The organism is Streptomyces sp. NPDC005402 (genome assembly GCF_040606575.1).
In the GTDB taxonomy this organism is placed as follows: domain Bacteria; phylum Actinomycetota; class Actinomycetes; order Streptomycetales; family Streptomycetaceae; genus Streptomyces.
Map to the genome: position 1 here is coordinate 228,661 of NZ_JBEXFB010000004.1, position 54,795 is coordinate 283,455.

Annotated in this window: 59 protein-coding genes and 2 pseudogenes (1 of these 61 only partly in view); 35 read left to right on the top strand and 26 right to left on the bottom strand. The window is 70.8% G+C overall.

The annotated features are described in order from the left end of the window. Together ABZT02_RS09455 and ABZT02_RS09460 are read right to left on the bottom strand one after the other, a co-directional pair. Window positions 1-537, bottom strand: the 5' portion of a protein-coding gene (locus ABZT02_RS09455) for a hypothetical protein (RefSeq protein WP_356015896.1). The gene continues 132 nt to the left of window position 1, outside the view; 537 of the gene's 669 nt are visible here — the first part of the coding sequence; the start codon lies at window positions 535-537; its stop codon lies beyond the left edge, outside the window. Between the two features lie 106 nt (window positions 538-643). Continuing rightward, the gene (locus tag ABZT02_RS09460; protein WP_356015897.1) at window positions 644-1,006 is read right to left on the bottom strand and encodes an arsenate reductase family protein; all 363 of its coding nucleotides are present in this window, start codon (window positions 1,004-1,006) and stop codon (window positions 644-646) included. A 163-nt stretch (window positions 1,007-1,169) separates the two neighbouring features. Between ABZT02_RS09460 and ABZT02_RS09465 the strand changes: the two genes are divergently transcribed. Further along, entirely contained in the window at window positions 1,170-1,484 is a 315-nt protein-coding gene (locus ABZT02_RS09465; RefSeq protein ID WP_356015898.1) for a hypothetical protein, read from the top strand. A 229-nt stretch (window positions 1,485-1,713) separates the two neighbouring features. On the opposite strand, the gene ABZT02_RS09470 is transcribed toward ABZT02_RS09465, so the two are convergent. Further along, window positions 1,714-2,907: a winged helix DNA-binding domain-containing protein gene (locus ABZT02_RS09470; protein ID WP_356015900.1), complete on the bottom strand. Its 1,194-nt coding sequence runs from the start codon at window positions 2,905-2,907 to the stop codon at window positions 1,714-1,716. A 234-nt stretch (window positions 2,908-3,141) separates the two neighbouring features. Between ABZT02_RS09470 and ABZT02_RS09475 the strand changes: the two genes are divergently transcribed. Both ABZT02_RS09475 and ABZT02_RS09480 read left to right on the top strand, forming a co-directional pair. Then, the gene (locus tag ABZT02_RS09475) at window positions 3,142-4,497 is read left to right on the top strand and encodes a DUF2252 domain-containing protein (RefSeq protein WP_356015902.1); all 1,356 of its coding nucleotides are present in this window, start codon (window positions 3,142-3,144) and stop codon (window positions 4,495-4,497) included. Between the two features lie 161 nt (window positions 4,498-4,658). Further along, complete coding sequence (locus ABZT02_RS09480) at window positions 4,659-4,946, top strand: hypothetical protein (protein WP_356015903.1); 288 nt, start codon at window positions 4,659-4,661, stop codon at window positions 4,944-4,946. 17 nt (window positions 4,947-4,963) lie between these two features. On the opposite strand, the gene ABZT02_RS09485 is transcribed toward ABZT02_RS09480, so the two are convergent. From ABZT02_RS09485 to ABZT02_RS09505, 5 genes and pseudogenes are all read right to left on the bottom strand, one after another. Continuing rightward, complete coding sequence (locus tag ABZT02_RS09485) at window positions 4,964-5,548, bottom strand: hypothetical protein (RefSeq protein ID WP_356015905.1); 585 nt, start codon at window positions 5,546-5,548, stop codon at window positions 4,964-4,966. Between the two features lie 2 nt (window positions 5,549-5,550). Beyond that, window positions 5,551-6,474 (bottom strand): zinc metalloprotease HtpX, encoded by a 924-nt coding sequence (gene htpX, locus ABZT02_RS09490; RefSeq protein WP_356015906.1) that lies wholly within the window; start codon window positions 6,472-6,474, stop codon window positions 5,551-5,553. 97 nt (window positions 6,475-6,571) lie between these two features. Continuing rightward, window positions 6,572-7,984 (bottom strand): annotated as a pseudogene (locus tag ABZT02_RS09495) (hypothetical protein). An 87-nt stretch (window positions 7,985-8,071) separates the two neighbouring features. After that, window positions 8,072-8,329: a hypothetical protein gene (locus ABZT02_RS09500; protein WP_356015909.1), complete on the bottom strand. Its 258-nt coding sequence runs from the start codon at window positions 8,327-8,329 to the stop codon at window positions 8,072-8,074. Between the two features lie 356 nt (window positions 8,330-8,685). Then, the gene (locus ABZT02_RS09505) at window positions 8,686-9,447 is read right to left on the bottom strand and encodes a GntR family transcriptional regulator (protein ID WP_356015911.1); all 762 of its coding nucleotides are present in this window, start codon (window positions 9,445-9,447) and stop codon (window positions 8,686-8,688) included. A 251-nt stretch (window positions 9,448-9,698) separates the two neighbouring features. Between ABZT02_RS09505 and ABZT02_RS09510 the strand changes: the two genes are divergently transcribed. The 14 genes from ABZT02_RS09510 to ABZT02_RS09575 all read left to right on the top strand — a co-directional run bounded on the left by ABZT02_RS09510 (window position 9,699) and on the right by ABZT02_RS09575 (window position 15,859). After that, complete coding sequence (locus tag ABZT02_RS09510) at window positions 9,699-9,944, top strand: helix-turn-helix domain-containing protein (RefSeq protein ID WP_356015913.1); 246 nt, start codon at window positions 9,699-9,701, stop codon at window positions 9,942-9,944. Beyond that, window positions 9,941-10,318 carry a hypothetical protein gene (locus ABZT02_RS09515; protein ID WP_356015915.1) on the top strand — a complete coding sequence of 126 codons (378 nt, stop codon included), beginning with the start codon at window positions 9,941-9,943 and terminating at the stop codon, window positions 10,316-10,318. Before ABZT02_RS09510 ends, ABZT02_RS09515 begins: the two co-directional genes overlap by 4 nt. After that, window positions 10,318-10,467, top strand: coding sequence for a hypothetical protein (locus ABZT02_RS09520; protein ID WP_356015916.1), 150 nt, complete (start codon window positions 10,318-10,320; stop codon window positions 10,465-10,467). The genes ABZT02_RS09515 and ABZT02_RS09520 overlap by 1 nt, the downstream gene beginning before the upstream one ends. A gap of 2 nt (window positions 10,468-10,469) precedes the next feature. Continuing rightward, window positions 10,470-10,784, top strand: a complete 315-nt coding sequence (locus ABZT02_RS09525) for a hypothetical protein (protein WP_356015917.1) — start codon at window positions 10,470-10,472, stop codon at window positions 10,782-10,784. Further along, entirely contained in the window at window positions 10,781-11,167 is a 387-nt protein-coding gene (locus ABZT02_RS09530) for a hypothetical protein (protein ID WP_356015919.1), read from the top strand. Before ABZT02_RS09525 ends, ABZT02_RS09530 begins: the two co-directional genes overlap by 4 nt. Then, entirely contained in the window at window positions 11,164-11,361 is a 198-nt protein-coding gene (locus tag ABZT02_RS09535) for a hypothetical protein (protein ID WP_356015921.1), read from the top strand. The genes ABZT02_RS09530 and ABZT02_RS09535 overlap by 4 nt, the downstream gene beginning before the upstream one ends. Continuing rightward, window positions 11,358-12,083: a hypothetical protein gene (locus ABZT02_RS09540; protein ID WP_356015923.1), complete on the top strand. Its 726-nt coding sequence runs from the start codon at window positions 11,358-11,360 to the stop codon at window positions 12,081-12,083. Before ABZT02_RS09535 ends, ABZT02_RS09540 begins: the two co-directional genes overlap by 4 nt. Then, window positions 12,080-12,253, top strand: a complete 174-nt coding sequence (locus tag ABZT02_RS09545) for a hypothetical protein (RefSeq protein ID WP_356015925.1) — start codon at window positions 12,080-12,082, stop codon at window positions 12,251-12,253. Before ABZT02_RS09540 ends, ABZT02_RS09545 begins: the two co-directional genes overlap by 4 nt. Beyond that, window positions 12,250-12,732: a hypothetical protein gene (locus tag ABZT02_RS09550; protein WP_356015927.1), complete on the top strand. Its 483-nt coding sequence runs from the start codon at window positions 12,250-12,252 to the stop codon at window positions 12,730-12,732. The genes ABZT02_RS09545 and ABZT02_RS09550 overlap by 4 nt, the downstream gene beginning before the upstream one ends. Window positions 12,733-12,743: 11 nt before the next feature. After that, entirely contained in the window at window positions 12,744-12,908 is a 165-nt protein-coding gene (locus ABZT02_RS09555) for a pRL2-8 (protein WP_356015929.1), read from the top strand. 14 nt (window positions 12,909-12,922) lie between these two features. Then, window positions 12,923-13,126 (top strand): hypothetical protein, encoded by a 204-nt coding sequence (locus tag ABZT02_RS09560; protein WP_356015930.1) that lies wholly within the window; start codon window positions 12,923-12,925, stop codon window positions 13,124-13,126. 3 nt (window positions 13,127-13,129) lie between these two features. Further along, complete coding sequence (locus ABZT02_RS09565) at window positions 13,130-13,303, top strand: DUF6257 family protein (protein ID WP_356015932.1); 174 nt, start codon at window positions 13,130-13,132, stop codon at window positions 13,301-13,303. A gap of 87 nt (window positions 13,304-13,390) precedes the next feature. Beyond that, window positions 13,391-15,481, top strand: a complete 2,091-nt coding sequence (locus ABZT02_RS09570; RefSeq protein WP_356015934.1) for a cell division protein FtsK — start codon at window positions 13,391-13,393, stop codon at window positions 15,479-15,481. A 150-nt stretch (window positions 15,482-15,631) separates the two neighbouring features. Further along, a complete protein-coding gene (locus tag ABZT02_RS09575; RefSeq protein WP_356015935.1) occupies window positions 15,632-15,859 on the top strand; it encodes a hypothetical protein in 228 nt (75 codons plus the stop codon). On the opposite strand, the gene ABZT02_RS09580 is transcribed toward ABZT02_RS09575, so the two are convergent. Beyond that, window positions 15,854-16,420: a hypothetical protein gene (locus tag ABZT02_RS09580; protein WP_356015937.1), complete on the bottom strand. Its 567-nt coding sequence runs from the start codon at window positions 16,418-16,420 to the stop codon at window positions 15,854-15,856. The genes ABZT02_RS09575 and ABZT02_RS09580 overlap by 6 nt on opposite strands. A 144-nt stretch (window positions 16,421-16,564) precedes the next feature. Between ABZT02_RS09580 and ABZT02_RS09585 the strand changes: the two genes are divergently transcribed. The 8 genes from ABZT02_RS09585 to ABZT02_RS09620 all read left to right on the top strand — a co-directional run bounded on the left by ABZT02_RS09585 (window position 16,565) and on the right by ABZT02_RS09620 (window position 23,933). Beyond that, on the top strand, window positions 16,565-16,765 hold the full coding sequence (locus ABZT02_RS09585) for a helix-turn-helix domain-containing protein (RefSeq protein WP_356015939.1): 201 nt from the start codon (window positions 16,565-16,567) through the stop codon (window positions 16,763-16,765). Window positions 16,766-17,012: 247 nt separating this feature from the next. Continuing rightward, the gene (locus ABZT02_RS09590; protein ID WP_356015941.1) at window positions 17,013-17,882 is read left to right on the top strand and encodes a bifunctional DNA primase/polymerase; all 870 of its coding nucleotides are present in this window, start codon (window positions 17,013-17,015) and stop codon (window positions 17,880-17,882) included. Continuing rightward, the gene (locus tag ABZT02_RS09595; RefSeq protein ID WP_356015942.1) at window positions 17,879-19,597 is read left to right on the top strand and encodes a DUF927 domain-containing protein; all 1,719 of its coding nucleotides are present in this window, start codon (window positions 17,879-17,881) and stop codon (window positions 19,595-19,597) included. Before ABZT02_RS09590 ends, ABZT02_RS09595 begins: the two co-directional genes overlap by 4 nt. A 430-nt stretch (window positions 19,598-20,027) precedes the next feature. Further along, entirely contained in the window at window positions 20,028-20,702 is a 675-nt protein-coding gene (locus tag ABZT02_RS09600; RefSeq protein ID WP_356015943.1) for a hypothetical protein, read from the top strand. After that, window positions 20,699-21,538 (top strand): hypothetical protein, encoded by an 840-nt coding sequence (locus ABZT02_RS09605; protein WP_356015944.1) that lies wholly within the window; start codon window positions 20,699-20,701, stop codon window positions 21,536-21,538. The genes ABZT02_RS09600 and ABZT02_RS09605 overlap by 4 nt, the downstream gene beginning before the upstream one ends. A gap of 246 nt (window positions 21,539-21,784) precedes the next feature. After that, a complete protein-coding gene (locus tag ABZT02_RS09610) occupies window positions 21,785-22,165 on the top strand; it encodes a hypothetical protein (RefSeq protein ID WP_356015947.1) in 381 nt (126 codons plus the stop codon). Window positions 22,166-22,459: 294 nt separating this feature from the next. Beyond that, window positions 22,460-22,756: an HNH endonuclease signature motif containing protein gene (locus ABZT02_RS09615; RefSeq protein ID WP_356015948.1), complete on the top strand. Its 297-nt coding sequence runs from the start codon at window positions 22,460-22,462 to the stop codon at window positions 22,754-22,756. A 58-nt stretch (window positions 22,757-22,814) separates the two neighbouring features. Next, entirely contained in the window at window positions 22,815-23,933 is a 1,119-nt protein-coding gene (locus tag ABZT02_RS09620) for a site-specific integrase (RefSeq protein WP_356015949.1), read from the top strand. Between the two features lie 3 nt (window positions 23,934-23,936). Here the strand turns inward: ABZT02_RS09620 and glnA are convergent, their stop codons facing one another. Further along, window positions 23,937-25,346 carry a type I glutamate--ammonia ligase gene (gene glnA / locus ABZT02_RS09625; protein WP_356015951.1) on the bottom strand — a complete coding sequence of 470 codons (1,410 nt, stop codon included), beginning with the start codon at window positions 25,344-25,346 and terminating at the stop codon, window positions 23,937-23,939. 200 nt (window positions 25,347-25,546) lie between these two features. Between glnA and ABZT02_RS09630 the strand changes: the two genes are divergently transcribed. Both ABZT02_RS09630 and ABZT02_RS09635 read left to right on the top strand, forming a co-directional pair. Further along, a complete protein-coding gene (locus ABZT02_RS09630) occupies window positions 25,547-26,017 on the top strand; it encodes an RDD family protein (RefSeq protein WP_356015952.1) in 471 nt (156 codons plus the stop codon). A gap of 185 nt (window positions 26,018-26,202) precedes the next feature. Continuing rightward, a complete protein-coding gene (locus tag ABZT02_RS09635; RefSeq protein WP_356015953.1) occupies window positions 26,203-27,450 on the top strand; it encodes a lipase family protein in 1,248 nt (415 codons plus the stop codon). 63 nt (window positions 27,451-27,513) lie between these two features. Here the strand turns inward: ABZT02_RS09635 and ABZT02_RS09640 are convergent, their stop codons facing one another. The 4 genes from ABZT02_RS09640 to lipB form a co-directional block, all read right to left on the bottom strand. Continuing rightward, complete coding sequence (locus tag ABZT02_RS09640; protein ID WP_356015955.1) at window positions 27,514-28,215, bottom strand: DUF4191 domain-containing protein; 702 nt, start codon at window positions 28,213-28,215, stop codon at window positions 27,514-27,516. Window positions 28,216-28,281: 66 nt separating this feature from the next. Continuing rightward, a complete protein-coding gene (locus ABZT02_RS09645; protein ID WP_356016328.1) occupies window positions 28,282-28,482 on the bottom strand; it encodes a hypothetical protein in 201 nt (66 codons plus the stop codon). A gap of 266 nt (window positions 28,483-28,748) precedes the next feature. After that, window positions 28,749-29,714 (bottom strand): lipoyl synthase, encoded by a 966-nt coding sequence (gene lipA / locus ABZT02_RS09650; RefSeq protein ID WP_037719636.1) that lies wholly within the window; start codon window positions 29,712-29,714, stop codon window positions 28,749-28,751. A gap of 74 nt (window positions 29,715-29,788) precedes the next feature. Further along, on the bottom strand, window positions 29,789-30,589 hold the full coding sequence (gene lipB, locus ABZT02_RS09655) for a lipoyl(octanoyl) transferase LipB (protein ID WP_356015958.1): 801 nt from the start codon (window positions 30,587-30,589) through the stop codon (window positions 29,789-29,791). Between the two features lie 245 nt (window positions 30,590-30,834). Between lipB and ABZT02_RS09660 the strand changes: the two genes are divergently transcribed. Next, complete coding sequence (locus ABZT02_RS09660) at window positions 30,835-32,271, top strand: regulator (RefSeq protein WP_356015960.1); 1,437 nt, start codon at window positions 30,835-30,837, stop codon at window positions 32,269-32,271. 96 nt (window positions 32,272-32,367) lie between these two features. On the opposite strand, the gene ABZT02_RS09665 is transcribed toward ABZT02_RS09660, so the two are convergent. Both ABZT02_RS09665 and ABZT02_RS09670 read right to left on the bottom strand, forming a co-directional pair. Continuing rightward, the gene (locus ABZT02_RS09665; RefSeq protein WP_356015962.1) at window positions 32,368-33,792 is read right to left on the bottom strand and encodes an NAD(P)/FAD-dependent oxidoreductase; all 1,425 of its coding nucleotides are present in this window, start codon (window positions 33,790-33,792) and stop codon (window positions 32,368-32,370) included. Window positions 33,793-33,963: 171 nt separating this feature from the next. Then, window positions 33,964-34,857 carry a TIGR01777 family oxidoreductase gene (locus tag ABZT02_RS09670; protein WP_356015964.1) on the bottom strand — a complete coding sequence of 298 codons (894 nt, stop codon included), beginning with the start codon at window positions 34,855-34,857 and terminating at the stop codon, window positions 33,964-33,966. A gap of 71 nt (window positions 34,858-34,928) precedes the next feature. On the opposite strand from ABZT02_RS09670, the gene ABZT02_RS09675 reads away from it, so the two are divergent. Next, window positions 34,929-35,417: a GNAT family N-acetyltransferase gene (locus ABZT02_RS09675; protein WP_356015966.1), complete on the top strand. Its 489-nt coding sequence runs from the start codon at window positions 34,929-34,931 to the stop codon at window positions 35,415-35,417. A 158-nt stretch (window positions 35,418-35,575) separates the two neighbouring features. On the opposite strand, the gene ABZT02_RS09680 is transcribed toward ABZT02_RS09675, so the two are convergent. Then, window positions 35,576-36,760, bottom strand: coding sequence for a MarP family serine protease (locus ABZT02_RS09680; protein ID WP_356015968.1), 1,185 nt, complete (start codon window positions 36,758-36,760; stop codon window positions 35,576-35,578). 1,261 nt (window positions 36,761-38,021) lie between these two features. Here ABZT02_RS09680 and ABZT02_RS09685 point away from each other — a divergent pair. Further along, window positions 38,022-38,741, top strand: a complete 720-nt coding sequence (locus ABZT02_RS09685; protein WP_356015970.1) for a peptidoglycan recognition protein — start codon at window positions 38,022-38,024, stop codon at window positions 38,739-38,741. 18 nt (window positions 38,742-38,759) lie between these two features. Here ABZT02_RS09685 and ABZT02_RS09690 read toward each other — a convergent pair whose 3' ends face one another. Further along, window positions 38,760-39,887 carry a peptidoglycan bridge formation glycyltransferase FemA/FemB family protein gene (locus ABZT02_RS09690; protein ID WP_356015972.1) on the bottom strand — a complete coding sequence of 376 codons (1,128 nt, stop codon included), beginning with the start codon at window positions 39,885-39,887 and terminating at the stop codon, window positions 38,760-38,762. 159 nt (window positions 39,888-40,046) lie between these two features. On the opposite strand from ABZT02_RS09690, the gene ABZT02_RS09695 reads away from it, so the two are divergent. Beyond that, entirely contained in the window at window positions 40,047-40,283 is a 237-nt protein-coding gene (locus tag ABZT02_RS09695; RefSeq protein ID WP_356015974.1) for a hypothetical protein, read from the top strand. 25 nt (window positions 40,284-40,308) lie between these two features. Here ABZT02_RS09695 and ABZT02_RS09700 read toward each other — a convergent pair whose 3' ends face one another. The 4 genes from ABZT02_RS09700 to ABZT02_RS09715 form a co-directional block, all read right to left on the bottom strand. Further along, entirely contained in the window at window positions 40,309-40,827 is a 519-nt protein-coding gene (locus tag ABZT02_RS09700) for a DUF4240 domain-containing protein (protein WP_356016329.1), read from the bottom strand. Window positions 40,828-40,904: 77 nt separating this feature from the next. Beyond that, complete coding sequence (locus ABZT02_RS09705) at window positions 40,905-41,879, bottom strand: YafY family protein (RefSeq protein WP_356015976.1); 975 nt, start codon at window positions 41,877-41,879, stop codon at window positions 40,905-40,907. A gap of 85 nt (window positions 41,880-41,964) precedes the next feature. Next, window positions 41,965-44,667, bottom strand: coding sequence for a pyruvate dehydrogenase (acetyl-transferring), homodimeric type (gene aceE / locus ABZT02_RS09710; RefSeq protein ID WP_356015978.1), 2,703 nt, complete (start codon window positions 44,665-44,667; stop codon window positions 41,965-41,967). 285 nt (window positions 44,668-44,952) lie between these two features. Then, window positions 44,953-45,576, bottom strand: a complete 624-nt coding sequence (locus tag ABZT02_RS09715) for a GntR family transcriptional regulator (protein ID WP_020115869.1) — start codon at window positions 45,574-45,576, stop codon at window positions 44,953-44,955. A 213-nt stretch (window positions 45,577-45,789) separates the two neighbouring features. On the opposite strand from ABZT02_RS09715, the gene ABZT02_RS09720 reads away from it, so the two are divergent. Continuing rightward, on the top strand, window positions 45,790-46,452 hold the full coding sequence (locus tag ABZT02_RS09720) for a hypothetical protein (protein ID WP_356015981.1): 663 nt from the start codon (window positions 45,790-45,792) through the stop codon (window positions 46,450-46,452). Between the two features lie 59 nt (window positions 46,453-46,511). On the opposite strand, the gene sucB is transcribed toward ABZT02_RS09720, so the two are convergent. From sucB to ABZT02_RS09735, 3 genes are all read right to left on the bottom strand, one after another. Continuing rightward, window positions 46,512-48,314, bottom strand: a complete 1,803-nt coding sequence (gene sucB, locus ABZT02_RS09725; protein WP_356015983.1) for a 2-oxoglutarate dehydrogenase, E2 component, dihydrolipoamide succinyltransferase — start codon at window positions 48,312-48,314, stop codon at window positions 46,512-46,514. 66 nt (window positions 48,315-48,380) lie between these two features. Next, window positions 48,381-49,769, bottom strand: coding sequence for a dihydrolipoyl dehydrogenase (gene lpdA / locus ABZT02_RS09730; RefSeq protein ID WP_174269101.1), 1,389 nt, complete (start codon window positions 49,767-49,769; stop codon window positions 48,381-48,383). A gap of 312 nt (window positions 49,770-50,081) precedes the next feature. Beyond that, window positions 50,082-51,617, bottom strand: coding sequence for a leucyl aminopeptidase (locus ABZT02_RS09735; RefSeq protein ID WP_356015985.1), 1,536 nt, complete (start codon window positions 51,615-51,617; stop codon window positions 50,082-50,084). A gap of 230 nt (window positions 51,618-51,847) precedes the next feature. On the opposite strand from ABZT02_RS09735, the gene ABZT02_RS09740 reads away from it, so the two are divergent. Further along, window positions 51,848-52,639, top strand: coding sequence for an endo alpha-1,4 polygalactosaminidase (locus tag ABZT02_RS09740; RefSeq protein WP_356015987.1), 792 nt, complete (start codon window positions 51,848-51,850; stop codon window positions 52,637-52,639). On the opposite strand, the gene ABZT02_RS09745 is transcribed toward ABZT02_RS09740, so the two are convergent. After that, window positions 52,636-53,418: an adenosylcobinamide-GDP ribazoletransferase gene (locus ABZT02_RS09745; protein ID WP_356016330.1), complete on the bottom strand. Its 783-nt coding sequence runs from the start codon at window positions 53,416-53,418 to the stop codon at window positions 52,636-52,638. The genes ABZT02_RS09740 and ABZT02_RS09745 overlap by 4 nt on opposite strands. A 73-nt stretch (window positions 53,419-53,491) precedes the next feature. Between ABZT02_RS09745 and ABZT02_RS09750 the strand changes: the two genes are divergently transcribed. Further along, complete coding sequence (locus ABZT02_RS09750) at window positions 53,492-54,247, top strand: hypothetical protein (RefSeq protein ID WP_356015988.1); 756 nt, start codon at window positions 53,492-53,494, stop codon at window positions 54,245-54,247. Between the two features lie 244 nt (window positions 54,248-54,491). Further along, a pseudogene (locus ABZT02_RS09755) lies at window positions 54,492-54,696 on the top strand (SDR family NAD(P)-dependent oxidoreductase); the annotation flags it as partial. Window positions 54,697-54,795 lie beyond the last annotated feature (99 nt).

Consider the following 54,795-nt stretch of genomic DNA (forward strand, 5'->3'; position numbering starts at 1 on the left):
GTTGTCCAGGTTGGTGACCTTCAACTTCGTACCGGCCGGGAACTGGTTGCTGGACGCGGCGGGCGCCCCCGCCTCGCCGGACAGGGTGACGGTCGAGCCGTTGCACACCTGCTGCCCGGAGGCGGCGTTCCCCGCGGGCGGGGCCTGGGAGGCGGGCGGTGCCTGGGAAGCGGCGGGCGCCGACGGGGACGCGGCCTGCGGGGGCTGCCCCGCGGCGGCCTGGGAGCCCTGAGCCGACTCCCCGACCACACAACCGGACGCTTCCTGCTGCACCTTGATCTGTGCGATCACCGCTTCGCGGTTGGCGATCCGGGCCGCCGACTGCGCGTCGGGCGCGGCCCGTTGGCCCTCGATGAACCGCTCGTTGTTGCCGAGCGCGGTGGCCAGACCCTGGCAGACCGTCGACTCCGCCGCCGTCTGCGGAGTAGCGGCGTTCGAGGTGCTGGCCATCACGAAGGCCCCACCACCGGCCACCGCCGCCGCGCTCACCAGCAGCGCGACCTTCTTCTTCGTACCGAGCGTTCTCCTGCGCGACATCCGCGCCTCCTGCGAGTTGGGGAGCGTACGCCGCTATGTACGAGATACCGAACGAGGTTGCTCAGTGGTCGCAGGAGTCCGATGACGTAACCTGCGTCACACCCGGCTATTTCCTGGACAGGGCATCCTGTACGGCGTCATCGGTGCGGGCGACCAGCGCCGAGCCGTCGTCCGCCGTGATGATGGGCCGCTGGATGAGCTTGGGGTGTGCGGCGAGCGCGGCGATCCAGCGGTCGCGCGAACTGTCGTCGCGGGCCCACTCCTTGAGGCCGAGCTCCTTGGCGGCGGCCTCCTGGGTGCGCGTGATGTCCCACGGTTCGAGGCCGAGCCGGTCGAGCACCTCGCGGATCTCGTCCTCGCTCGGGACGTCCTCCAGATAGCGGCGGACGGTGTACTCGGCACCCTCCGCGTCGAGCAGGCTGATCGCGCTGCGGCACTTCGAACAGGCCGGATTGATCCAGATCTCCATGGCACTCACGGTACGCGAAAACCCGTCTTCCACCTGCGTCACAGCACCCCCGAAAGCCTTGTGGCCAGGGGCTTTTGTCAGTGGCGGACGGTAGAATGAAACCAGTGTTCGAGGGCGTCGCCGGAGTCCCGGTGACCGTCCTTACCGCGACAGGAGGATGCCTGTGCCCGCTGCCGCACTGAAGCCGAAGCCGTTCCCGACCCAGTCCACCGCGAAGCACCCCGTGCTGCTCGACCTGCCCTACACCCCCGTGGAGAAGCGCCCGTTGCCGCCGGGCCGTCCCCGCGAGTGGTATGTCACCCACAACCGCCGCCTCAAGGCGATGCGGCTCGCGATCGCCCTGCTCGACTCCGGCGTCTACGTGCCGAACCAGGCCCGCAACGAGACGATCCGGGACACGGCGGAGATGATCGGCGTCCATCCGCCGTCGGACACGACGTGCCACATGGTGCGGGCGCTGATGCGGTACGCGCGCTGATGCGGTACCCGCGCTGAACCGTGATGCCGGGTACCCCTGCGCATGGGGGCACCCGGCATCACGGCCGACCGGCGTGCGCCGTCGGCCGGTGTCATGGGTGGATCCGCGTCGCCCGTCAGCCGGTGCCGCGGCTGATCGGCGTCGTGGCCGATCGGTGTCCGTCGTCCGATCGGCGTCGCGGCCGATCGACGTCGCGGCCGGTAGGCGTTGTCGTCGACCGGTGTCCCGGTCAGTCGGTGGCTTCCGCCAGTTCCTTCTCCAGTGGTGTCCGGAACCGGGGCCGCACCCGTGTCGCCCCCACCCAGTCCCGCAAGCGGGCGGCTTCCACCTCGATGGCCGCCTCCGCCTCGCGTCCCACGCCCTCCGTGTCCAGCAACCGCCAGACGATCTCCCCGTCGGGCCGCTGCGCCCAACCGCCCACCACTCGCCCGTCCCACCACACCGTCGGCCCGACGTTGCCGCTGCGGTCGAACAAGGCGGGCCGCAGAGCGGGCGCCAGATACCAGTCCCGTTGCTGCCAGCCCATCGCCGTCGGATCGAGTCCGGGCAGCAACGCCGCCCAGGGCTCCACGGGTTCCACGACCGGACCGGCGTCGCCGTCCACGACGTACGCCGGGCCCTCGTCGACGGTCACCGGCACCGCGCGGATCGCCGTGAGCGCGCGGCGTACGTCGGTCACCTTCCAGCCCGTCCACCACTTCAGGTCCGCCTCGGTGGCCGGCCCGCACACGGTGAGCCAGCGCCGCAGCAACTCCGCCTGCGCCTCGGCCACATCGAGCTCGGGATGCGGTGGTGCCACCGCCCAGCGGAACTGCGAGGACATCCAGGTGCCGAGCGGCCGGCCGCGGACCACCTTGCCCTCCACACCGAGCACCCTCAGCAGGCGGCTCGCGACGGTGTGGACGCCCTCGTAGCTCTTCCCCGCCGCGTACGCGAACTGCTCCCGCAGCCGCGGCTCGTCCTCGGCGAGCTCCGTCGCCGTCGCCTGCCCGCGCCGGGCGAGCGCGGCCAGCGCCGACTCCTCGACCTCCTTCAGCCAGGTCGCGTCCGGGGCACCCGCCTTCGCCATGTCCTTGATCAGCGCGGCCCGCTCCCGCGCGGCGACCGTGAGTCCGGTCGAGGCGTGCACGACCGCGGTGAGCTCGGTCGGGAACGCGAACACGGTGTGCCGCATCCCGTGCATCCGCACCAGGGACCGGTCCTCGTACAACGCCCGCTCGGTCTCGGCGACGGTCCGGGCGGGATCCGTGAGCCGCGCGCCGATGGCCAGATACACGGTCGCGGGATCGGACCCGTGCAGCGCGACCAGAGCGCCGGCCACCTCCTCCGGACTGCCCACACGAGCCGCCCCGGTCAGCTGCTGCCGCAACGCCAGCCGAGCCCGCCGCTCGCCCACTCCGATGTACCGCTCCCCGTCACCCATGGGCCCATCTTGACGCAGGCCACTGACAACGTGCCCGAAGGGGCGGGTCTGCATCGACATGCGGCGCCGCATATCGATGGACGGCAGATCGCGGCACCCACCGAAGCGGAGCGCGCGCTGTCACCCGATCGCCGTACCCCACATGCGCACCTCCCGCCCCGGCTCTTCACTGCGATCAGGAGGTGACGGACCCACCGGCGACCAGGAGACGACCGTGACGCGGAGGCAGGGCATATGAGCACCCCCGGCACCGGTACCCCCGCCGCCCGCGCGGAGCGCGGCCGCGCCGCCCGTAAACGCGTCCGCCGCTCCGCCCACGCCGGCTGGATCCCCTCCGCCGACCGCCCCGACCCCGTCGCCGTACTGGAGAGGCAGGGCCGCGACCGTCTCCCGGAGCTGCTGCCGATCAGGTACGGCAGGATGTCCGCGTCTCCCTTCGCCTTCCTGCGCGGCGCGGCCGCCGTGATGGCCGCCGATCTCGCCGCCCAGCCCCACACCGGCCTCACCGTGCAGCTCTGCGGCGACGCCCACCTGCTCAACTTCGGTCTCCACGCCTCCCCGGAACGTTCTCTCCTCTTCGACCTCAACGACTTCGACGAGACCTTCCCGGGCCCCTTCGAGTGGGACGTCAAACGGCTCGCCGCGAGCGTCGCCGTGGCCGCTCGCGAGAACGGGCACAGCGAGGCCAAGGCCCACCGGGCGGCGGGGGAGGCGGTCACCGCGTACCGCACGGCCATGCGCCGGCTGGCCGGCATGGGCGAGCTGGAGGTCTGGTACGCGAGCCTCGACGCCGACAGCCTGCTGCCCCTCGTCCGCTCGGCCCACCACCGCCGGCGCGTGGAGTCCAGCCTCACCCGGGCCCGCCGCCGCACCAGCCTCCAGGCGCTCGGGAAACTCACGGAGGTCGTCGACGGCCGCCGCCGCATCATCCACGACCCGCCGCTCCTCGAACCGGCCGGCGGCCCCGACATGGCCGGCCTGCGCAAGATCTTCAGCGACTACCGCTCCACGCTCTCCGAGGAACGCCGGCTGCTCCTGGACCGCTACCGCTTCGTCGACGCGGCCCGCAAGGTCGTCGGCGTCGGAAGCGTCGGCACGCGCTGCTTCATCGTGCTGCTGGCCGGGCGGGACGCCGACGACCCGCTGTTCCTGCAGATCAAGGAGGCGCGGGCGTCCGTACTGGAGGAACATCTGCCGCACGGCCCGTACGTCCATCCCGGTCGCCGGGTGGTCGTGGGCCAGCGGCTGCTCCAGTCGGCGAGCGACATCTTCCTGGGCTGGATGAGCGGACCGCAGGGGCGGGCCTTCTACTGGCGCCGGCTGCGTGACATGAAGGGGGCCGCGGACGTCGCCGGCATGCCCCCGGCCGACCTCAGGGCCTACGCCCGCCTGTGCGGCACCACGCTGGCCCGCGCCCACGCCCGCTCCGGTGACCGCATCGCCATCGCCGCGTATCTGGGCGGCGCCGACACCTTCGACCAGGCCGTCGCCGACTTCGCGCTCGCCTACGCCGCCCGCACCACGTCCGACCACGCCGCTCTGTGCGCCGCCATCGCGGCGGGCGTCATCGGGGCGGCCCCGGGTGAGTGAGCCGGGCTCGGTCCGTCCGGGTCCACGCCACAGTCCGGCGAGCTTCGCCGCGGCATGCCGTCAACTCCGCAGTGTCGGAAACAGCTTCGCGCAGGGCAGGCATCACCCCGCCCCCGCGGGGCTAGTCTTCTACACCACAACCACGCACACGGAGGCCCGTCATGGGCACCATCGTCCTTTCCGGGACCGTCGTCCTGGTCGTCCTGGGCTTCGGGAACCACACCTGGTGGCTCGTCGCCGTAGCCCTGCTCTTCGTGTACACGCAGTACGGCCGGGGCGGTGCCTCGGCGTCCTCGTCGGGCGGTTCGTCCGGCGGGAGTTCGGGGGCCGCGCCCGGCAGCTACCGGGCCTACCGTGACCGCCGGGACAAGCAGGCCAGGTGGGACCGCCGTTACCACCGCGAACACCCCCTGGAGTCACGTCGGCAGGCGCGCGAGAGAAAAGGCTAGGTCTCGGCGGCCGGGTCTCAGAGGCCGGGGGCGCCCCACAACGGGAACCAGCGGTTCAGGTCCTGCTCGATCCGCAGATCGTTCGTCAGCGCGGCCTTCACCCGTAGTTCCAGCGGGTTGTCGCGCCGCTGTCCCGCACCGGGGAGCGGCGCGAAGGGGTAGAAGGTGCCGCGCTTGTAGAGGTAGACCAGCGCGAGGGACCGGCCCTCGGTGTCCTGGAACCCGGCGAGCGAGCACAGCAGTTGCGGCCCGAAGCCGTTGACCTCCATCGAACTGTTCACCGCGTGCAGGTCGTTGACCAGCTGCGGCAGCTGCTGCGGGACGCGCTCGGAGACCAGCCAGGAGTAGCCGAACTCGTCCCTGGTGAGGCGCACCGGGGGACCGTCCCGGTCGGCGTCCGCGTCCAGCAGGGCCTGGACCTCCCGGTGCGTCTGCTCGAAGGCCGCGCCCTCGACCGTGGCGAAGCACACCGCCCCGCGTCCGGTCGGCGTGAAGGAGGCGGCCGCCTCCAGAGTGACGGCCGCCGACGGCAGCGCGAAGAGCCGGTCGAGATCGGGCGCGACGGGTTTCGTGCGCCCGAGCAGGATGTCCAGCAGCCCCATACTCAGTCCGCCCTGCCGTTCCCCGGCGTCGCCGCCTCACCCAACTCCGCCGAGATCCGCCCCAGTTGATCCAGCCGCTGCTCAAGGGACGGGTGGGTCGAGAAGATCCGTTCGATGCCGGGCTCCTTGCCGGTGGCCGGGGTGAAGTAGAAGGCGTTGAACGCCTGGGCCGTGCGCAGGTCCTTGGTGGGAATGCGGGCCAGCTCCCCGGAGACCTTGGTCAGCGCGGAGGCCAGGGCCGAGGGGCGCCCGGTGAGGAGGGCCGCGGCCCGGTCCGCCGCCAGTTCCCGGTACCGGGACAGCGCCCTGATCAGCAGGAAGCTGAGCGCGTACACGGCCGCCGAGACACCCATCACGGCGGCGAAGATCACGGCGGTGTTCTGGTCCTTGCGCCCGCCGAAGATCTGGCTGTAGAAGGCGAACCGCACGATCAGCCCGGCGATCACGCCCAGGAACGAGGCGATGGTGATCACGGCGACGTCCTTGTGCGCCACGTGCGACAGCTCGTGCGCGAGCACACCCTCCAGCTCGGCGGGCTCCAGCCGCCGCAGCAGCCCGGTGGTCACACACACCACGGCGTTGTCCGGGTTGCGCCCGGTGGCGAACGCGTTGGGCATGTCCATCGTGGACACCGCGATCACGGGCTTGGGCATGTCCGCGATGGCACACAGCCGGTCGACCACGGCGTGCAGTTCGGGATACTCCTCCCGCCCCACGACCCGCCCGCGCATCGCGAACATCGCGATCTTGTCGGAGAACCAGAACTGCGCCACGAACATCACGGCGATCAGGCCCACGACCAGCAGCCACGACTTCAGCAACACGATCAACGCGGCGAAGAAGGCCACGTACAGCAGCCCGAGCAGGAACATCGTGACCGTCATCCGCACGGTCAGCCGCCGGTCGCTCCGGAAACGACTCCGCATCTGCACCACCCCGCAGTCAGGCACTCGTCCCACCCCTCAGTGTGCACCTGCCCCCGCCCATGAAGCGGTCGCGATCAGGCCTAGGGCCAGCAAAGGCTCAGGCCCTGAGGCCGGCCTCCCACCTGAGCCTCTTCAGCACGTGGTCGCTGAACAGCTGCCGGGCCCGCCCGAGCAGCTCTCCCACCTCGGCCGACCCGGGCGGGACATCCGCTGTCGGATGCCAGCGCCGCACGGACTGCCGGGCCCAGTGCCGCAGCTTGTCGTCCGGATCGTCGACCAGCGCGACGGCGGCCCGCAGCCCCGCGAGCCCGCCGTGCGCCTCGAGCAACCGGAACGCGGAGACCCGCGTCTCCCGGGCCCGCTCCACCGCCAGCCGCTCCAGCAGCCATCCGCTGTCCAGCAGCCGCGCGGAGGGCACCAGCGCCAGGGTCGCCTCCCGCACCACACCGGCCGCGGGATCGTCGAGCAGCGCCCGCAGCCGCCGTACGTCCAGCACGTCCAGCGTCCGCAGCCCGCCCACGGCGCGCGCCCTGACCAGCGGATCCGGATGCGAGGTCAGCGCCCACAGCAGCTCGGCGTCACTGCGGCTCCCGCACTCCGCGAGCCCGCTCACCGCCCCCGCAGACAGCGAGGCGTCGCCGGTATCGGCACAGCGGTGCCGGTACCACGCCAGGGGATCGCCCCCGGACTGCCGTACGACATACCGCGCACAGGCCCGCACCATCCCGGCCCGGTCGCCGAGGAACCCCGACCGCCCGTTCCCCTCGCCCGGCCCGCCGCAACGCCGTCACCCCGGCCGACCGCACCCGCGGATTGCGGGCGGCGAGCAGCGGTTCGAGTACGTCGTCGTCCACGTCACCCTCCACCACGGCGGCCAGGGCGGCCTCCGCGCAGAGGCCCTGGACGACCGTGTCGTCGTCCCGGGCGGCGGCGCGGGCCAGCTCGAAGGGGGAGAGGTACCCCTGCTCGACGGCGAGACGGTAGGCGTACCGCCGGGTTCTCCGGTCGTCGTCGGTGTACAGCGGGGCGAGCGTGTCCCGGGGTGCGGCGCGCAGCACCCCGGTGGCCAGATCGGTGACGAAGCCGCCCCGGCCCCGGCGCCCGATGCGCAGGATCAGCGGCATCAGCCGTACCGCGGATGTGGGGCCGAGCACCTCCGTGAGCAGCCGACGGGCGTCCTCACGCACCGGCGCTGCCCAGTCGGAGCACCGCACGATCACCAGCGGCAGCAGTCCGGGATACGCGGCCGCCCGCGCCAGCGCCGCAGCCCGGATCCTGCCGTCCCGGTGGCACAGACCGAGCGCTAGCCGACCCTCGGTGAGGAGTTCGGCCGCCGCCGCGCCCTCGCGCAGGGCGTCCGTCAGCGCTCGTCCGCTCTCGGTCCGCTCCCAGGTCACCTCGGCGTGGCTCCAGCCGCCCGCGGGTCGGCCGTGTCGAGTGCCTCCCCGAGCGATGTCCCCTCCGCGAGGCGCACCGCCGCCGCAGTCCCGTCCCCGATGTTCCCGCGCACGCCTGCTCCCGGCCTCGATGTGTCCGCAGATCGTAGGCGGCACCAGCGCGGAAGGTCCCGCGATTTACCTGCTCAGCCCCCGTGGGGTCAGTAGGACGCCCGGAAGTTCACGTACCCCAGCAGCAGGACGATCGCCGCCACACAGCCGAACACGATCACCGTCGAGCGCCATGACGAACGCCGCGGCGCCCGCAGCTCGGGATCGGCACGGAACGGCTGCGGCTTCGGCGGGTTCTCCTTCCAGCGGGCGGCGAGCATCCGGGCCCGCGCCGAGGGCTCCTTGAACTCGGCCCCGTCGGCCCACTTGATGTCGAACTCCCGCTCCACGTCGTCCTGTTCGGGCATCCCCGTGTCCCCCGTCGTCTCCTGTCGAACGCCTGTGCAGGAAACGATACGACGGCGCCCCCGTCCCGAGAAACCGGAACGAGGGCGTCGTAGGACTGTCGTAGAACCGCCGCAGGACGGCCTACGTGCCGATCACACGTCGAAGTACAGCTCGAACTACAACGGGATCTCTGCCACCTGCAGCGGAAGGGCTGACCCTTGCTGACCTGCACCTTTAAGCGTTGGCACACGTTGACTGGCGTAGGGCGTGTTGGAATGTTCTGCGGACTCCTTGCGGACAGCCCCTGCTACGCGCAGTCATGAGAGAGGCCCCCGCCTGAAGTTCAGGCGGGGGCCTCTCTTGCGTTCTGCGCTCATCAGGACTCCAGCGGTGGAATCGGGATCGTGTAGCTGAGGGTGTACCGGTCGGCCGCAACGACGATGTCGCAGGTTTCGACAGGAAGATCACCCACCCTGTACGTCCGCGTAATGACGATGACGGGAACGCCCGGAGCCATCTGCAGCTGGTCTGTCTCGTAGGGCCGCGGGGCGCGCGCGGTGACGTCCTCGGTGACTTCCGTGATGTGCTGGCCGATCGAGTCCATCCGCGGCACCACGCCCGTGATTGGACCGCCCTCTGGCTGCTCGACGGGCGACCCGGCCGTGAGCGCGCGCGGCTCGTAGGACGTCGAGAGCATGACGGGCTCGTCGTCGGCGAAGAACCGGTATGTCGTCCGCACAACCTCGGCGCCGGCCTCGATGTCGAGCCGTTCGGCGACTACTTTCGTCGCGGTCGTAACACGGGTCTGGTACTCCCACTCTGACCGTCGGCCCTCTGCCTCCGTCTGCCGCTTCATCGGTGACGCGACAGGCCGCTTCCCGTACAGGTCGCCAGAGATGCGCTTCCGCACTGGCTTCTGCTCGCGGACGAACATGCCCTTGCCGCGAAGCGTGGTTACCAGGCCCTCGCTGACGAGCGCCTGCACCCCGTTGCGGATGACGATCCGAGACACGCCGTACTCGGCCATCAGGTCCGCCTCGGTCGGCAGCTTGTCGCCGGCCTGCAGGTCGCCGTCGAGGATGCGTTGGCGGATGTCATCGGCGATCTGGAGGTACGCCGGCTTCGGCTGAGCAGCCACGGATTCCCTTTCGTCTATTGGTCACAACAAGTGAACCACGTAGCTGACCTGCACTTCTATGAGGGACGTGTAACGGCCCACCCGTAGCTACTTGCCGGGAAGTCATAGTTGTTATAACTTCTTCGTTGTCGGCACTTTCTGCAAGTGCCGCAAGTTCAGCTCTGCCCAAGACAAAGGCCCCGACGGGGAGCCCCGGTGCTCGCAACACCGGGCCCGTCGAGGCCGACGCATCAGAGAGATTGGGTCTCCGAATGCAGCACGAGCTTACTGCGCCTGCCCTCACACAGGCCCCCGAGGGCGAACCGCTCCGGGTCAAGGCCATCGCCGACGCCCTGCGCGTCGACTCCACCACCGTCTACCGCGAGATCGCCGCGGGCCGCCTCGATGCGTACCGCGTCGGCTCCGGTCGCGGCACCTTCCGCGTCTCCCGTACCGCCTTCACGCAGTACCTCACGGACCGCGGCATCCCGGCGAGCGAGCTGGCGGTGACGCTGTGAACGCCGTCGCCATCCGCAAGCCGTCCGTCGACTACCTGATGGACGCCCCGCTGCAGCAGCTCGTCGACGAGCTGCACATCACGCTCAAGGAAGCGCCGATCTCGGAGCCGGGTTTCACGGGCTACGCGTTCGTCGACAAGCGCGGTGTCGTCATCGCCATGCCGCCCGCCCGCACCGAGCTGGAGCACGACTGCATCGCCCGGTACCTGATCGGGACCGTGTTCCACGTCGACGGCATGCCGCCGCTGCCCGACCTGTACGAGGTCACCGAGGTCACCGAGAACACGAACGGCGTCCTGAGCGGCCTCGACGGCGACTCCGACCCGGACATGGACGAGGCCCTGCGCCGAGTGCGTGAGGGTGGTGTCGTCTGATGCCGCGCCGTAACCACAACGTCGACCGTTCCCGCTACCCGGCCATCGACTCCGTCGACCTCACCCGGGTCGAGGAGACGCCGGCCCCGCGCCCGCTGCCCGCCAAGCTGTCCTCTCGCCGCCGCGCCCTGCGCGTCCGGGGGTGGTGACCGTGGACGCCGACACCCGCGCACTGCTCGCCGCCGTCCTGGAAGCGCTCGACATCCCGCACCCGGCCACGGTCGGCGGCAACGAGGCGCACGACAAGGTCCTCAACGACCGCGTCATGCACGCGGCGATCGCCCTCCGCTCCGTCCTCGACGACAAGCCGCTCATGGACACCGAGTGGACGACCGCCTACCTGCGTGAGCGTCTCGCCGAGCACCCGCCCGCGGGGTACGTCACCGTCAACCAGGCCCGTGCCGCGCGCGCCGCAGGCAAGTCGTGGTCAGAATCCGTCGCCCTCCCCGTTGGGGAGGACCGGTGAGCGATCCCCGCACGGTCACCGTCGGCACCATCGACGCCGGGCCGGTGACGTTGCCTGAGCCGTTCTGGTGCTGCGGTTGGCACCCGGCCGGCGGCTACCGGGCGGACATCGCCCACCAGGGGCAGGAACTCGCCCTGGTCGTCGACACCGCCTGTCACGGCGAGGTGCGGATGCTGTCCGCGGCCCTGTATCAGGCGCCGTTCGGCGAGCACGAGACGACCGACGTCGTCGTCGCCGTCGAGTTCGGCGAGGACAACACCGAGTCGCACACCCTCAACTCCCAGGACCTCGCTGCCGTCGCCGACGCCATGGTCGCGTTCGCGGTCGGCCCGCTGCACGAACTCATCACCCGCCTGCAGCTGTTGGAGGGCGACGCGTCGTGAGCCGCTACGTGAACATCCCGCGCCCGACCGAGCACGCCGCGATCCGGGCCTGCGAGCGGTCGCCGCGTCCGACGCCCCAAGTCCCGGCGATCCTCGCCGACATGATCACCGCCCATCGTCTCGGCGACCGGCGCGGCGTGAATCTCTGCGCCCACCTGGTCGCCCGCGTCACCAGCCCGGAGGTAGGGCAGTGAACAACGACTTCCTGAAGTGGGCCGCTCTCGCGGCGGCCCTCGTCGCCACCGCGTCCGCCGAGTACGAGCTCGCCACGGCGGTCGGCTTCAACGAGTGGGTTGCCGCGGCCGTACCGGGCGCCCTCGACATCTACACCGTGCGCGCCATGCGGGCGCACCGTGACGTCCTCGCGGCAGTCGTCGCCATGATCGGCGTTAACGCTGCGAGCCACCTCGTCACGGCCGGCCTGCTTCCCGTCAACTGGCCGCTGGTCGTCGCCGTTGCGGCGATCGCTCCGCTCGTCCTGTGGCGGGTGCACCGCCTCGCCGACGTACCCGAGGAGCCGCCCGTCGAGTACGTGGCCGAGCCGGAAGCGGAACCCGTACCCGCCGTACCGGAGTCCGTTCCGCCGATCCCTCCGGCTGTACCCGAGGGGGCGCGGCTGCTGCCGATCGTCGCCCGGCCGGCGCCCGCCGTGAAGGCTCTCGCGCCCGCCGCCGAGTACACCCGTACCCGGACCGAGGTGCGCGCCGAGTACGTACCCGAGCCGCCCAACCCGATCAAGAACATGGAGTACGGGTGGGCAGGCGAGCAGTTCAAGGGCCAGCTACTGCAGGGAGACCTGCCGTCCATCCGTGACATCAAGAACCGGCTGAACGTCGGCCAGGACAAGGCCAAGCAGATCCAAGAGGCCTTCCGTGAAGCCCTGCCGAAGCTGGCCGGCCAGGGGGTGTCGCCGTGAGGTGGCTTCTCGTAGGCGCCCTGCTCGCCCTGCTCCTCGTCTACCCGGCCGCGCTCACGGTCGTCGTCGCCATCGTCGCGGCGGTCCTGTCCAAGCCCGTCCTGGTGGCGTTCGCCCTCGGCCTGGTCATCCGTGGCCAGCTGCCCCGACTGCGCAGGCGGCAGCGATGAGCGACCGGACGTCCAACTTGCCTGAGCAGTACCAGCGTTACGTCCGGACGGCCGTCGAGCAGGAGCTGCAGCCCGTCTCCGGGCCTGTGGAGCTGTACGACGAGCGTGAGCCCGTCGTGTGGGTCCCGGGCGCCTACGGCGGCGGCATGGTGCCCGTCCGCAAGTCCCAGGCGCCGGCGCCGATGCAGCTGCAGGCGCCGCGCGACCTCAGCCCGCAGCCGCTGCTCGACCGGACCGCTCAGCGCCTCCTCGGGGGCGGCATCGGATCCGGGGTCGCCCTGTGGGGCGGAGGCCAGTTCCTGGCGGGGGCAGGCCAGTTCGTCAGCGGCCTGTCCGGCATGGGCGCCCTGCTGTTCTTCCTGGCCATCGCCGGAGGCCGCGCCCTGCTCACGGGCGGAGGCGCCCGCGTCCGCAACGAGCAGCACACGCACGTGCATCAGAAGTGGTTCGGACGAGCCAACGTCACCAACCAGCAGTGAGAGGAGCAGCCGTGGCGCTCAGGAAGCCGGTCCCGAAGGGCAAGCGCCAGTGCCGTCAGTGCTGGACCCACGCCTACGACCGCGACATTCACAAGCGGCTCAAGCCCGGCGAGGACTGTCTGCCCTGCCTCAGCCACATGGGCGGCAAGTGCCCGCCCGACCAGATCGAGCCGTAGAAGAGAGGAATCCCATGACCCGCGAACAGCGTCTGACCATGGCCGATGCCGCCGTGACCCGCGCCGCGAGCCTCGCCCGCGACGCCCAGAAGGCAGCCGAGCACAACGACTTCCGGCACAAGGCCGCCCCGCTCGCCGCGGCCGGCGCCCTGTGGGCCGAGGTCGCCAAGGCTCACGCCGCGATCGCCGCAGTCCTGCCCGAGACGACGGAGGCGTGACCCATGGCTGACCTCAAGTTCTCCGACTTCACCACCGGCGAGAAGGCCCGCATCGCCGTCCTGGTCGCCCGGATGGGGAAGCGCGGCCTGGCCGGCGACAGCGTCGACCTCAGCGACCTGCAGCGGCGCGTCGAGCGCATCGAGAAGACCGCGGAACGCCGCAAGAACAAGAAGTAGGTACGCCACGGGGCGGCCGTACCCGGCCAGGTACAACCGGCCGCCCCGTGCCCCGGACCGCCCAACAGAACGACCGGAGGAACCATCGTGACGGACACCGTCGTACTCACCAAAACCGACGACCCGAGTACACCCGTCCCCGCCGTACCCGAGGAGCCGGGTACGGCGAGTACACCCGTACTCGTTGACAACCCGAAGCTGCCCGCCCCGGGCGTCACCGACGAGAAGCGGAAGCCGATCCTGCCCCCGTGGCTGAAGGACCGGACCGAGTTCGCCACGGCCGCCAAGCACACCGCGGCCCGCGCCGGGTACGCCTCGATGTACCACGGCATCCGACTGCCCTGGTACGCCACCCAGTTGGCGATGATGTCCCCGCGCGGTACCTGCCGCTTCGTCGCCTCCACCAACCGGTGGCTGTGGGACCGCGAGGCCGCCCCGCTGCGCGACTACGCCGTGCGCACCGAGGACGTCACCGAGTACCTGACCCTTGCCCGCCTGCGCGGCAACCGGGTACGGCTCCGCGGCCTGGTCACTGTCGTCGCCTGCGTGTTCGGCCTCGGCTTCGCCCTGTGGCTGTACGTCATGGCGCCCGACTTCCTGTGGGCGTTCGCGGCCGGAGGGGTGCTCACCATGGGCTACTTCGGCCAGCAGCCCGACGCACCCGTCATCGGCCCGGCAGTGATGCGGACCGAGCTGCAGAAGCTCACCGGCACGATCGTGCTGCGCGCCCTCGACGCCATCGGCAACCCGAAGATCTCAGCCGCCATCAAGCGGGGCGGCGACATGGACGGGATGCGCTTCACCAGCGAAATCACCCGCGACGGCCCCGGCTACCGTGCCGACCTCGACCTTCCGTATGGCGTCACCCCGGACGACGTCATGGAAAAGCGGGAACAGCTCGCTTCGGGTCTGCGCCGCAAGGTCGGCTGCGTGTGGCCGTCCGGCGACGAGAACGAGCACGAGGGGCGCCTCGTCCTGTGGGTCGGCGACAAGCCGATGAACGAGACGAGCAAGCCCGCCTGGCCGTTGCTGAAGGACGGGCAGGTCGACCTGTTCAAGCCGGTCGTGTTCGGCAACGACCAGCGGATGCGGTGGGTCGAGGTCACCCTCATGTTCGCGTCCATCGTGATCGGTGCCATCCCCCGCATGGGCAAGACGTTCCTGCTCAGGCTGCTGATGCTGATCTGCGCCCTCGACCCGCGGGCGATGCTGCTGGCGTTCGACCTGAAGGGCACCGGTGACCTGGGCGCCCTCGAACCGGTCTGCCACCGCTACCGGGCCGGCGAGGAAGACGAGGACATCGAGTACATCCTTCACGCCCTGCGCGAGATCAAGGCCGAGCTGCGGCGCCGCGCGAAGGTCATCAAGGCCCTGCCGCGTTCCCGCTGCCCCGAGTCGAAGGTCACCCCGGCCCTGGCCAACGACAAGTCCCTTGGCCTGCACCCCGTCGCCATCAGCATCGACGAGTGCCAGGTGTTGTTCGAACACGAGAAGTACGGCGCCGAGCTGGAGTCCATCTGCACGGATATTACGAAGCGCGGTCCGGCGCTGGGCATCATCGGCATGTACGCCACCCAGCGGCCGGACGCGAAGTCCCTGCCCACGGGCATCAGCGCGAACGCAGTCCTGCGGTTCGCTCTCAAGGTGATGGGCCACACGGCGAACGACCTGATCCTGAGTACTGGCGCGTACAAGTCCGGCGTTCGCGCCACCATGTTCAGCCGCAAGGATCTCGGCATCTGCTACATGGCCGGCGAGGGCGACGACCCGCGCATCGTCGCTTCCGCGTTCATCGACGCGCCCAAGGCCGAGCTGGTCGTCACCCGGGCGCGGAAGATGCGCGAGGAGTACGGGAACATCACCGGCCACGCCATCGGCGAGGGGCCCGCAGAGGTCGCCGGCCTCGACATCCTCGGCGACGTCCTCAAGTCGGTTGGCGTCGACGAGAAGGCCGTCTGGTGCGAGCGCATCGCCGCCCGCCTGGCCGACCTCCGCCCGGACGTCTACGGCGAATGGAAGGGCGAGAACGTCACCGCTGCCCTCAAGCCCTGGGGCATCAAGACGGGCCAGGTATGGGGCCAGACCGACGAGGGCGAGGGCGCCAACCGGCGCGGCATCCAGCGTGCCGACGTGGTCGCCGCCATCACTCGCCGTGACGCCGACAGGCTCGCCGCCTAGTACGAGCACGGCCGCTAGGTCTAGCACCCCGCCCCGCTAGACCTAGCGGCCCCGCTAGCGGCAGATCATGCCGCTGATCAGTGATCTAGCGCCTAGCAGGCGCATCGCCGAAACCCCGGGAAACGCCCGGATCGAAGGGGGAGAGACCTCATGTGGCTCGCTATGATCGCGCTCATTCTCTGGGCCGTCAGCTACGCAGCGTTGTGCTGGGCGAAGCCGTTCGCCCCGTGCCGGAAGTGCCACGGCATCGGTCAGATCGAACGCTTCGGCAAGCCCCGCATGTGCCCGCGCTGCCACGACGAGAAGCTGCGGCTGCGCGTCGGCCGACGCATGCACAACGCCTGGCGCCGCACCCATCAGGCCGGCACCCGCTCATGACGACCGCCCCGGTCGGCCTGGCGGAAGCAGTTCGAGCTCACGGGCCCGAGCAGTCCACCGCTGGACCGTCCGGGGGGTCACGCCCTCGGCCTTTGCCAAGTCCGTGGCCGGCCGCGAGGAGTTGGCGGCGACCCGCAGGTACCGGAGCGCGAGCCGCGCGAAGAACTGCGTGTCATCCGGACCCGTGGGGTTGCCTAGCGGCCCCTCGTGGGGGTCTCCGGGGCCAGCCATGACCGCGGCCTGCACCGTGGCGCCGGCCGTCGCTCGCCTCGACCGCACCGCGGCCTCGATGGCGGCAAGCGGGAAGGCTCGCAGCTCACCGATTCCGACTGCGTCCGGGCCAGGCACGTAGACGCCAGTGATCACAATCCCGCTGTCGTCGACGCCCATGCGCAGCATCAGCCGGCGCCCGGTCTCAGCGTTCTCGAGCAAGTCCCACGACACCGGATCCTCAACGCCCGTTGCCAGCCCGGCAACCGCGTCCAGCTGTGTCGAGCTCGTCTGGTCGATGGGCGAGGCGAGCACTCGCCAAGGCTTCGGAAGGTCCTGGTCGGTAATCACGGGCCGACGGTATGCCCGATACCAACGTCAGTCAACGTGGCTGCACAATCACGATGACGCCCTTGCGCAATCACGACACGGTGAGGTAGACCTGTGACTGTCGTGATTGAACGAAAGCGACACGACACGTCTTGAGAGGCGTAAATGAACCTCGCAGAACGCATCGACAAGTACCTGACCACTGAAGAGGTAGCCCGCCGCTACCGCGTGGCGCCGGGAACGGTCCGCTACTGGCGGCACATCAGCTACCTGCCCGACGGCGTCAAGCGCGGCCGGCGCGTCCTGTACGACCCGGACGTCCTCGACCAGTGGGACGCAGAACAGGCCGGAGGCGCCGCGGCATGAACCGGAACAGCAGCGAAGCCCGAGAGTCCCTAGCTCCCGGGCTTCGTGAAAACAGCGCACGCGGTGGCGCGGAGGCAATCGTGCCACAGCTCGTTGCCCGCCCGGTACCCGTGCAGACGTCCGGCCGGACTGAGTTCGCAGCCCGTTGTCCCAAGTGCCGTGACTGGCACAGGCACATCGGCTTGGGCGAGAAAGACGCACCGTGCGGCGCGCACTACGTCCTCGAATTCAAGAACAAGGGGGCGGCATGAGCAACCACGGCAAGGCCCTCGATGCAGCCCTCAATGCCATCGGCTGGGGATACGAGGTGTTCCCCCTCTCCATCAACAAGACGCCGATCATCCGGTCCCCACACGAGAAGGGGCACACCTGCCAGGGCATGCACCAGTGCGGCACCCCCGGGCACGGTGTAGGAGACGCCACCAACGACCCGGACACCGTCCGGTGGCTGTTCGAGCAGGCCCCCAAGGCGGTCGGCTACGGCATCCGCTGCGGAGCCCGACTCGTCGGCCTCGACCTTGACCGCAAAGAGAACGTCGACGGCGTCGCCACTCTCAACCGGCTCGCCGGCCGTCACGGGTTCGAGATCCCGCGCACGACTACCGTGTGCACCCCGTCCGGTGGCTTCCATCTGTGGCTGGCCGTACCGGGCGGCACGATCGTGCCCAACTCGGTCGGCAAGGTCGGACCCGCCATCGACGTCCGCAGTAGCCGCGGCTACCTCGTCGGACCCGGCAGCATCGGCCGCAAGGGCGAATACGTCCTGCACCCCAAGACCGGATACATCGAGCCCCAGCCGATCCCGGAACACCTGCTCCGACTGATGCTTCCGCCCGCGCCCCGGCAGCAGCCGCAGCGTCGGCAGGCGGCTATGTCCGAAGACAGTGCCACCCGGGCGCTGCAGGGTCTCGTCAACGTCGTCCTCAACTCCAGTCAGGGCAACCGCAACGACCGTCTCTTCTGGGCTGCCGCGAAGGCGTGGGAGCACGTGCGAGACGGACATGTCGCGGGCAGCGACGTTGAGGCCGAGCTCGTCGGAGCGGCTGTACAGGTCGGATTGGGCGCAGGCGAGGCCATGCGCACCGTCGCCTCGGCTGGGCGGGGGGTGCGGGTATGACCGACGACGCGACCGAGCAGGCGACCGAGGAATGGCAGGACCGTCACGGTCTCGTTCCCGAGGGCGTCCGCATGCCCACCGGATACAAGATCAGCTATAGCGGGGTGTGGGTCGAAAAGCAGGTCGCCAAAGAGACCTTCATCGACGTGCGCATCGCATGGGCGCCCCTGGTCATCCGGTCCGTCTACGTCGACCCGATCGGCGACCAGGCCGTAGAGCTGGCATGGGTCGACCGCGGGCAGGTCGTCACCAGGACAGTTCAGCGCTCCGTCGTCCGACGTGGCCGCATCCTGGTGGCCACCCTCGGAGATGCTGGCCTGCCCGTGATTGAGGCTGACGCCAAGCTGGCCGAACGCTACCTGGCGGCCTTCGAATCCTGGAACCAGAAGCTGATCCCGCGGGTGCACCTCGCCCGGCAGCTGGGTTGGCAGCAGGACGGCACGTTCGTCACCTCGCAGGATGCCCCGCATCGTGTCGAGGTCAAGTATGACGAGCAGAAGCCTGCGTTGGCCGCACACGAACCGGCCGGAACGTTCACCGGATGGCAGGCCGCCATCAAGCGCATGGAGTCCTACCCGGCCGCACAGATGGCGCTGTACGCCTGCCTTGCCGCGCCTCTCCTGCAGATCCTCGGCGTCAACTCGTTCGCGGTCGACATCTGTGGACGTTCAACCCGGGGCAAGACAACAGCGGCAGCTGGCGGGATGAGCGCGTGGGCCGACCCGAGCGAGAAGGCTGACGGTCTCTACTCGTGGAGGACCACGATGCTGGCCGCCGAAAAGCGGCTGAACCTCGTCAACGGCCTGCCGGTCGTCTTCGACGAGACCAAGCTCGTCCAGAACCCTGAGATGGTTCACGGCCTGCTCTACGCCATCCCGAAGAACCACGGGGCGGCCCGCGGCGGGGGGTGGCCGTCCGGGCTTCCCTGGCGAACCGTCGTCGTGTCTACCGGCGAGCAGTCGGTGCTCACGTTCACCACTGACCAGGGTGCCGGGGCGCGTGTCCTGAGCATCAAGGAAGCCCCCTTCGGTACGGACGGACCGGAGTCTGCCTCGGCAGCCATCGAGGTACGGGACGGGACGGCAGAGAACTACGGAACAGCCGGCCCCCGATACATCGAAAAACTGCTCGACGCCCTGGCTGGCGACGGCAAGCGCAAGCTCGTAGCCCGTCACAAGGAACTGACGGAAGCGCACCGTTACGACAGTGACATGTCGGCCCGGCGTGCGCCGTTCGTGGCCTGCCTGGCCCTTGCCGCCGAACTCTCCCACCAGTGGGGCATCGTGCCCTTCTCGCCCCCGGAGATGGACGTCTGGCGCCGACTGTTCGCCATGGCGGATCAGACTGACAACCGGGGCGAGATGGCGCTCGACGTCGTCCGCGAGTACGTCGCTTCACACGGTTCGGAGTTGTGGAGCCCGCACACGGAGGAGAAGGCGCCGTTCAGCGGATGGATCGGGCGGGATCTCCAGATCGACGGAGTGCCGACCGTGGCTCTGCTGCCTCAGCGTCTGCGTGACGTGCTGCAGCGAGCGAACTACGACCTCGATGCCGTCCTGCCCAGCTGGCTCGAAGCCGAGGCCCTCGTCAAGAACGAGAAGTCCCGACCGGCCTACCTCATCCCCAAGAAACTCGACGGCCGCCTCGCCCGGATGCTCGTCTTCGCGCCGGGTCAGATCGTCAGCACCGAAACCGACACCGGCGACGGAGAGTGACACATGGCCCTGCTCGTTGAGAAAGACGCCCCCTCTCTCCGGCCGGATTGCGTAACCCGGATCCGGAAGCGAAAACGCCCAGGTCAAGGCGCAGAAGGCGGGGTTACGCAGCCGTGCGTAACCCCGGCACGGGCAGGCCCAGGTTACGCAGCCGTGCGTAACCCGCATGGGCCGAGATTCTTGCAGGTCAGAGGGCTCGACGTGCCGCAAAGGGCGGGTTACGCAATCTCGCCGAGAACAGAGCCCGAATTTTCAGCGCAGCAGGAGAGGAGTAACTGAGCGTGAGCCGGAAGCAGGACAGGAAGAGAAGCGGCCGCATCTGCCGTCAGTGCCACCAGTACGCCGGTAACCGTGCCGTCTGCTCGACGTGCAGCCCCCGCCGCGGCACCCGATCCCACCGAGACAAGTACGCCACCGAAAGGAATCCCTCATGACCAGCCCCGCCGAGTTCCAGCGCCGCTTTCTCCGCACCGACGAACAGAACACCTCCGACTTCCAGAAGGCGATGGACGCCCACACTGCGAAGGCCGCCCAGATCCGGGACCGCGCAAACGAGACCATCGAGCGGATCGGCGCCCGCAGGGACCTCACGCCCGAGGCGAAGCGGTCGGCCGCCGCCAAGGTGTACAAGCCGGCCGCCGAACAGATTCAGCAGATGCTCGACCAGCACATCGACAAGGTGAAGGCCCACAAGCAGCAGCTCGCCAAGAAGGCGTTCGGCTCCGACACCGCGGCCGACCCCGCGGCCAGCCGGGAGGCACGCCGGATGGCCTCCCAGATCCAGGACGCGGACGAGGCCGCCACCATGATTCGCAACGCCCAGTTCGACGGAGACAAGCAGCTGGCCCGCACCATCGCCGGCGTCGCCTTCGAGAACGGCTGGCACAACGCAGTCGACGTGTGGAACGCGGACGGATCCAACGACGCGTACATGAGGCACGTCATCGACCTCGTGCAGATGCCCGACACCAACGATGCGGTGTGGCGCCTCAACGTCGCCCAGCAGTACGCCAAGCCCATGCCGGGCATCCTCGACGGCCTCAAGCCGCACGAGATCTCCCGGGCCGCCGAGACCGACTACAGCGACGGCGGTGAAGCCGCGTGATCACCTTCGAGCACGACACCGGCAAGGCGCAGACGGCGGTCAGGGCCGCACGTCGCCGCGGCCTGGCCGTCCCCCAGGACATCGACGCCTGCCACGCCATGTGGCAGGTCGTCGTGAACGCCGGCCAGATGCGGGCCCCGGACCGGCCCACCGTCGACGACATCCCGACGACCGCCGAGCAGCTGGCCGCGCTCATCGAGGAACGGGCGCACCAGCAGCGCATCGCCGAATCCCACCGGGCCATCGCGGGCGACTTCAAGGAACCCGTCGCCCGCCGCTACAACCAGCTCGTCAAGGATCGGGTGCCCGGCTGGATCCTCGCCCTGCAACCCGAGTTCACCGGGCTGGTCAAGGCGCTCGCCACGCAGTCGAAGAAGCTGCCCGAGCAGCTCGACGTACACCTCCTCGACTGGAACGACCCGAAGATCACAGCAGCGTGGGAGAAGGCGGAGAGCGCAGCCCACCAGCTCGACCAGCTCGTCAACGACCGGCAGGACATGGCCAAGGCAGTCGGAGGCGACGGAGGCCGCGACAACGAGCTGTACGCGGTAGCCAAGATCGCCGAGCCCACCAGCGCCGACGTGTTCGCCCACAAGCTGCGCGACCAGGTCGGGCCGGCCCGCCGCGAGTGGCGAGAGCTCAAGGGCCAGCCCGTCAGCAGATGGCTGTACCTCGCACGCTCACCGCACTTCGAGCTGCAGCTCGCCACACCAGGCGAGGTACGCGACCGGGCAGCAGCCATGGAGCGCTGGCACGACGCAGTCGCAGTCGTCATGACCACAGGAATGTCACGCTCGCAGGCTCAGCACGCGGTCACAACGGCACTGCGAGGCTGACCCATGAACGTCGACGCTCCGCGAGTCGGATCACTGGGCATGACGAGGCCCGCGTCGCAGCGTCGACACCGCGGTCCGGCCGGTCCCCTGAGTGGCCGGCCGGACCGCAACCCAAAGCGGGACCAACCAGACGCCCGCAGGGTGGGGCCGGACCCCGCCCCCCGGACCTCTCAGCCATCGAAGACGTATAGCACACGACCGTCTGCGTGCTACGGCGCTGTGTTTTCCCGAACGAAGGAGATCGTCATGGATCTGATCCAGGGCGCCGATGAACTGCCCGAACCGCCCGTTGACCTGGGTGTTCGGGGCGTCGAGTTGTGGCGTGGCGTGCTCGCCGACCACGAGTTGAGGGTCGACGAGTTGCGCGTCCTCGAGGACGCGTGCCGTGAAGTCGACCTGATCGAGCGGCTGGAGGAGGGATTGCGGGGCGCCGCCCTGGTCGTCACCGGGTCGCAGGGTCAGCCGGTCGCCAACCCGATCGTGCAGGAGCTACGTCAGCACCGCGGCCTGGTCGCCCGCCTGTTGGGGCTGCTGAAGCTGCCCGACGAGGAGCAGGCCGGCCGGGATGCCCAGTGGCGTACCCAGCGGGCCCGGAAGGCTGCTCTCACCCGCTGGAACGGCGCGTGAGCCGGCCGCGTACCCGTCGCCCTGGGGAGCCGCCTGCCGGTATGCCCGACTGGCTTGCCGAGTACCGGCCGGAACTCTGGTCAGAGGACCCGAGCGACGACATCGAGCGGTACTACTTCGGCCACTTCCGCTGGAAGGAGGCGTGCGACGAGTGGGCCGCGGGCGGGGATCCGCAACCCATGATCCAAAGCCCCAGACCCGAGCAGGGAGACAGCGCCTATACGTCTTCGATGGCTGCAAGATCCCCAAGGGGAGCCCTCCGCAGGTCCGTTTCGCCCGAATCGGGGAGTCCTGATGGCTCATAACTGGAATACGTCGGACAGGGTCAAGCGCCTCCCGAAGGACTGGCCGAAGCGCCGTAAGGCCGTGATCGAGCGGGATGTGGTCTGCCAGATCTGCTTCGTGCGTCCTGCGACCGTCGCTGACCACATCGTCCCGAAGACGGATAACCACGAGCTCGAGGCCCTTCAGGGCGCGTGCGATCCGTGTCACCGGCAGAAGACTGCCAAGGAAGCTGCGGCGTTCCGTGCCGCCTCACCGCAGCCAACGCGGAAACGCCCGCCTGAGGCCCATCCCGGCCTGCTCAACTGACCCCAGCCGAGCCCCATCGAGGGACTCACGCACAGTCCTACCAAGGAGAGTGGCCGCGGTGGCGAGCAAGAGCATCAAGAAGCGCCCGAATGGTAAGTACCGGGCCCGGTACCGGGATCTCGCCGGTAAGGAGCATGCCCGGCACTTCGCCCGGAAGGTCGACGCCGAGCGCTGGCTCGACGAGGTCACGGCCGCGCTGGTGACCAACACCTACGTCGACCCGAAGGACAAGAAGCTCACCGTTGACCAGTGGTGTGACGCCTGGCTGGAGACCTATGCGCACCGGGAGTCGACGGAGCGGCAGGCTCGGGTTCACCTGGCCCGGATCCGGAAGGAGTTCGGGCCGCTGCCGTTGATGGCCGTCGATGAGATGGCCGTCAAGCGATGGACGGCCAAGCTGAAGCGGGAGGGGCTGTCGCAGTCGTACCAGTTCGCGCTGCACTCTCGACTGAAGCAGGTTCTCGAGGACGCCGTGGGCGCCCGGAAGCTGGCCAGTAACCCGTGCAGCAGGAAGACGACGCCCGGCACCGGGAAGCAGCGGGCCTACGTGGCGACCGAAGCGCAGCTGTGGGCGCTGTACGAAGCGGCAGAGGAGAAGTACCGGCCGGCGATCCTGCTGGGAGCGTTCGCCGGCCTGCGCGTCGCCGAGGTGTGCGGGCTCCGTCTCGTCGACGTCGACTTGGACGCGCGTGCCATCACACCCGCAGTGCAGTACCCGGCTGAGCCGCTGAAGACTGAGACGAGCATGTCCGCGATCCCGATCCCTGACAGCTTTGTGGGGGAGCTGAAGCGGCTGCTCGACGGCCGCGACGGCGGATGGGTGGTGCCAGACGACGACGGTGTCCAGCTGGGCCCGTGGAAGGTCGAGCGGCACATGCGCCGGATCCGGAAGCAGGTAGCTGGCTTGCCCGAGGGTTTCCGCTTCCATGACCTGCGGCACTTCTTCGCCTCGCTGCTGATCGCGGGCGGCAGCGACGTGAAGGTCGTTCAACAGCGGCTGAGGCACTCGTCTGCGAAGACGACGCTGGATACATACGGTCACATGTGGCCCGACTCCGACGAGTCCACGAGGTCCACTCTCGAACGCGCCATGAGTCCCATGATCAACAAAACTGCGGACCCTCTGCGGACTGTAGAAGAGTCCGCAGAGGGTCCGGCCAGCTCAGAGCCTAGTTAGGGCCTACACGTCGAAGTACAGCTCGAACTCGTGCGGGTGCGGACGCAGCTGCAGCGGGGCGATCTCGTTCGTCCGCTTGAAGTCGATCCACGTCTCGATCAGGTCCGGCGTGAAGACGTCGCCCTGGAGGAGGAACTCGTGGTCGGCCTCGAGGGAGTTGAGGACCGCCGGGAGGGAGGTCGGGACCTGGGCGACGTTCGCGTGCTCCTCGGGAGCCAGCTCGTACAGGTCCTTGTCGATCGGCTCGGCCGGCTCGATCTTGTTCTTGATGCCGTCCAGGCCCGCCAGGAGGAGCGCCGAGAAGGCGAGGTACGGGTTGCCGGAGGAGTCGGGCGCGCGGAACTCGACGCGCTTGGCCTTCGGGTTGGAGCCCGTGATCGGGATACGCATGGCCGCGGAGCGGTTGCGCTGCGAGTACACCAGGTTGATCGGCGCCTCGAAGCCCGGCACCAGACGGTGGTACGAGTTCACCGTCGGGTTGGTGAAGGCCAGCAGCGACGGGGCGTGCTTGAGGATGCCGCCGATGTAGTAGCGGGCGATGTCCGACAGGCCCGCGTAACCGGCCTCGTCGTAGAAGAGCGGGGAGCCGCCGGTCCACAGGGACTGGTGGACGTGCATGCCCGAGCCGTTGTCACCGAAGATCGGCTTCGGCATGAAGGTCGCGGTCTTGCCGTTGCGCCAGGCCACGTTCTTCACGATGTACTTGAAGAGCTGGAGGTCGTCGGCCGCGGCGAGCAGCGTGTTGAACTTGTAGTTGATCTCGGCCTGGCCGGCGGTGCCCACCTCGTGGTGCTGGCGCTCGACCTGGAGGCCGGAGGCCGCCAGCTCCAGGGAGATCTCCGCGCGCAGGTCGGCGAAGTGGTCGACCGGCGGGGTCGGGAAGTATCCGCCCTTGTAGCGGACCTTGTAACCGCGGTTGTCCTCGAGGGCGCCGGTGTTCCAGGCGCCGGCCTCGGAGTCGATGTGGTAGAAGGACTCATTCGCGCTGGTCGCGAAGCGCACGGAGTCGAAGACGTAGAACTCGGCCTCGGGGCCGAAGTACGCGGTGTCCGCGATACCGGTCGACGCCAGGTAGGCCTCGGCCTTCTTCGCCACGTTCCGCGGGTCACGGCTGTACTGCTCGCCGGTGATCGGGTCGTGGATGAAGAAGTTGATGTTCAGCGTCTTGTCGCGGCGGAAGGGGTCCACCCGGGCCGTCGACAGGTCCGCGCGCAGCGCCATGTCGGACTCGTGGATGGCCTGGAAGCCGCGGATCGACGAGCCGTCGAAGGCGAGCTCCTCGTCCGGGTCGAACGCCTCGACGGGCAGCGTGAAGTGCTGCATGACGCCCGGCAGGTCGCAGAAGCGGACGTCGACGAACTTGACATCCTCGTCCGCGATGAACTTCTTGGCCTCGTCGGCGTTCTGGAACATCCAGCTCCTCCTACTCCCGACCGTTCCTGGACCGGGGTGGTAGTTCGTTCGTGCGGCCAGTGCGGTGGCACACGCTGTCCACGACCCTAGGGACGGGTGGTTTCTCGGGCGTGACCCATTTGTTTCGCACAAGTTAACCGGACATCGTCGGCCCCGCCCCACCTGTCCGTATCCCGAAACGCCGGCGGTACCGTGGACGCGTGGACAAGAGGGATGCAATCGGATCGTGGCTCTCCGGCCCCCGCGCGGCCGCCGAGGATGCCGGTGTCGACTTCGGATACCGCGGACAGCAGCTCGGCCTGCCGGAGGAGGGGCCGGGGTCGATCGCCCGCCCTGGGCGGCGGCTGGGCGCACTCGCCGTGGACTGGGCGATGAGCGTCCTGATTGCATCCCAGTTGATCACTCAGAGCTACGGTGACCCGTCGACCTCGAACTGGTCACTGCTGGTCTTCTTCGTGATGGGCGTCCTCACGGTCGCCACCATCGGCTTCACCCCGGGCAAGCGCCTCTTCGGCCTGCGCGTGGTCGCCCTCGACACCGGCCGCGTGCATCCGGCGCGCGCCCTCCTGCGCACGGTCCTGCTCTGCCTCGCCCTCCCCGCCCTGATCTGGGACCGCGACGGCAGGGGCCTGCACGACCGGCTCGCGCAGACCGTGGAAGTGCGGATCTGACAAAGTCCGCGTCTCTGTCCTGCCTTGACAGGCGCCTTCGTGCTGGCCTGAGAGGCGCGTTTGTCGTGTCCTGACAGCTGCGGCCATGAACATGCGCGGCGGCTGACTACAGGTCAGTAGGTCCGGGCACCTAGCGTCTGGCACCCAAGCAACCCTCCCCCGTTGCGAAGGGACATGCCGGACCGATGAAGAGACCCGCACTTGTCACCGCCCTCGTCGCCGCTATGCTGGGCGGCGTCCTCGTCTCCGGAGCACCCGCGGCCGAGCGGTCCGCCGCCTGCACGGCCGCCGACGCGGACGTCTACACACCCCCCGCCACCGTCCCCTCCACCCCGGGCACCGTGCTGGCCTGCCGTTCCGTCACGCTGAGCCAGGTGCCGGGCAATGTCGCCATGTCCGCGTGGAAGGTCCTCTACAGCTCCACCGACCACCAGGGCCGACCCGTCGCCGTCTCCGGCACCCTCGCCGTCCCCACGGCGCCCTGGACCGGCTCCGGCAGCCGCCCCGTCGTCGCCTTCCACCCCGGCACCCTCGGCCTGGGCCCGCAGTGCGCGTTCTCCAGGCAGCTCGCCGGGGCCTACCAGGACGAGTACGAGGGCGACAACATCGCGGCCCTGCTCAAGGCCGGGTATGCCGTCGCCGCGACCGACGGTCCCGGCTACCTCGACGGCCAGACGCACCCCTATGTCGCCGGCACCGACTCCGGGCACGCCCTGCTCGACATCGCCCGCGCCGCCCCCGCGGTACCGGGCAGCGGCCTGTCCCGGCAGACCCGTATCGGGCTGTGGGGGTACTCCGAGGGCGGCGCGGCCAGCCTGTGGGCGGCCCAGCTGGCGGCGGGCTACGCACCCGAGCTCAACGTCGTCGGGGACGCCTCGGGCGGCATCCCCGGTGACCTGAAGGAGGTGGCGGCCGGGCTCGACGGCAGCGCCTTCTCCGGCTTCCTCGCCGACGCGGCCATCGGCGTCCAGGCCGCCTATCCCGCGCTGCCCCTCGACTCGCTCCTCAACGACCAGGGCCGGGAGGCGGTGAAGACCGCCAAGTCCGTCTGCGTGGCGGGCACCGTCACCGCCCTCGCGGGCAAGAGCATCAAGGACTTCACCACGGCCGGGCTCACCCTCGACCAGCTCTACCGGCAGCGCGGCAGCGACGGCCGCACCTGGGGTCAGGTCCTGGACGCCCAGAAACTCGGCGTGAACCTCGGGACCTACCGGATCGCCTTCCCCGTCCTCCAGTACCGCGGCGCCCTCGACGAGGTCATCCCCACCGCCACCGAGGACGCCGTCCGCGCCGCCTACTGCGCGGCGGGCGTGAAGACGGGCTGGAAGATCTACGCCGGCGACCATCTGCTCACCGACAACCAGGCCGTCGGCGACGTCGTCTCCTGGCTCGGCGACCGGTTCGCGGGCAGAACGGCCCAGAGCGACTGCTGATCGGTTACGACGATGGGGGCGCCCGGTGTGACACCGGGCGCCCCCATCGTCGTACGAGAGAAGTCAGCGGGCCTTGCCGCCGCCCTTCGGCAGCTTCATGCCCTTCGGCATCGGGCCCTTCGGCAACGGCATGTTGCTCATCAGGTCGCCCAGCGCGCGCAGGCGGTCGTTGGTGGCGGTCACCTGGGGGCCGGTCAGTACGCGCGGCAGCTTGAGCATGGCGGTCCGCACCTTCTTCAGCGGGACCTGGCCCTCGCCCGTGCCGACGACGATGTCGTGCACCGGCACGTCCGCGACGATCCGGTTCATCTTCTTCTTCTCGGCGGCCAGCAGGCCCTTGACCCGGTTCGGGTTGCCCTCGGCGACCAGGACGATGCCGGCCTTGCCGACGGCCCGGTGCACCACGTCCTGGCTGCGGTTCATCGCCACCGCGGGGGTGGTCGTCCAGCCCCGGCCGATGTTGTCCAGCACGGCCGCGGCGGCACCCGGCTGGCCCTCCATCTGCCCGAACGCGGCCCGCTCGGCCCGGCGTCCGAAGATGACCGCCGTCCCGAGGAAGGCGAGCAGGAAGCCCAGAATGCCCAGGTAGACCGGGTGGCCGATCAGGAAACCGATGGCGAGAAAAACGCCGAGGATGAGGATGAAGACACCCGCGAGTACCAGGCCGATCTTCTTGTCGGCCTTGCGGGTCATCTTGTACGTCAGGGCGATCTGCTTCAGTCGCCCGGGGTTCGCGGCATCCGCCGCACTGTCACTTCTCGCCATGCCCCGAAGTCTACGTGGCCCCGCAGGCGCCGACGACGGCAGTGTCCGCCCCTCGAACGGGAGGGTTCAGGAGCTGATGGTGAAGGTCTGGTCCAGCACGCGCTGCACCTCGACCCGGTCCTTGGCGCGGCGGCGGTCCTCCAGGACGGAGGTCCAGGCGTTGCGTCGGGCGGTGCGCTGACCGCTGCTCATGAGCAGCGACTCGACGGCACGCAGTGCAGTGGTGAACGACGGGATGGCGGTGGCGCGAACCGGCGCGGCCTGCATGATGGAGGTCCCCCTCGGGATGACGGGCTCGGGTGAGTGGTGCACGCGGTGTACAACCAGCGTCACTGAATGGTGTTACCAGCGCGTGACCGACCGGTCAAACGCCCATGAAGCCTCGGTGCCCGCCCGAAAACACGGACGCGGCCCCGATGACCCCCCTATCTGCGGGGATGTCCGGGACCGCGTCAATCGGCCACAACCGAGCGGTAGTTGCTTGTGCTCGGATTCACACGTTTGGAGTGGCACTCCGTGCCATTGGGACCTTCTCAGACCGCCTGCGAGGCGACGTAGGAACCACGCTTCTCTACGGCCATCTGGTAGAGCCGGCCGGCCCGGTAGGAGGACCGGACGAGGGGCCCGGACATCACACCGGAGAAGCCGATCTGCTCGGCCTCCTCCTTCAGCTCCACGAACTCCTGCGGCTTGACCCAGCGCTCCACGGGGTGGTGGCGCACCGACGGGCGCAGGTACTGCGTGATGGTGACCAGCTCGCAGCCGGCGTCGTGCAGCTGCTGGAGCGCCTCGCTGACCTCCTCGCGGGTCTCGCCCATGCCGAGGATCAGGTTGGACTTGGTGACCAGGCCGAAGTCGCGGGCGTCGGTGATGACCTTCAGGGAGCGCTCGTAGCGGAAGCCGGGGCGGATGCGCTTGAAGATCCGCGGGACCGTCTCGACGTTGTGCGCGAAGACCTCGGGGCGGGACTCGAAGACCTGCTGGAGCAGCTCCGGCACGGCGTTGAAGTCGGGGGCCAGCAGCTCGACCTTGGTGCGGCCGGCCTCACGAGAAGACGTCTGCTCGTGGATCTGGCGGACCGTCTCGGCGTACAGCCAGGCGCCGCCGTCCTCCAGGTCGTCGCGGGCGACGCCGGTGATGGTGGCGTAGTTCAGGTCCATGGTGACCACGGACTCGCCCACGCGGCGCGGCTCGTCGCGGTCGAGGGCCTCGGGCTTGCCGGTGTCGATCTGGCAGAAGTCGCACCGCCGTGTGCACTGGTCGCCGCCGATGAGGAAGGTCGCCTCGCGGTCCTCCCAGCACTCGTAGATGTTGGGACAGCCGGCTTCCTGGCAGACCGTGTGCAGGCCCTCGCTCTTCACGAGCTTCTGCATCGCGGTGTACTCGGGACCCATTTTCGCCCGGGTCTTGATCCACTCGGGCTTGCGCTCGATGGGGGTCTGGGCGTTACGGACCTCCAGGCGCAGCATCTTGCGTCCGTCGGGGGCGACTGCGGACACGACCGGCTCCCTAGCGTTTGATTCTTCGGCGTTGTTCAGGGTACGCCCGTAGATTTGAAAGTCTGCGGCGGTGTTCAGGCTGCCGGTGTCTTCTCGATCACCCTCGGCTTCAGTTCCGCGTTCTCCAGCACGTCCCGCAGGTGCCGTTCGGCGACGGGCAGCACCTCGTGGATCGTCACGTCCCGGCCGAGCTCTCCGGCGAGGGAGGCGACGCCGGCGTCGCGGATGCCGCAGGGGATGATCCGGTCGAACCACTTGTTGTCCGGGTTCACGTTCAGCGCGAAGCCGTGCATGGTGACGCCCTTGGCGACGCGGATGCCGATCGCCGCGATCTTGCGGTCCTCGCGCCGCTGGCCCGCGTTGGAGGGGGCGTACTCCGGCCCGTTCATGCGCGGGTCGAACTCCTCGTCCGTGAGCGGGGGATCGAAGTCCAGGGAGAGCCCGCCGAGGGACGGACGCGTCTCGACCGGGTCGCCGAGCACCCATACCCCACTGCGGCCCTCGACCCGGCTGGTCTCCAGGCCGAACTCCGCGCAGGTGCGGATCAGGGCCTCCTCCAGGCGCCGTACGTGCGCCACCACGTCCACCGGACGCGGGAGCTTCTGGATCGGGTAGCCCACCAGCTGGCCCGGGCCGTGCCAGGTGATCTTGCCGCCGCGGTCCACGTCGATGACCGGGGTCCCGTCGAGGGGGCGCTCGCTGTCCGCGGTGCGCCGGCCCGCCGTATAGACAGGGGGGTGTTCGAGCAGCAGGACCGTGTCGGGAATCTCGTCCTCGAACCGCGCCGCGTGCACCCGGCGCTGCTCGTCCCAGGCTTCCTGGTACTCGACCGCGTCCGCACCGAACCCCATGCGGACGAACCGCAACCCACTCACGGCAAGCGCCTCCCTAGAAGGTCGTAAGGCACGAACGGTGCCTACGCCACTGTACGTCCGGCCCGCGGGCGTCAGCCCCGGGGGCAATCCTCACACGATCGGATGAACGAACGTCGAAGTGTGCGATCGCCTGCTCACTCTCCGCTACATTCGCGCCGTTCGCAGAGGCCATAAGGGCTGCTCACAGGCAATCCGGGCACCACGTGACCACGTGACGGCCCGAAAGGCAGGAGACCGCACCGCAGATGACGGAACGACCCGCGCAGCGCACTCCCAACCGACAGCTCGCCGCGCTCATCGCAGAAGCGGGGTTCTCCAACGCGGGTCTCGCCCGACGCGTGGACCAGCTCGGTCTCGAACACGGGCTGGATCTCAGATACGACAAGACATCCGTGACCCGGTGGCTGCGCGGGCAGCAGCCCCGGGGCACCACACCCGCCCTCATCGCCGAGGTCTTCACCCGCCGGCTCGGCCGCCGGCTCTCCGCGCAGGACCTCGGCCTCGACGCCTGCGCACCCGTCTATGCCGGGCTGGAGTTCGCCGCGGGCCCCGAGGAGGCCGTCGACATCGTCAGCGGGCTGTGGCGCAAGGACTCCGGCAGCCACGCCGAACTGCGCAAGATCGCTTTCACGCCCGCCGGACTGGTGGTGCCGAGCCGTGACTGGCTGATCGGCCGCCCCGACGACCGGGTCGCCCGCGGCGAGCCCGCCCTCCGGGTTCCTCCCCAGGGGCGCCCGGTGGTGCCCCGGCAGCGCGGCCAGGCCGAGCGCGTACCCGGCCAGAAGGTCAGCGGGGGCGACATCGCCGCGCTCGCCTCGGTCGGCGACCTCTTCCGCACCCTCGACGACCAGTACGGCGGCGGCCACGCCCGGCAGGCCCTGGTCCGTTACCTGGAGCACGAGTGCGAGCCGATGCTGCGCGGCACGTACGGCGAGACGACCGGGCGCCGGCTGTTCGCCGCGGCGGCCGACCTGACCCGGCTCGCGGGCTGGACGTCGTACGACATCGCGGCGCACGGGCTCGCACAGCGCTACTTCGTGCAGGCGCTGCGGCTCGCGCAGGCCGCGGGAGACCGGGCGTACGGGGCGTACGTGCTGGTCACGATGAGCCGGCAGGCCGTGTACCTGGGGCACGGCCGGGAGGCGATCCAGCTCGCGCGGGTGGCCCAGCAGGGCGTCGGTACGACGGCACCGCCGGTCGTGCAGGCGCTGCTGCACTCGGCCGAGGCGCGCGGCCACGGCGTACTGGGCGAGGTGCGGGCGTGCACGGCGTCGCTGGTCCGCGCGGAACGGGCCCTGGAGGCGGCGCGGCCCGGTGACGAGGTCCCGCACTGGGCACGGTTCTTCGACGAGGCGCAGCTGGCCGACGAGTTCGGGCACTGTCACCGGGACCTGCAGCAGTTCCGGGCGGCGGCGCAACACGCCGAGCGCTCGCTTCAGCTGCGGGCGCCGGCGTATGCGCGGAGTCGGTTGTTCTGCCGGGTGGTGCTGGCCTCTGCGAGGCTGGGGCTGGGGGAGTTGGACCAGGCGTGTGCGTTGGCCGCGGAGGCCGCAGGGCAGGCGGCCGAGATGCGGTCGGTGCGGGCGGTGGAGTACGTGCGGGACTTCGAGCGGCGGCTGGAGCCGTACAAAGATGCGGCGCCGGTTCGCAGTTATCGGGACAAGGTGGCTGCGCTGGGGTAGAGGTCTCGCCGTAATTCCGCAGCATGTATGCCATGTGACGCTGCGTCGTGGCTGGTCGCGCCGTTCCCCGCGCCCCTTCAGGGCGCGGGTGAACCGTCAGGCCGCCTGAGCTGTCGGAGTCGGGTCTGCCCTGTGCATCGAGCCTGCTGCTCCCAGGTCCTTGAGGATCGCCGTCGTCGCCCGGTGGGCCGAGTGCAGTGCTCCCTGGACCGTGCTCGTGTCGCGGTGGTCGCCGCAGACGTACAGGCCGGCCAGCAGGCGTACCGGGCGGCGGAGGTCGTGGGGGGCGGGCATGGCCGGGACCGCCTCCCGGGTGTGGTGGACCGCGAGGGTCTCCCAGCGGTGCGTGGAGGTGCCGTACAGGCGGGCCAGATGGGTGCGTACGGCCGTTTCCAGGTCCGAGGGGGGAGTGCCCAGGACCGTCGAGGAGATCAGGGCCCGGCCCGAAGGGGCCCGGCTCGGGTCGACCTCGCTGATCACCGCCGTGTGGGCCACCGGGCCGCCCCGGTCGGCGTCCAGCAGCAGCGCGGAACCCGTGCGGGGCGGGTCGTCCGTCGTGTGGTGGACGACCGTCACCGGGTGGAACTCCGGCACCCGCAGGCCGGGGAGCAACTCGGCGGCCGTCCGGGCGTCCGTTGCCAGCAGCACCGCCCGGCACCGGATCTCGCCGTGCTCGGCCGTGGTCACGGACGTGGTCGCGACGGAGGTGACCCGCACCCCCGTGTGCACGGTTCCCGCCGGCAGCGTCTGTGCCAGCAGCTCCGGAAGCGTCTCCGCGCCCCCCTCCGGCACACACAGCCGCCCGCCCGCGAAGGCCCGCAGCGCGAGGTCGGCGCACCGGCTGGACGTCGTCAGCGCGGGGTCGCACAGCAGCGCGGCGAGCAGCGGACGCAGGAAGCCGTCGATCGTGCGCGCGGGCAGCCCCCGGGCCGCGAGCGCCTGCCCGGCGGGCACTTCGGGACGTGCGAGGAGGCGTTCGACGGGCACGTGGGCGAACCGGGCGAGCGCGGTACCGAGCCGGGCCTGATCGACGGCACCGCCGAGCGGCGCGGCCCCGCGGGCGGGCCGGGACACGGTCCCCTGACCGCCACCGGGCAGCACCCGGAACGCGGCCCTGCGGGACGCGGCCACCAGCCCCGGCCCCGCCACCCCCCGAGGGGCGCTCGCCAGGGCGCGCACCGCTCGCAGTGCGCCCCTCGCGCTCCGGGCTCCCGCCGGAGCGTCCACCCGGTGGTGACGCCCGTCGCCGTGCAGCAGGACCCCGGGCGCGAACGGGCGCAGTACGAGCCCGTCGAGTCCCGGCGTCAGCCGCAGTTCGGGATACGCCGTGGACAGCAACTGTCCGATCCGGTCGAGCCGGAAGCCGTCGACCTTCTCGGTCGACATGCGGCCGCCCACACCGGGGGCGGCCTCCAACACCGCGACGGTCACTCCTTGGCTGGTCAGCCGATGCGCCGCGGAGAGCCCGGCGACCCCGGCTCCCACGATCACGACGTCCGCCTGGTACGCGGGCTCAAGCACGTGCCCCTCCTCGAGGTTGCGCGGCCGGTGGAGACGTCATGCCCCCAACAGGCTCCAGGGATACCCGAGTTCGGGTCGAGGGTAGGGCGGTGAACGGTCAGGAACAGTCGCGCATCGACAGGGCACGGTCGCACACCGGTCGCATGTCGTCACATGCGGCCACGGGACCTCTCACGCCGCGCGGATCGCCCCGTCGATGTCCGGGAACGCGAACGTGAACCCCGATTCCAGCAACCGCGTCGGCCGCACCCGCGCGCTGCCGAGCACGTCCCCGGCCATCTCGCCGAGCACGGCGCGCAGCACCGGCGCGGGGACCGCGAAGAGCGTCGGCCGGTGCAGCACACGCCCCATGGCCTCGGTGATCTCACGGTTCGTCAGGGGCTCCGGGGCGGTGAGGTTGAACGGTCCCGACAGCCCGTCGGTCTCCAGCAGATGCCGGATCGCCGCCACCTCGTCGTGCAGTGCGATGAACGACCAGTACTGACCCCCGTCGCCCATCCGCCCGCCGAGCCCCGCCTGGAACAGCGGGAACAACTTGCCCCAGGCCCCGCCCCCGCGGCCCACCACCAGACCGGTGCGGGTGAACGCGGTCCGCACACCCGCCCGTTGCGCGGGCCCGGCCGCCCCCTCCCACTCCACGCACAGCTCGGGCAGGAAGCCCTGCCCGGCGGGCGCGTTCTCGTCGACGACCCGGTCGCCGGTCTCGCCGTAGTAGCCCATCGCGCTGCCGTTCACGAAGACCCGCGGCGGCTCGTCCAGGGAGGCGACGGCCTTGGCCAGGGCGGCCGTGCCGTTGACCCGGCTGTCGTGGATGCGCTTCTTGTACGTCTCCGTCCAGCGCCGCGAACCGACGCCCGCCCCGGCGAGGTTGACCACGGCGTCGCACCCGGTGAGCCCGGCCGTGTCGACCCGTCCGGCCTCGGGATCCCAGCGGACCTCGGTCTCGTCCCGGGGCTCCCGGCGCACCAGGCGTACCACCTCGTGCCCGTCCGCGGTGAGGGAGCGCACCAGGGCCGAGCCGATCAGTCCGGACGCCCCGGCCACCGCGATTCTTGAAAGTTGCATGACCTCATCCTGCCTGGTGAGTGCGTAAGAGCGATGTCTGATTCCGGTACCCCCGCCCTAGGCTGGCGGTCATGTCCCAGCTGTCCATACGCCTCGCCCTTCCTGACGACGAAGAGGAGCTGGCCCGCCTCGACCGGGCCGAATGGTCGCCCCTGCACGAGGTCCTGCCCGAACAGCAGCCGCCCTACCGGCCGTTCTTCGACGAGCGTCACCTCCCCGGTGACTGTCTGGTCGCCGAGGCCGACCGCCGCATCCTGGGGTACGTCCGTCTCGGTTTCCCGACCGGGCTCGACGCGAACGCCCATGTGCGTCAGATCCAGGGCTTCGTCGTCAGCGCCCGGGCCCGTGGACGCGGTGTCGGCCGGGCGCTGATCCGCGCGATCACCGAGGAGGCCCGGCGCCGGGGCGCCCGCCGCCTCACCCTGCGCGTGCTCGGCCACAACACCCCGGCCCGCAGGCTCTACGAGTCCGAGGGCTTCGCGGTCGAGGGTGTGCTGCCCGAGGAGTTCCTGCTGGCGGGCGAGTACGTCGACGACGTGCTCATGGGGCGCCGTCTCTGAGGACCTGGTCGGCCGCTGCGGTCGTACGTCGTCTGCGCACCACCAGGAAGAGCGCGACCGCCGCCACGAGCAGCGAGAGCACGAAGAACACGGGCACGGGGACCTCCGCGACAGGACTGAAAGGGACCGGCCCTCTCATCATCGGGGAGGCCGTCGCACTACGACGTGACCAGCTCGCCCGTGTCCACCGGTGACGTGGCGTCCGCCGCCTTCTCGGCGGCGCCCGCGACCTCGTCGGCCGTCAGGACGTAGCCCGTCTCGTCGTCGGAGGTGGAGCGGGCGAAGACCACGCCGTAGACCTTCCCGGAGGTGGTCAGCAGGGGGCCGCCGGAGTTGCCGGGGCGGACGGTCGAGCGGATCGAGTAGATCTCGCGGGTGACGGTGGCGTCGCTGTAGATGTTCTGGCCGGTCGCCTTCACCCGGCCCGCCACCGTGGCCGCCTGGAGGTTCAGGTCGCCGTCCTGCGGATATCCCGCGACCACCGCGGAGTCGCCCCGCGCGGCGCCCTCGTCGAAGCGCAGCACCGGCGCCCGGAGATCCGGGACGTACAGCACGGCCACGTCCCGGTCCGGGTCGAACAGCACCACCCGGGCCTCGTACACCTCCCCGACCCCGCCGATCCGCACGCTGGGCTTGTCGATGCCGGCCACCACGTGGGCGTTGGTCATCACGTGCTGCGGCGCGTACACGAAGCCGCTGCCCTCGCGGCCCTGAGTGCCGGAGGCGCCCTCGATCTTGACGGTGCTGAGCTTGGCGGCGTCGGTGGCGGCGGCCGTGACGCTGTCGCCGGTGGGCTTGGCGACCTCGGCCGTCGACTCGTTCTCGAACGGGTTGAAGACCTGCGGGAAGCCCGCCTCGGTGAGCGCGGAGGTGGCCCGGGAGAACCAGGACGGCGTGGTCTCCGGCATGGAGTCCTGGACGGCGCCGAGCAGGGCGGAGTCCCGGATGGCGGTGGTGACCAGCGGGGACGAGGACGCGCCGAGCACGCTGGCGGCGACCCAGGCCACGACGAGCACGGCGACGGAGTTGGCGGCGGCCCCGCCGACGCCGTCCGCGACTCTCAGCGGACCCTGGTCCAGCTCCCGGCGCAGCCTGAGCGCCAGCCGTCCCGCCAGCTCGTGCCCGACGGCGGCCGGGACCAGCACGGTCAGTACCGCGGTCACCGTCGCGGCCGTGCTCCCCGGTGTCACCAGGTCCATCATCCACGGCAGCACCCACACGCCCACGACCGCGCCGCCGACGAAGCCGGCGAACGAGACGCAACCGGCCACCAGGCCGCGCCGGTAGCCGGAGGCCGCATAGGCGGCGATCACCAGCAACAGCAGGATGTCGAGCACGTCCACGGAGCCGCCCTTCTCTTTCGGAACCTTCAGTACGCAGGCGAGGCGTCCAGTGATCAGCTACGCGCGCGCGTGGACCGGGAACCGGCCACGCGCGCGTGCACCTGGAAAAACGTCGCGGACCAGGACGATGGTTCCACCGGGTGGCACAGCACACATCGCGGGCGGAGCGGATCCGTCGGACAGTGGGACCATGCGTGTCCGAAGATCGCGGGGACCGCGTAGACGGCGGGCGCCCCGAATACGCCACGCGGGTCGCATCCGGCTCGCGATCCGAAACGGACTGGCCTCGGTCAAGCGACCCCTGCCGGGAGCCGCCGAGGCACCTGACGCCCCCGCGCCCGAACCCCTCTCAGGGGGCCCTGCGGCCGCCTCGCGGACGCCGGCGCCCTCAGCGATCGAGCCGGCGTCCCCCGGCCGTCCCCCGGCCCGGCCGCTCACCGAGCGCCCCGCGACCCCGGACCGGCCCCCGTCGCCCGGCAGCCCCGCCGAGCAAGGCTCCCGGCAGGCGCCGGCGCCCTCGGTGATCCGGCCTGCGGGCTCCGGCCGTCCCCCGGCCCGGCCGGGGCCCACGCCGGGCCCCGGGACCTCTGCGGCCACGGGCCCCGGCGTCCCCGCCGAGCGGGGGTCCCGGCAGGTGGCTGCGCCCTCGGTGATCCAGTCGGCAGGCTCTGGCCGTCCCCCGGCGCGGCCGGGGCCCACGCCGGGCCCCGGACGTCCACCAGATTCGCCGACCCCTATGTCGTCGGGTGAACCCGTCTCCGGGACCTCCGCGGCCCCGGGCCGGTCCCCGTCGCCCGGCCGCCCCGGCGTCCCCGCCGAGCAGGGGGCCCGGCAAACGCCTGCGCCCTCGGTGATCCAGTCGGCAGGCTCTGGCCGTCCCTCCGCCCGGCAGGCTCCTACGTCGTCGGGTGAACCCGTCTCCGGGGGCTCCGCGAGCCCGGACCGGTCCCCGTCGCCCGCCGACCCCGTCGCCCCCGCTGAGCGAGGGTCCCGGCAGGCGTCCGCGCCCTCGGTGAGCCCCACGCCGGGCCCCGGACGTCCCCCAGAGCCACCGGCCCGCACGCCCTCGGGCGAAACCTCGCACTCAGTGAGCCCTGCACCCCACGTCGGCTCCGCGGGGTCCGGCCGCTCCTCAGGGTTCGTCGGGCGTGCGGGCACCCCGGAGCGGGGCGGAGCGCCCCCGACCCCCCCACCGGCCCCCCGTGTCCCCCGCCCGCTCCTCCCGTTCCTCGCCTGCCTCCCGGGACTCGCCGTCGTTCTCGTGCTCGTGTTGTGCGTCACCGGTATCGAGGACGCGGTCTCGGACAGGTCCGCGCAGGGCGCCGCCGTGGCCCGGCACGGGGTGGTCCCGCACGCCGCGGTCAGGCCGCACATCGTGCCGAGGTCGGTGTGGGCCGTCGGCGGGGAGGCGAACAGCGCCGCCCGCACCCCGCCGCCCCCGCACTACGACGACAGGGTGCTCGCGGTCTTCGTGCACCACACCGACTCGCCCAACGACTACGACTGCGCCGACGCGCCCCGCATCATCCGCTACCTCGCCGCCGGTCAGATCGGCGCCCGGGACTGGGACGACATCGGCTACAACTTTCTCGTCGACCGCTGCGGCACCATCTACGAGGGCCGTGCGGGCGGCGTCGACCGCCCCGTCACCGGCGCCCACACCCTGGGCTTCAACCACCGCACGGCGGGCATCGCCGCCCTCGGCACCTTCACCGCGGGCGCCCGCGTCCCGCGCGCGATGACCGACGCGATCGCCGCCCTGGTCGCCTGGAAACTCGGCCTCGCCCACATCGACCCGCGCACCACCGTCCGTCTCACCTCCAGCAACAGCCTCAGCCGCTACCCCAAAGGCACCGTCGCCGCGCTGCCCGCCCTCGCGGCGCACGGCGACGCCTACATGACGACCTGCCCCGGCGCCGCCCTCAAGGCCCTGCTGCCGGAGATGAGGAAGCGGGCGGCCCGCCTCCAGGGCAGGACCTGACCCGCCGAGCGCCGCGGGTCACCTGCGGCCGAGATACACCCCCAACGCCCGCTGCAGCACCCGCCCCTGGAGCCCCACCGGCCGTTCCCACTCGCCGAGGTACTCCACGACCCGGCCTCCCGCCCCCGTCTTGAACCGGAGCCGGCCCAGCAGACGGTCCTCGTCGAGGGAGGGCGTGACGGACCGCAGGTCGTACGTCGCGGCACCGGCCGCCCGCGCATCGCACAGCATCCGCCACAACAGCGCGCTGCTGGGCCGCAGTTCCCGCCCCCGGCGGCCGGACGCGGCGTAGGAGTGCCAGACCCGGGAGCCGACGTTGATCATCAGCGCGGCGGAGAGCACCTCACCGTCGTACTCGGCGAGATAGAGCCGCAGCCGGTCGGGGTCCTCGGCGTTCAGGGCCTCCCACATGCCCCGGAAGTAGGCCGGCGGACGGGCCCGGAAGCCGTCGCGGGCGGCGGTCGCGGCGTAGAGGCGGTAGAAGTCGGGCAGGTCGGCGGCCGTGCCCCAGGAGACCCGGACGCCCGCCGACTCGGCCGTGCGCAGGGACTGCTCGAAGTGCGGTGCGAGGGCCGCGCGCAGTTCGTCCACCGAGCGGCCCGCGAGCGGGATGTGACAGCCGTACCGCGGCTGGCCGAGGCCGAAGCCGCTGTCCTCGTCCTCCGCGCACCGCCGCCACCCGAGCCCGCGCAGCCGTTCCCCGGCGTCCAGCGCGAACCCGTCGACGCCTGCCGCGGGCAGCTCGCGCACATGGCGTACGTCGGGGTCGGCGATGCCCGCGGTGACCGTCTCGGCGTCCCAGTGCCGGACGACGACGGGCGGCCCGATCCGCACCGAGAACGCCCCGCGCTTCTCCAGGTGGGCGACCAGGGGATCCAGCAGGCGCTCCGGGCGCGGGCCGTGCCAGTCGATCGTGGGCCCGTCGGGGAGATAGGCGAGACAGCGCCGGGTGCCGGGCAACGGCCGGTACAGGACCAGTGCCGTCGCGATCCTCGCCTCGCCCTCGAACCAGCCGACGCTCTCCGCCAGCCAGTCGGGCTTCACCTCGGCCCACTCGGGGATCTGGAGATGGCTCGCGTCGGAGTGCAGCCGCAGGTGGGCGAGATGGTCCTCGCGCGTGATCTCGCGCACGTACGGGCTGGTCATGGGCGGGGTGCTCCTGTTCGGGGCGGCCACGGTAAGCCGGGAGTCACGGCAGGGGTCAAGAGCCCGAGCCCTCACAGGTTTCTCGTAGGCGACTCAAGGGCCACGCCGAAACAGCCGCCCTATCGTCAGGCACACGCACTGACTGGAGGTGGGGAAGAGATGAACAGCAGTCACATGAACACCCCGGAGAAGCCCGACGGCTGGATCCGGACCGCACGCGGCCCCTGGGCGGTGGTCTGCGCCGTCGCGGCCGTGGTCCTCGGTCCGGCCGCCGTCACCGCGTCCGCGCTCGACCAGGCCAACGCGGCTCCGATGCACCACGCGGTGCGGGCCGACCGGACGCAGGCGTACATCCCGGCGGACACGACCCGGCGCAGGGCCACGACGGCCGCCTGACCGCGGCGGGCGGGCTGACGGGGGCTCAGCCCCTGAACCGCTCCCACAGCTTGGGATACCGCTCCGCCAGCACCCGGTCGCTCTCCAGGTCGACCGGCGCGCCGAGCGGCTCGGAGGCCCCGGGCGGGATACCCAGATCGGGAGCGACGGTACCGGTGAGCTGCTCGTAGGCCTCGTCGGCCGCGTAGCCCAGTTCCTCGCCGTCGCCGTCGATCTCCTCGTCGAAGTCGGCCAGCAGGTCGGCGAGCGAGTCGGGGTCGTGCACACCGCCCTCGTACACCTCGCGGCCCTGGCCGATCAGCCAGCACCGGAAGAAGTCGAAGGCGTCGTCGCTCGCCCCGTCCAGCAGGATCCAGGCGGCGCCCCACAAGTCCCAGGTGTACGCGCGGTTGAAGCGGGCCTCGAAGTGACGGGCGAAGTCGAGGACCATCTCCGGGTCCAGCGCCAGCAGCCGGTCCACGAGCAGGTCGGCTTGTTCCTCCGGGTCGCCCTCGGCGGCCTCGCGGGTGGCGTCCACCAGCTCCCAGAACTCCGTCTCGTCCATCACGGGTCCAGCATCGGGCCTGGAGGGGTACGGCGCACGTGGAGTGCGGCGGATTGTTATGTCCCGAACAGAGACCTTCACTTCTCGTACAGCCTCGCCAGACGTACGGCGTCCCTCGCGAACCGTGCCCGCAGACTCCCCGGAGCCAGCACCTCCACCTCCGGCCCCAGCGAGGCGAGCTGCGCGTGGGCGACCTCCTCGGACTCCACCGGTAGGGTCACCGTCACCCACCCCTCGTCGTCCGGCGGGCCGGCGGTCGCCAGCACCTCCCGGGCCGCGGCGGGATCGACGGCGTACGGCAGTGCGCGCGCCCCCGCCCCGGACAACCGGACGACGACCTCGGCCCGCAGGATCGAGCGGGCGAACTGTTCGGCGCGCTCCTCCCAGAAGCCGGGCAGGTCGAACTCCTCGTCGCGCTCGAACCGTTCCCCGGCGGCCGTCACCGCCGTGAACCGGTCGATGCGGTACACCCGGAAGGAGCCGCCCTCGGAGACCCGCGCGCACAGGTACCAGACACCCGCCTTGAGCACGAGCCCGTACGGCTCCAGCTCCCGCTCCACCTCGCCCTCCCGGCCCCGGTAGCGCGCGGTGACCCGTCGGTCGTCCCACACCGCGTCGGCGACGACGGGCAGCAGTTCGGGGGACTTCGGCTCGGTGAACCAGTTGGGCGCGTCGAGATGGAAGCGCTGGGCGGCCGTACGGGAGGCGTCGCTGAGGGAGGGGAGCAGCGCGGCGGACACCTTCAGCCGGGCGGCGGAGGCGGCGTCCTCCAGTCCCATCTCGCGCAGCGCCCCCGGCACCCCGGACAGGAACAACGCCTCGGCCTCACCGCGGGCCAGCCCGGTCAGCCGGGTACGGTACCCGCCGATCAGCCGGTACCCTCCGGCCCGCCCCCGGTCCGCGTACACCGGGACCCCCGCCTCCGACAGCGCCTGCGCGTCCCGCGTCACCGTCCGCTCCGACACCTCCAGTTCCCGCGCCAGCTCGGCGGCGGTCATGGAGGGCCGGGACTGGAGCAAGAGCACCATCTTGATGAGCCGGGCAGCGCGCATACGGCCATGATGCCGGGGCCCACTGACAGCGAAGGGGCACGGCGGCCGCCGTACCCCTTCACCGCGAGCGTCGAAGCTCAGGCCCTCACAGCCCGTACTTCTCCCGTGCTTCCTTCACCGCCGTCGCCTGGACCTCGCCGCGGCGGGCCAGCTGGGCCAGGGCCGCGACGACGACCGACTCGGCGTCGACACCGAAGTGGCGGCGGGCGCCCTCGCGGGTGTCGGAGAGGCCGAAGCCGTCCGCGCCGAGCGAGGACCAGTCCTGTTCGACCCACTGCGCGATCTGGTCGGGGACCTGGCGCATGTAGTCGGAGACCGCGAGGACCGGGCCCTCCGCGCCGTGCAGCGCCTGGCGGACGTACGGCACCCGCTCCTCGCCGCGCAGCAGGCCGGCGTCGGCCTCCAGCGCGTCACGGCGGAGTTCCGTCCAGGACGTCGCCGACCACACGTCGGCGGCCACGCCCCACTCCTCGGCGAGCATCCGCTGCGCCTTCAGCACCCAGTGGATCGCCGTGCCGGAGCCGAGGAGCTGGATGCGGGGCGCGTTCGCGGCCGGGGACAGGCCCGCGGACTCCGCCGTGTTGAAGCGGTACAGGCCCTTGACGATGCCCTCGTCGATGCCGAGGCCGGACGGCTTGGCGGGCTGCGGAAGCGGCTCGTTGTAGACCGTCAGGTAGTAGAAGACGTTCGGGTCCTCGCCGGGGGCCGCCTCGCCGTACATGCGGCGGATGCCGTCGCGCACGATCGTGGCGACCTCGTACGCGAACGCCGGGTCGTACGTCAGCGCCGCCGGGTTCGTCGCCGCGATCACCGGCGAGTGACCGTCCGCGTGCTGAAGGCCCTCGCCCGTCAGCGTCGTACGGCCTGCCGTGGCGCCGACGAGGAAGCCGCGGCCGAGCTGGTCGCCGAGCTGCCACATCTGGTCGGCCGTGCGCTGCCAGCCGAACATCGAGTAGAAGATGTAGAACGGGATCATCGCCTCGCCGTGCGTCGCGTACGACGTCGATGCGGCGATGAAGTCGGCCATCGAACCGGCCTCGGTGATCCCCTCGTTGAGGATCTGGCCGTTCTGGGCCTCCTTGTAGTACATCAGCTGGTCGCGGTCGACCGGCTCGTACGTCTGGCCCTTGGGGGAGTAGATCCCGAGCGACGGGAACAGCGACTCCATGCCGAAGGTGCGCGCCTCGTCGGGGACGATCGGCACCCAGCGCCTGCCGGTCTCCTTGTCGCGGACCAGGTCCTTGATGAGCCGCACGAAGGCCATCGTGGTCGCGACGTTCTGCTGACCGGAACCCTTGTCGAAGGAGGCGAAGGCCTTCTCCGCGGGGGCGGGCAGCGGGGCCACCGGGTGCACCCGGCGGGCCGGGGCCGGGCCGCCGAGGGCCGCGCGGCACTCCTGGAGGTAGCGGACCTCCGGGGAGTCGGCGCCGGGGTGGCCGTAGGGGACCACGCCGTCGACGAAGTCGCTGTCCTTGATGGGCAGTTCGAGAAGGTCGCGCATCGTCTTGAACTCGTCCACCGAGAGCTTCTTCATCTGGTGGTTGGCGTTCTTCGACGCGAAGCCCTCGCCGAGGGTGTGGCCCTTGACCGTCTGGGCCAGGATCACGGTCGGCGCGCCCTTGAACTCGACGGCGGCCTTGTAGGCGGCGTACACCTTGCGCGCCTCGTGGCCACCGCGGGACAGGTGGAAGCACTCCAGGATCTTGTCGTCGGACAGCAGCTTCGCCATCTCGACGAGCGCCGGGTCCTTGCCGAAGAAGTCCTGGCGGATGTAGGCGGCGTCGCGCGTCTGGTACGTCTGCACCTGCGCGTCGGGTACCTCGCGCAGCCGCCGTACGAGCGCGCCCGTGGTGTCCAGCTGGAACAGCTCGTCCCAGGCGTTGCCCCACAGCGACTTGACCACGTTCCAGCCGGCGCCGCGGAACTGGGCCTCCAGCTCCTGCACGATCTTGAAGTTCGCGCGGACCGGGCCGTCGAGACGCTGGAGGTTGCAGTTGATGACGAAGGTCAGGTTGTCGAGGCCCTCGCGGCTCGCGAGTGCGAGTGCCGCCGTGGACTCCGGCTCGTCCATCTCGCCGTCGCCGAGGAAGGCCCAGACGTGGGAGTCGGAGACGTCCTTGATGCCGCGGGCCGTCAGGTAGCGGTTGAAGCGCGCCTGGTAGATCGCGGAGAGCGGGCCGAGGCCCATCGACACCGTCGGGAACTCCCACAGCCAGGGCAGGCGGCGGGGGTGCGGGTACGACGGGAGGCCGTTGCCGCCCGATTCACGGCGGAAGTTGTCGAGCTGGTGCTCGTCCAGGCGGCCGTCGAGGAAGGCGCGGGCGTAGATGCCGGGGGAGGCGTGGCCCTGGATGTAGAGCTGGTCGCCGGACCCGTCGGCCTCCTTGCCCTTGAAGAAGTGGTTGAAGCCGGTCTCGTACAGCCAGGCCGCGGAGGCGAAGGTGGCGATGTGGCCGCCGACGCCGTATTTGCTGCCCCGGGTCACCATCGCGGCCGCGTTCCAGCGGTTCCACGCGGTGATGCGGGCCTCCATCTCCGGGTCACCGGGCAGGCCCGGCTCGGCGGCGGTGGGGATGGTGTTGACGTAGTCCGTCTCGAGGAGCTTCGGCAGCGCGATGCCGTTGCCCTCCGCCCTCTCCAGTGTGCGGCGCATCAGGTACGCGGCACGGTGCGGGCCGGCCGCCTTGGCGACCGCGTCCAGGGAGGCCTGCCATTCGGCGGTCTCCTCGGGGTCCCGGTCGGGGAGCTGGTCGAGCTCGCTCGGCTGGATGGCGTTGGGGTCGGTCATGTCGCCGCCTTCCTCAGTCGAAGGGGGTTCCCTCATCTGTAAGGGTTCGGGGGTGCCCTTTGTCTTTGGCAGGACAGGGCGGAGGGCCCCGGTAAGGACCCGTCGGCGACAATAACTCGCTGATCGATGATCGATCAAAGGGTTGAGGGGCAAAACTTCTCGATGACGAGAAAGTAGGCACGGGGTGCCTCGACGGGAGACACCGGGTGCCTTGTTTTCGAAGGATTTTCGAAGAGTTTCCGCAGGTGAGCGCAGGTGTGCTCGACTGCGCCAGGCTCGACCGCGTCAGGCCCGCGGCGCGCACCCCAGGACGTGTGCCTTCACGATCTCGGGGATCCGCGGATCCCGGCGCTTGAACGCGGCCACCAGCTCCTCGTGCTCCTCCGCGTACGACTGCTGGACCGTCCCCAGCCAGCGGATCGACAGGGCGGTGAACACCTCGATGCCCAGGCCCTCCCAGGTGTGCAGCAGCACCGAGTTGCCGGCCGCCCGCACCAGCTCGCGGTGGAATCCCACCGTGTGCCGCACCTGGCCGGTGCCGTCGGAGTCGCGGTCCGCCTCGTACAGCGCGGCGACATGCGGCTCCAGGGCCGAGCAGTCCTGCGCCAGCCGCTCCGCCGCCAGCTCCGCCGCGATCGCCTCCAGACCGGCCCGGACCGGGTAGCTCTCCTCCAGGTCGGCCGCCGTCAGGTTCCGCACCCGTACGCCCTTGTTCGGCGCGGACTCGATCAGCCGCAGCGACTCCAGTTCGCGCAGTGCCTCCCGCACCGGCGTCTGGCTGACCTCCAGCTCGGTCGCGATGCGGCGCTCCACGATCCGCTCGCCCGGCTGCCAGCGCCCGCTGACGATCCCCTCCACGATGTGCTCGCGGATCTGTTCGCGCAGCGAGTGGACGACGGGCGCGGTCATGAGAGCTCCTTAAGGGCGTTTGACGTAAAGACAATAAGGCCGAGGGCCCGTCCGGGAGGGGCGCACGGGGGCGCTTTCATGCAGGTGAGACGAGGCTTACACGCTCCCAGCCGCACGACTTCTGTCAAGACGCGGAACCCCGAAGCCCCGGCAAGTGTCGCGTTCGGCAGGGGGTTTCCGCACGGGGCACCCCTTGGCACCGCAGGGGGACGCATGGACATCGGGGGACGACGGGGACTGGCGGTCGCGGCCGTGATCGGCGCGCTCGTCGGCGTGGCCGGCTGCGGGCATTCGGCCGCACGAGCGACGGCCGACGCGAGGCCGAGCAGCACGGAAGCACTCACGGGGATGGCGGCCGCGGCCCCGAGCAGGGGCGCGGCCTGTGTGTTCATCAAGCCCGACGGCGCCCAGAGGTTCGGCCACGTCGGCTGGGGCTTCAAGGTCCCGGGCACCGGCCGCTGGGTCTACGGCGCCGTCGAGAACCCCAGCGCAAAGCTCTACACCCCGCCGGGCGGCGACATCGGGGCCTGGCACGCCGAGGGGTCGTACGCACGCATGCTCAGCGAGATGAGCACGGACGCCCACTACCCCGGCACCTCCGACCACCCCTACAGCCGCTATCGCTGCACCAGGTCCTCGACCCACGACGTGAACCGGGCCCGGGCACGGATCCGTGACGTCGAGGCCCGCGGTTTCCTCGTCGGCGTCGATCCGAGGACCGGGAAGCTCACCTCGCGGGACTGCCTGGACGCCACCTACGACGTCCTGAAGGCGTACCGCACCAAGCACCTGACGCCCGCACCCGCGCTGTCCGTCCCGAACGTGTGGGTGGAGCAGCTGTGGGGCTGGTCGGACAGGACGCTGACGCCCCGATGAGACGACGGTGCCCCCGCCCGGAGAACTCCGGACGGGGGCACCGCGCAGAACCGGGTGGCTTACAGGCCGAGCTCGACCTCGAACTCGCCCGCCTCCAGGATCGCCTTGACCGCGGTCAGGTAACGGGCCGCGTCGGCGCCGTCCACCAGACGGTGGTCGTAGGAGAGGGTCAGGTAGGTCATGTCGCGGATGCCGATGACCGTGCCCTCCTCGGTCTCGATGACCGCCGGCCGCTTGACCGTGGCACCGATGCCGAGGATCGCGACCTGGCCCGGCGGCACGATGATCGTGTCGAAGAGCGCACCGCGCGAACCGGTGTTGGAGATGGTGAAGGTCGCGCCGGACAGCTCGTCGGGCGTGATCTTGTTCGCCCGGACCTTGCCCGCGAGCTCGGCGGTGGCCTTGGCGATACCGGCGATGTTGAGGTCACCGGCGTGCTTGATGACCGGGGTCATCAGGCCCTTCTCGGAGTCCACCGCGATACCGATGTTCTCGGTGTCGAAGTAGGTGATCGTGCCTTCGCCCTCGTTGATCCTGGCGTTGATCGGCGCGTGCGCCTTCAGTGCCTGGGCCGCCGCCTTGACGAAGAACGGCATCGGGGAGAGCTTGACGCCCTCACGGGCCGCGAACGCGTCCTTGGCACGGGCGCGCAGCTTCATCAGGCGGGTGACGTCGACCTCGACCACCGAGGACAGCTGCGCCTGCTCGTGCAGCGCCTTGACCATGTTGTCGCCGATGACCTTGCGGATGCGCGGCATCTTGACGGTCTGGCCACGGAGGGGAGAGGCCTCCAGGGACGGCGCCTTCTTGGCGGCGGCGGCCGGAGCGGCGGCGGCAGCGGCCGGAGCCGGAGCAGCGGCGGCCTTCGCGGCCTCGGCGGCGGCGACGACGTCCTGCTTGCGGATACGGCCACCGACGCCGGTGCCCTTGACGCCGGCCAGGTCGACGCCGTTCTCGGCGGCGAGCTTGCGCACCAGCGGGGTCACGTAGGCGCCGTCGTCACCGGAGGTCGCGGCCGGAGCCGGGGCCGGGGTGACCGGGGCGGGCGCCGGAGCCGGAGCGGCGGGCGCCGGGTCGGGAGCCGGAGCCGTCTGCTGCTGCGGGGCCGGAGCCGAGGGCGCCTGCGGGGCCGGGGCCGGGGCCGGAGCGGGTGCCGGAGCCGCGGGGGCGGGAGCCGGAGCCGGGGCGGGGGCCTCGGCAGCCGGGGCCGGGGCGGCGGGGGCCGGGGCAGCGGCCGGAGCCGCACCCGGGGCGCCGATGACGGCGAGCTTGGCGCCGACCTCGGCGGTCTCGTCCTCACCGACCACGATCTCCAGCAGGACACCGGCGACCGGCGCCGGAATCTCGGTGTCGACCTTGTCGGTGGAGACCTCGAGCAGGGGCTCGTCCTCCGCGACCTCCTCGCCGACCTCCTTCAGCCACCGGGTGACGGTGCCCTCGGTGACGGACTCGCCGAGCGCGGGCAGGACGACGTCCGTGCCCTCGGCGGAACCGCCGCCGGTGGCGGCCTCGGCGGTGGGAGCGGGCGCCGGAGCGGCCTGCTCGGTGGACGGCGCGGCCGCGGCCGGCTCGGGGGCGGGCTCTGTGGCCTCAGCCACAGGCGGGGCGGCGTCAGCCGCACCGGTGCCGTCGTCGATGACGGCCAGCTCGGCGCCGACCTCGACCGTCTCGTCCTCGGCGACCTTGATGGAGGCCAGGACGCCGGCGGCGGGGGAGGGGATCTCGGTGTCGACCTTGTCGGTCGACACCTCGAGCAGCGGCTCGTCGGCCTCTACACGCTCACCCTCGGCCTTCAGCCAGCGGGTGACGGTGCCCTCGGTGACGCTCTCGCCGAGCGCCGGAAGGGTTACGGAAACCGCCATGGTTTCGGTTGCTCCTTACGAATTGCGGAAGTCTGAGTCGTCGCTACGACGTGCTACGACCGAGGGTCAGTCGTGCGAGTGCAGCGGCTTGCCCGCCAGGGCCAGGTGGGCCTCGCCGAGCGCCTCGCTCTGCGTCGGGTGGGCGTGGATGAGCTGGGCGACCTCGGCCGGCAGCGCTTCCCAGTTGTAGATCAGCTGGGCCTCGCCGACCTGCTCGCCCATGCGGTCGCCGACCATGTGGACGCCGACCACGGCACCGTCCTTCACCTGGACGAGCTTGATCTCGCCCGAGGTGTTGAGGATCTTGCTCTTGCCGTTGCCCGCCAGGTTGTACTTCAGAGCGACAACCTTGTCCGCGCCGTAGATCTCCTTGGCCTTGGCCTCGGTGATGCCCACGGAGGCGACCTCGGGGTGGCAGTACGTCACCCGCGGGACACCGTCGTAGTCGATCGGAACGGTCTTCAGACCGGCCAGACGCTCCGCGACCAGGATGCCCTCGGCGAAGCCGACGTGCGCGAGCTGGAGCGTGGGGACCAGGTCACCGACGGCGGAGATGGTCGGGACGTTGGTGCGCATGTACTCGTCGACCAGGACGTAGCCGCGGTCCATCGCGACGCCCTGCTCCTCGTAGCCGAGACCGGCGGAGACGGGCCCGCGGCCGACGGCCACCAGCAGCAGCTCGGCCTCGAACTCCTTGCCGTCGGCGAGGGTGACCTTGACACCGTCCTGGGTGTACTCGGCCTTCTGGAAGAAGGTGCCCAGGTTGAACTTGATCCCGCGCTTGCGGAACGCGCGCTCAAGAAGCTTGGAGGAGTTCTCGTCCTCGAGCGGGGCGAGGTGCTTGAGGCCCTCGATGATCGTGATGTCGGTCCCGAACGACTTCCAGGCGGAGGCGAACTCGACGCCGATGACACCGCCGCCGAGGACGATCGCAGACTTCGGCACGCGGTCCAGGACGAGGGCGTGGTCCGAGGAGATGATCCGGTTGCCGTCGATCTCCAGGCCGGGCAGCGACTTCGGCACGGAGCCGGTCGCGAGGAGGACGTGGCGGCCCTGGACACGCTGGCCGTTCACATCGACGGAGGTGGGGGAGGAGAGCCGTCCCTCACCCTCGATGTACGTCACCTTCCGGGAGGCGACGAGACCCTGGAGGCCCTTGTACAGGCCGGCGATCACGCCGTCCTTGTACTTGTGCACCCCGGCGATGTCGATGCCCTCGAAGGTGGTCTTCACACCGAACTGCTCGCTCTCGCGGGCCTGGTCGGCGATCTCGCCCGCGTGCAGCAGGGCCTTGGTGGGGATGCATCCCCGGTGCAGGCAGGTACCGCCGACCTTGTCCTTCTCGATCAGGGCGACGTCAAGCCCCAGCTGCGCCCCGCGCAGGGCCGCGGCGTAACCGCCACTACCACCGCCGAGGATCACTAGGTCGAAAACGGTGCTGGCGTCGTTCGCCACGTCACGTCCTCCATGCATGTGCGCCGTACGCCGGTCTCCAGTGACCGGGCGGCGGCTGGTGTCCGGCCGCTCTTTCTTCGGCCCTGTGTGGGGGCCCTGTCCTGCCGAGCCCCATCTTCGCACTTGTCAGCCCTGAACGAGACGCCGGGCCGGGGTGTGAGACACCACACGCTCACATGTGAAGGCAAGGCCCGGTGAGACTTTCGACCAGGGGCCCGGTGAGACACGCAAGGGGCGCGGGGAACTGCGCGACGAGCCACGACGGGCCCGCAGTCGCCCACGCCCCTCAGGAGCCGAGCTGCTGGGCGACCGTCAGCCCAGGTCACCCGCGGCAGTCAACTCGGCGAGCCGCACCAACGTACGCACCGCGGTCCCGGTCCCGCCCTTCGGCGTGTACCCGAACGGCCCACCGTCGTTGAACGCCGGCCCCGCGATGTCGAGGTGCGCCCACGGGATGCCCTCGCCCACGAACTCCCGCAGGAAGAGCCCGGCGACCAGTCCGCCGCCCATCCGCTCACCCATGTTCGCGATGTCGGCGGTGGGGGAGTCCATCCCCTTGCGCAGGTGCTCCGGCAGCGGCATGGGCCACGCCGGCTCCCCGACCTCCTCGGCGGCCTCGTGCACCGCGGTACGGAAGGCGTCGTCGTTGGCCATGATCCCGAACGTCCGGCTGCCCAGCGCGAGCATCATCGCGCCGGTCAGCGTCGCCACGTCCACGATCGCGTCCGGCTTCTCCGCCGACGCCGCCCACAGGGCGTCCGCGAGCACCAGCCGGCCCTCGGCGTCGGTGTTGAGTACCTCCACCGTCTTGCCGCTGTACATGCGCAGCACGTCACCGGGCCGCGTGGCGGACCCCGACGGCATGTTCTCGGCCAGCGCCAGCCACCCGGTCACATTGACCTCGAGACCCAGTCGCGCGGCCGAGACCACGGCCGCGAACACCGCCGCCGCCCCGCTCATGTCGCACTTCATCGTCTCGTTGTGGCCCGCCGGCTTCAGCGAGATACCGCCCGAGTCGTAGGTGATCCCCTTGCCGACCAGCGCGAGGTGCTTCTTCGCCTTGGACGAGGTGTACGACAGCTTCACCAGCCGCGGCCCCGACGCCGACCCCGCGCCGACGCCGAGGATGCCGCCGTAGCCGCCCTTCTCCAGGGCCTTCACGTCGAGCACCTGCACCTTGAGGCCGTGCTCCTTGCCCGCGGCCTGCACGATCGCGGCGAAGGCCTCGGGGTTCAGGTCGTTCGGCGGCATGTTGATGAGGTCGCGCGCGCGGTTGAGCTCCTCGGCGACCGCGACGGCCCGGGCCAGCGCGGCCTTGTGTGCGGCGTCCCGCGGCTTGCCGCCCAGCAGCGCGGCCTCGGCCAGCGGGGCCTTGCCGTTCTTCGCCCTGGCGTCGTTCTTCGAAGGCGCGTTCTCCTTGTAGGTGGTGAAGGAGTACGCCCCGAGCAGCACGCCCTCGGCGACCGCGCCGAGGTCGGCGGCGTCGCCCAGCGGCAGCGCGAACGCGGCCTTCTTCGAGCCGGTCAGCGCGCGGGCGGCGACACCGGCGGCCTTGCGCAGCACCTCCGGGTCGAAGGAGGAGTCCTTCTCGGGCTCGGCGCCCAGGCCGACCGCCACCACGAGAGGGGCCTTGAGGCCGGAGGGCGCGGGCAGCTTCGTCACCTCGCCCTCGGCGCCGGAGGCACCGAGGGTCTCCAGGACACCGGCGAGCCGGCCGTCGTAGGCCTTGTCCACGGCTTCGGCGCCCGGCGCCACGACCGGGCCTTTCGCGCCCTTGGCGACACCGATCACGATCGCGTCGGCCCGCAGGCCGGGCGCCGCGGAGGTGCTGAGAGTGAGAGCAGTCACGGTGGTGAATTCTCGCTTCCGATGTGAAGTTTCGTGGGTCGAGCGGGTGGGTCGACCGGGCCCGACGGCCGACCCTATTTCGTCTCCGAATGCGGATCCCGATCGGGGCCTTCACCCCTGTCGGCGACCACCCGGGACGAGCCTACGCTCGGGTCGGGCGAGCGTACCTCCGGCTGCGGCGCGGGAGATCATTCCCGGGTACCCCGCCACACCCCCTTGGAGCCCGTCCGTTGAAACGCCCTCTCCTCCTCGTCACCCTGCTCCTCCTGGTGGCCGGATGCTCGACCGCCCCCGACTCCGCCCCCGACTCCGGGTCCGGCGGCTCCCGTTGGCGGCCCCGCCCCGGCATCGCCTGGCAGTGGCAGTTGAGCGGCCGCGTCGACACGTCCGTGGACGTGCCGGTGTACGACATCGACGGCTTCGACCAGTCCGAGGCCGTGGTGTCGGCGCTGCACGACAGGGGCCGCAAGGTCATCTGCTACCTCTCCACAGGCGCGTTCGAGGACTGGCGGCCCGACGCGGGCAAGTTCCCCAAGTCGGTGATCGGGCGCGGCAACGGCTGGGAGGGGGAGCGCTGGCTCGACATCCGCGCCACGGACGTCCTGGAACCGCTGATGGCGGACCGCCTCGACATGTGCCGCGAGAAGGGCTTCGACGCGGTGGAGCCGGACAACATGGACGGCTACAAGAACCGCACGGGCTTCGAACTGACCGCGGCGGACCAGCTCCGCTACAACCGCCTGATCGCGCGACTGGCCCACGACCGCGGCCTGTCGGTCGGCCTGAAGAACGACCTCGACCAGATCCCGGAGCTGGTGCGGGACTTCGACTTCGCGGTCAACGAGCAGTGCGCGCAGTACCGCGAGTGCGGGGACACGGAACCGTTCATCAAGGCGGACAAGGCGGTCTTCCACGTCGAGTACGAACTCCCCACCAGCCGCTTCTGCGCCGAGTCCCGGCGGCTGAAGCTGAGTTCGATGCTGAAGAAGTACGAGCTCGGGGTATGGCGCGAGGCCTGCTAGAAGTCCATCGACAGGATGACCAGCGCCGTCGTCGCCGCCGTCTCCGCCAACCCGCCGAACACGTCACCGGTCACTCCACCGAAGCGGCGCGTGCAGTGCCGCAGGAGCAACTCGGCGACTCCCACGGCGGCGGCCACCGCGAGGACCGCGCGGACGACGTCGTACGACCCGAGGAGCGCCCCCGCCCCGGCCGCCCCCAGCATCACGGCGGCGGCGGTCAGCACCGCGCCCCGGACCGGGACGACTCCGGCCACCGCGGCCCCCAGCCCCTCCGGCCGGGCCGGCGGGACCCCGGTGCGGGCCGCGAGGGTCAGGGCCAGGCGCGCGGCCGTCGCCGAGACCACGGCCGCCGCCGCACCCCGCGCCCACGAGTCGCCGTACAGCTGCGACAGCGCGGCCACCTGGGCGAGGAGCACGAGGACGAGGGCGATCACCCCGAACGGGCCGATGTCCGACTGCTTCATGATCCGCAGGGCGTCCTCGGCGGGCCTGCCGCTGCCCAGGCCGTCGGCGGTGTCCGCGAGGCCGTCGAGGTGCAGGCCCCGCGTGAGGACCGCCGGTACGGCCACCGTGGCGACCGCGGCGAGCAGTCCGGAGGCGCCCAGGACCAGCAGCAGGAGGCCCAGAGCGGCCGACAGCCCGCCCAGCACCACCCCGACCAGCGGGGCGCACAGCATTCCGCCGCGTGCCGCCTCCCGGTCCCAGCGGGTCACCTTCACGGGGAGCACGCTGAGCGTGCCGAAGGCGAAGCGGAGGCCGTCGAGCGGGGGCGGGGTCATGGACACGTCGGCAGGGTAGCCCGGACGCCGTGGCCACCGGGCGGCCCGCCCCTGCCGAGCCGACACTGGGTCCATGGGCCACTGGCTGCACCGCAACATCGTCGAACCCGGCAAACTGCCGCTGCTCCTCGCCCTGACCGCGTTCGTGCTGACCTTCCTGATCACGCGGGCCATCACCCGGCTCATCCGGGCGGGCAAGGGGCCCTTCGGCAACGTCAGTTCCGGCGGAGTGCACATCCACCACGTGGTGCCGGGAGTCGTCCTCACCGTCATCGGCGGCTTCGGCGCGGTCGCCAGCGGGCAACACGGCTTCGGGGCGGGGTTGTGCGCGGTCGTGTTCGGGATCGGCGCGGGTCTGGTGCTGGACGAGTTCGCGCTGATCCTGCACCTCGACGACGTGTACTGGAGCGAGGAGGGCCGCAAGAGCGTCGAGGTCGTCGTCCTCACCGTGGCGCTGGTCGGCCTGGTGCTCGCTGGGTTCTCGCCGTTCGGCGTCAACGACGTGACGCAGGGCGAGGCGCAGGACCGGGGCGGCGTCATCAGCAGTGTGGTGGTCAACTTCCTCTTCGCGATGCTCGTCCTGTTCAAGGGCAAGACCCGGATGGCGATCTTCAGCGTGATCGTCCCGCTCGTCGGGCTCATCGGGGTGATCCGGCTGGCCCGCCCCGACTCCGCTTGGGCCCGCCGCTTCTACGCCCGCCGCCCGCGCGCCCGAGCCCGGGCCATGCTCCGCGCCTACCACCGCGACAAACGCTGGTCGGGCCCCCGCCGCAAGTTCCAGGACCTGATCGGCGGCAAGCCGGACCCGGCACGACCGCTCGGGCGCTGAGGGGGCGCGGGCGCGTCTGCCGGCCTCGTGGGTTTGGCGGGGCGCGGGTTGTTGAGTCGGGGTGAGGGCCTCGGCCGGTCGGGGTCGTTCGCCGTGTGGCGGGGGTGGGCGGGATCGAGTGGGCGCGCGCGGTGTTGGCGGGTGGAGATCCTGGCGGGTCGGGGGTGTCTGCCCGTTGTCAGGGGCTGGCGGAAGTGGCCGGGACGGGTGTGGGGCGCGGTGTGTTGTGGCGGTCGGCGGCTAGGCGCTGTTCGTGCGCGCCGACTTCGCCGACGCGCAGCAGGCCAAGGCGTCCGTCACTCGGGTCGTCGACATGTACGGCCGGGTCTACTGCCTGGTGAACACCGCCGGGCTCACCTCCCGGCGCGCTCCTCGACACCCCGCCCGAGCTGTTCAACCAGCACATCGCGATCAACCTGCAGGCGCTGTTCTTCGCCGTTCAGGCGGCGGGTGGCAGGGCGGAGGTCCTGGCGGGTCGTGGGCGTCTGCTGGTGAGGGGCCAGTGGCGGTGGACGGGGCCAGGGGTGGGGCGTGCGGTGTTGAGACGG

Coding starts and splice junctions, on each gene's coding strand:
- ABZT02_RS09460 (WP_356015897.1), bottom strand. CDS start 1,006: ATGGAGATCTGGATCAATCCGGCCTGTTCGAAGTGCCGCAGCGCGATC.
- ABZT02_RS09470 (WP_356015900.1), bottom strand. CDS start 2,907: ATGGGTGACGGGGAGCGGTACATCGGAGTGGGCGAGCGGCGGGCTCGG.
- ABZT02_RS09475 (WP_356015902.1), top strand. CDS start 3,142: ATGAGCACCCCCGGCACCGGTACCCCCGCCGCCCGCGCGGAGCGCGGC.
- ABZT02_RS09480 (WP_356015903.1), top strand. CDS start 4,659: ATGGGCACCATCGTCCTTTCCGGGACCGTCGTCCTGGTCGTCCTGGGC.
- ABZT02_RS09485 (WP_356015905.1), bottom strand. CDS start 5,548: ATGGGGCTGCTGGACATCCTGCTCGGGCGCACGAAACCCGTCGCGCCC.
- htpX (WP_356015906.1), bottom strand. CDS start 6,474: ATGCGGAGTCGTTTCCGGAGCGACCGGCGGCTGACCGTGCGGATGACG.
- ABZT02_RS09500 (WP_356015909.1), bottom strand. CDS start 8,329: ATGCCCGAACAGGACGACGTGGAGCGGGAGTTCGACATCAAGTGGGCC.
- ABZT02_RS09510 (WP_356015913.1), top strand. CDS start 9,699: ATGCAGCACGAGCTTACTGCGCCTGCCCTCACACAGGCCCCCGAGGGC.
- ABZT02_RS09520 (WP_356015916.1), top strand. CDS start 10,318: ATGCCGCGCCGTAACCACAACGTCGACCGTTCCCGCTACCCGGCCATC.
- ABZT02_RS09550 (WP_356015927.1), top strand. CDS start 12,250: ATGAGCGACCGGACGTCCAACTTGCCTGAGCAGTACCAGCGTTACGTC.
- ABZT02_RS09560 (WP_356015930.1), top strand. CDS start 12,923: ATGACCCGCGAACAGCGTCTGACCATGGCCGATGCCGCCGTGACCCGC.
- ABZT02_RS09565 (WP_356015932.1), top strand. CDS start 13,130: ATGGCTGACCTCAAGTTCTCCGACTTCACCACCGGCGAGAAGGCCCGC.
- ABZT02_RS09575 (WP_356015935.1), top strand. CDS start 15,632: ATGTGGCTCGCTATGATCGCGCTCATTCTCTGGGCCGTCAGCTACGCA.
- ABZT02_RS09585 (WP_356015939.1), top strand. CDS start 16,565: ATGAACCTCGCAGAACGCATCGACAAGTACCTGACCACTGAAGAGGTA.
- ABZT02_RS09590 (WP_356015941.1), top strand. CDS start 17,013: ATGAGCAACCACGGCAAGGCCCTCGATGCAGCCCTCAATGCCATCGGC.
- ABZT02_RS09595 (WP_356015942.1), top strand. CDS start 17,879: ATGACCGACGACGCGACCGAGCAGGCGACCGAGGAATGGCAGGACCGT.
- ABZT02_RS09600 (WP_356015943.1), top strand. CDS start 20,028: ATGACCAGCCCCGCCGAGTTCCAGCGCCGCTTTCTCCGCACCGACGAA.
- ABZT02_RS09610 (WP_356015947.1), top strand. CDS start 21,785: ATGGATCTGATCCAGGGCGCCGATGAACTGCCCGAACCGCCCGTTGAC.
- ABZT02_RS09615 (WP_356015948.1), top strand. CDS start 22,460: ATGGCTCATAACTGGAATACGTCGGACAGGGTCAAGCGCCTCCCGAAG.
- glnA (WP_356015951.1), bottom strand. CDS start 25,346: ATGTTCCAGAACGCCGACGAGGCCAAGAAGTTCATCGCGGACGAGGAT.
- ABZT02_RS09635 (WP_356015953.1), top strand. CDS start 26,203: ATGAAGAGACCCGCACTTGTCACCGCCCTCGTCGCCGCTATGCTGGGC.
- ABZT02_RS09640 (WP_356015955.1), bottom strand. CDS start 28,215: ATGGCGAGAAGTGACAGTGCGGCGGATGCCGCGAACCCCGGGCGACTG.
- ABZT02_RS09645 (WP_356016328.1), bottom strand. CDS start 28,482: ATGCAGGCCGCGCCGGTTCGCGCCACCGCCATCCCGTCGTTCACCACT.
- ABZT02_RS09660 (WP_356015960.1), top strand. CDS start 30,835: ATGACGGAACGACCCGCGCAGCGCACTCCCAACCGACAGCTCGCCGCG.
- ABZT02_RS09670 (WP_356015964.1), bottom strand. CDS start 34,857: ATGCAACTTTCAAGAATCGCGGTGGCCGGGGCGTCCGGACTGATCGGC.
- ABZT02_RS09675 (WP_356015966.1), top strand. CDS start 34,929: ATGTCCCAGCTGTCCATACGCCTCGCCCTTCCTGACGACGAAGAGGAG.
- ABZT02_RS09690 (WP_356015972.1), bottom strand. CDS start 39,887: ATGACCAGCCCGTACGTGCGCGAGATCACGCGCGAGGACCATCTCGCC.
- ABZT02_RS09695 (WP_356015974.1), top strand. CDS start 40,047: ATGAACAGCAGTCACATGAACACCCCGGAGAAGCCCGACGGCTGGATC.
- ABZT02_RS09700 (WP_356016329.1), bottom strand. CDS start 40,827: ATGGACGAGACGGAGTTCTGGGAGCTGGTGGACGCCACCCGCGAGGCC.
- ABZT02_RS09705 (WP_356015976.1), bottom strand. CDS start 41,879: ATGCGCGCTGCCCGGCTCATCAAGATGGTGCTCTTGCTCCAGTCCCGG.
- aceE (WP_356015978.1), bottom strand. CDS start 44,667: ATGACCGACCCCAACGCCATCCAGCCGAGCGAGCTCGACCAGCTCCCC.
- ABZT02_RS09715 (WP_020115869.1), bottom strand. CDS start 45,576: ATGACCGCGCCCGTCGTCCACTCGCTGCGCGAACAGATCCGCGAGCAC.
- ABZT02_RS09720 (WP_356015981.1), top strand. CDS start 45,790: ATGGACATCGGGGGACGACGGGGACTGGCGGTCGCGGCCGTGATCGGC.
- sucB (WP_356015983.1), bottom strand. CDS start 48,314: ATGGCGGTTTCCGTAACCCTTCCGGCGCTCGGCGAGAGCGTCACCGAG.
- ABZT02_RS09745 (WP_356016330.1), bottom strand. CDS start 53,418: ATGACCCCGCCCCCGCTCGACGGCCTCCGCTTCGCCTTCGGCACGCTC.
- ABZT02_RS09750 (WP_356015988.1), top strand. CDS start 53,492: ATGGGCCACTGGCTGCACCGCAACATCGTCGAACCCGGCAAACTGCCG.